Below are 57,671 nucleotides of genomic sequence, written 5' to 3' on the forward strand. Positions count from 1 at the left end.
GCCAGCTCTGTGACTGGCTCGACGCCCAGGACCCCAAGGTCCTCACCGACCTGCGCCGACTCGGCGTCGGGCAGCAGTTCACCGGACGCGGCTGACGGCCACGGCAGGAATGCGAGGGGCAGTCCCACCACCAGGTCGCATACCTGCCGGACCGGCGCGGTCGCGCTGCTGCTCGGGTGGGGAAGCGCGTACGGCGCCGTCCCCGTCGCGTCCCGGACCTGGTTCGCCCGCTCCGCCCCGCAGGCCCCGGAGGCCGCCTCGGTGCTGTTCACCGCGACCTTCCAGGCCACCCTTGCACTCGGCGCACTGCTCGGCGGTGTGGTGGTGGACCGTACGTCCGCCTCGACGGTCATGACGTGGGGCGGGGCGGTCGCCGTGCTCATGGCGCTGGTGGTGTGGGGGCACGGGGTCAGAGGGAGCGAGCGGACCTGAGCACCGCAGGCGGGGCGAGGGGAGCGCCTATGCCGCGGGGTGGTTGAGCAGGGTCAGATAGTGGCTGAGGTGGGTGGCCGCGGTGAGCATGGCGAGGCCCTGGGTGGTGAGCTTGTGCTGCCAGTCGTCCAGGGCGGTGGCCAGGGTGTCGGTGTCGCCGGCCGTCCGGATCTGCTGGACCACGGTGGAGATGTGGTCCAGCAGGTAGCCGCCGCGCCTGAGGAGGTGGGCGAACTCGGCGTCGCGGATGTCGCCCGGACCGTAGCTGCGGTGGCCGGTGAGCGGGTCGCGGGCGGGGGTGAGGATGCCGGCGTCCTCCCAGTTGCGCAAGGTGGCCGGGGTGACGCGGAGTTGGTGGGCGAGTTCGCCGATGGTGCGGGTGGCGGGGGCTGTCGAGGGGTCCGTGGTGGCGTCCCCCGCCGCCGTCAGGTGATCGACCGCTTTCCGCACCGCGTCGAGGGTCTCCCGGTCGCGGAGCAACTGGCTGTGGCCGCGGTCGATGAGCACCAGGGCGTCGTCGAGGGCGTCGCGGTGGAGTGCGTTCATGATCTGGCCGCCGGCCGCGTGCCCGTAGGCCGGGACGAGGGAGAGGAAGGCGCGGAGCGCTGCCGCATGCACCTCGGTGTAGATGCGGTAGCCGCTGGCCGTGCGCTCCGCGGGCGGGAGGAAACCGTCCCGTTCGTAATTGCGGACCGCCTGGGTCGAGAGGCCGTGCTCGCGCGCGAGGTCGGAGGGGCGCATGGTTATCACCTGTTGGAGACTTTGGGGGAAGCCGATCGTGCAGCGGAGCGGCACGCGCTTGAAAAGTATCAACCGTGCTTTCAAGGTTACGATTGAGGCTCATGAGTCAGGATCTTCGCGACTTCGTGAGTACGACATGTGAGCTGCTGGCGCTCGGTGAGCCGACGCATCTGGAGCCCGCCTTCGGGCGGATCCGCAACGAGCTGTTCGGTCAGCTGGCCGACCACGGGTTCCGGTCGATCGCCCTCGAAATCGATCGGGTGGCCGCCCTCACCGTGAACGACTTCGTCCAGGGCGGAGCCGGAACGCTCGACGCGGTGATGACGGAGGGCTTCTCCAGCGACTTCGGAGAGCTGCTCGCCAACCGGCAACTCATCGCCTGGATGCGCGAGTACAACGAGAACCGGCCGGAAGCGGAGCGCTTGGCCTTCCACGGCTTCGATGCCGAGATGGAGAACACCAGCGCACCCAGCCCGCGCGGCTATATCGAGTACGCCCGCGACTACCTGGGGCTCGACCCCGGCGATGACCTCGCGCGCCTCGCCGGGGAGGACGAACGGTGGAGCCGCGCGGAAGCGATCCTGGACCCGGCGATGTCGGTCGGTGACTCGGCCGGGGCGGAGCGGCTGCGGACGCTCGCGGACGACATGCTCACCTCGCTCCATGCGCGCGCCCCGGGGCTGATCGCGGCGACCTCACGTGCCGAGTGGTCGAGGGCCAGGACACACCTCACCGCCGGCCTCGGCCTGTTGCGCTACCACAAGCAGGCGGCGCAGCGCATCGACGAGAGCGCACGGATCTCCCGTCTGCTCGCCACCCGGGACGCGCTGATGGCGCAGAACCTCCTCGACATCCGGAGCATCGAGGCCCCACGGGGACCGACCCTGGTCTTCGCCCACAACCTCCACCTGCAGAGGAACCCGAGCAGCATGCGGATGGCGGACATGGACCTCGACTGGTTCTCCGCCGGCGCCATCGTGGGGTCCCTGCTGGACGAGCGGTACACCGTCGTCCTCAGCAGCCTGGGCAGGAGCGACACCCTCGGGCTCCGGGAGCCGGCGGCGGACACCTACGAGGCGATCCTGCAGGGCCGTATCACCGGCTGGGGGCTGACCGCGGCCGGTGCGGTCACCGCTGCCACCACGGCGACTCCGGTCCGTACGCGGACCGATACCACTCCCCAGCAGGGGTACTTCCCGCTCGATCAGGCGAGCCTCGACGCGGCTGACGCGATCCTGCACGTCAGCGACGGCCCGACCGCCGTGCGGCCGTTCCGCCCGTAGGGGCGTGGCGCCGGGTGTGACGAGGGGGATCCGGCGCCGCGCCCGTACGTCCTGCCGGTTGCCGGTGACCAGCTGCTGGTCACCGGCGGCCGCCTGGCTCCTGCACATCGCAAAATTGCGCGCTTGCGCATAAAACTCCCCGGAGTGTGCAAGATGCCTGCCGTATACGGGACACGGCAGGCCAATGAGCGGGCCCACGGTAAACAGTGAAATGGGCAGCGGAACAAGGCAGTTCGGCCCACGCTCAGAGAGATCTTGGAACCGATATGAAATCGCAGGTTCAACAGAGGTTTTGGGTACTCGGGCGAGGCAAGTAAGGGGGCATGAACAGCCCTCATGAACACATGCCGGTAAACGACAATTACGGCCCCTATAACGTTAATCCCGACATCCACCGGCGCAGCCGGGACGGCTCCGGGGCACACCGGACGGCCCTGGTCATCCACACGATCGCGGACATCGCCGCAGGCGTTCTGGGCCTGTGGATCCTGCTGTACCTGCTGGAGGCCAACCGGGGAAACGTCTTCGTCGGATTTGTGCACGGTTTGGCCGACTGGCTCGCCGGCTGGTCCCAGGACATCTTCACCATGGACACCGAAGGACTGCGGGTATTCCTCAATTTCGGTCTGCCCGCGGTGATTTACCTTCTGCTCGGCCACGGGATCGCCGCACGGATACGCCGCCTCTGACCCGAAAATTCCCGACGGCGGGCACCGATTACGCCCGGCATCTTGTCCCCCCGCGTTCGAGGTGGGCGATGACATCGGCATGGAATCGGTCCACGGCATTGTCGACGCTGCGGATGAAGCCCGACTCGGCATTGCCGCGGCCGCTGCCCATGCTCTTGAACAGCGACAGGCGGAAACCGGTGATCTGCGCACCGTCCTTCGGCAGGATGTCGGCGGGCTCGGGGCGCAGTCGCTCCAACGTCCCGCGCGGACCCGTACCGGGACCGTCGACGAGGGTTTCGATGTGCAGATCCGCCGGCGCCGCCGCGAGCCGGCGGATCAGCCGCTTGACCCCGGTGAGCGGATAGCCCTGCTCGGTCGCCGCCACCTCGATCGACGTGCGCAACTTGCCGGTCCGCAGATCCGCCGCGAGCGTGAGGGGGCCCGGCGTGTCCTCGATGCGCAGTTCGGCCTGCAGCCGCCCCTCGGAACACAACTGCTCGGCCAGAACGGCCCGCCGGGCTCGGGGATCGGTGCCGCGCCGGGCACGCTGAACGGGCAGGACCTTCCGACCGAGTTCTCCGCCCAGCCGCAGACAGACCTGCCGGACCAGCCGCTCCCAGCTCTCGACCACCTCGACGGCGTGCCGATCCCCCTGGCACAGCGTCTCGTCGTCGATGGCGTTGCGTACCGGCACCCATGCGGAGCCCATGTTCTGGAAGCCGTGGCAGCCCGAGTTCTCGTGCTGGAGGTAGTGCAGCAGTTCCTGGAGCAGCCAGGCATGGGCGGCATTGCCGACGCCCTCGTGGTGGATCAGCATCTGCGCCTGGTGCGCCACTTCCGCCCAGGACAGGTGCCACAGGGCGACCTTGTGTTTGCGCCGGCCGTCCGTCTTCACGTCGACCAGCGGGCTGCCTTCCAGCGCCACGTCGTTGGTCAGGGTGATCACCGCCTCGTAACCGCGCCGGGCGGCGATGTCCAGGTACGCCTGCACCTGCTCCGCCTTGAGCGGGTGGCCGTTCGTCTTCGTCTCGATCAGCGCGGTCCACAACTTGCCGGCGCGTTCCACCCGGACGACCCCGTCCGGGCGCTTGGGAGCGTCCCCGTGCGGCAGCGACACCTCGGTGAACGTCTCCATCCGGCCAGCGGGTGCGCCGAAGGCCGCCGTGAGGCGCCGGCCGAACTCCGGTACCTGGGCCATGACGGCCAACAGCACGGAAGTGGCCCGCACTTCGCGCTCGCGGTCGCTCCTGAGAGCCGATACGGGGAAGAGCCGGGCCGCCCGCCAGGCGTCGTTCTCGGCGAGCGGTTTCTTCGACTGCTGGGGAAGCGTGATCTTCTTGCGGGCCGTGCGGGGCCGGGTGGCCTTCTTCCGCTCGGCCGAGGTGGGGCTCCCGGCCGGGGTGAGTGTCTTGGCCGGCGCGGCTCCTGGTCCGCTCGCGGGCGCCCTGGGGGCCGGAACGGGAACGGCTTCCGCAACCACCTCGCCCTCGGCCGCCTCGCCCTCGGCCGCATCCGCCGCGTCGTCCTCGATGTTCACCCCGAAGTCCGTCGCGAGACCGGCGAGGCCGGAGGCGTAACCCTGGCCGATGGCCCGGAACTTCCATTCCCCGGCCCGCCGGTAGAGCTCGCCGAAGAGGAAGGCGCTCACGTCTCCGGCGTCTTCGGCGGTGAACTGGAGCACGTCCTCGCCCGCACCGTCGGCCAGCGTCAGATGCAGGTCATTGAGGTCCCCGAACCGGGCGCCGCCGTAGCGGCTCGCGGCCACGACCACCCGCTCGATCTCCGGCGGAATTGCCTCCAGGTCGAAGCTGATGCGGTCCTCGTTCCCGTCCCCGGCCGGCGTCTTGCCGAGGAGTTGGACGCTGCCGTCCGGAGCGACGGGGTGGTTGTAGAAGTAGAAGTCGACGTCGCTGCGCACCTTGCCGTGCTCGTTCAGAAGGAGCACGGAAACATCCGCATCACCTTCCCCGGAAGTGCTGCTCCACCCCAGGCGCATCAGCACGGAACCGACATTCTCGCTCAGCACCGACAAGCCGACATTCGCACCCTTGAGCATCTTGCGCATATGGCCCCCAGATTGCGTACCGCCGCGCCGGGACCGAATCCCGCCGGCCCCCTGTACGGCGTGTGCGCTACGTCACATACTCGCCATGTGCAGGGAACCCTAGCGGGGCGAGCGCGGACAGGGCGGTGAAGTGCGGAAACTCAGGGTTTTTGGATCTTGGAGGTGGTGGCGTGGAGGAAGGAGTGACTCCTCTTGTGCGGAATGGAATTACCGATCCGTTGGCGGAAACCCGAGTTTTGGCCAATTAGGACCGGCGGGGGCCGCTCGGGTGGGCGGGGGTCTGACCTCCGGGTCATTGGCTGAGGGGTGCGGGCCGGTGGCTGGATGGTGAGGGGTGTGGGCGCTGCGGGCGACTCGGGGTGGGGCGGTTCACCTGGGGGTTCGGGGAGTACTGCCGAGTATGCGGGGTGTGGCGTAATTCACTCGACCCAAAGCGTCACTCTGCGACCATCAACGCCTACGAAAAACCGGCCATACGGACTGCCGTGGGGGGAGTGGCCATGGGGCTGCTCGGCGACGAGCTGGCTTTTGCGCGGGCTCTGACAGCCCAGGAGAACGAGAGCGTGATGGCCTGCGGAAGCCGGAAGCGCTATGCGGCCGACGCCCATCTCCTGACGGAGGGCGACCGGTCCAGTCACGTAATGATCATTCTGCGTGGCTGGGTGACCGTTTCCGTGGCCACGGACCGCGGTGCCACCCGGCTGATACTCGGCCTGCGCGGCCCCGGTGAACTCCTCGGGGAGATGGCCGCGTTGGACAACCATCCCCGCAGCGCCACCGTGCGCGCCCTGGGGCCGATCGAGGCCCAGGTCATCTCCGGCGACGCGTTCCGTCGCTTCCTCGCCCTGCACCCGCGGGTCAGCGGACTGGTGATCCGCCAGCTCACCTTCCGGCTCCGCAGCGCCGACCAGGAGCGGTCCGCGCTCGCCTCGCTCACCGTGTTGCAGCGACTGGCCACCCGGCTCAGCGAGTTGTCCCGGGTCGAGCCCGCCGGCCCCTACGCCCCGCCCGTACCCGGCCGTTCCAGACCCGGGACCGTCGTCCACCTGGCCCAGGACGAGCTGGCGGCCACCGTGGGGGCCACCCGCGAAGCCGTCGCCAAGGCCCTGCGGCTGCTGCGTACGCAGAAGGTCGTGCGCACCGGCAACCGGATGGTGGAGATCCTCGACCCCGCGCTGCTCGCCCTCCTCGCCGAGGGCCACCAGGAGTGAACGCGGCGCACCGGAGCGCGGCGCGGACGGGCCTGGCAGGGGGGGCAGACATGACGAGCAGAGCGCACGCCCGGCGTGTGTAAACGGCTACAGACGGCCTCGGTCCCGGGCCGGAAGCTGATGGGGACGGCAATCGAACAGAACGGCAGGACAGGGGGCTCGGGGTGGACGACGACGCGAGGGATGTCGCGGAGGCGCACTACGAGTTGGTGATCAGCGTCGACGCCCGGCGTTCCGGGGAGTACGACGACGCGGAGAAGCCGCAGATGCGCGCCCGGATCTACCGGGTCCTGGAAACGGCGTTCAGCCACGCCAAGGTGGCGCGGGACGCGGTCCACATGGAGGACCGCGGCGACGGCGTACTGCTGTCGGTGGCCGGCCGGGTCTCGGTGACCCGGCTGCTCGGCCTGTGGATGGTCGAGGTGCGCGAGAACCTGCGGGAGGAGAACCGCGGCCTGCGGGTCCCCCTGGGGCTGCGGGTGGGCATGCACGTCGGCCCGGTGCGGCGCGACGACCGGGGGGTCAGCGGGCGCGCGGTCGACCTGGCGTGCCGGCTGGCCGACTCCCCCGTCGGGCGGCAGCTGCTGGACGCCGAGCGGGCGGACCTCGTGCTGGTGGTGTCCGAGTCGCTGTACGAGGACGTGGTCCGCAGCGGCGGCAAGTTCATCGAGCCGACGCGCTACTCCCGGGCCCGGCTGGCGCTCAAGGAAGGCGCGGTCAACGCCTGGTTCCACCTTCCCGGACGGGACGCACCGGCGATACCGGACGGCCTCGATCCGGGCGAGGGGCGGGCCCGCACGGTGGCGGACACATGGGGGGAGGGCGGCAAGGCGGCCGGCGTGGGCGGCCACGACGGATCGGACCACCACGACGACGGCCACCACGACGAGGACGACATCGAGGACCAGGACGTCGACCGCGGCGGGGACGCGCGGGGCGGCAGGTCCGGCGGTGACCGGTACGTCGTCCGGGGCGACATGTCCCGGAATCACGACAACGTCTACCAGCAGGGCGTGCACATCGGGCGGATCACCGGTGACGCCGAGCGGCGGAAGGGCTGAGGCACGTGGCCGAGGAGGAGCAGGCGGGGGGACCGGCCGAGCCCGAGGCCCCGAAGGCGGCCGGCGGGCCGTCCCCGGAGGGCGCGCACCAGGCCCGGGGCAAGGACGGTGACGACCGGGGGCGCGGGGCGGACGACAAGGGGGACGGGGACTCCGCCGACAGCGAGGCCGCGGAGCGGGAGCGCGAACGGGAGCGCGCCGCGGGGCGGTTCAAGGAGCACACCGCCAATCCGCTCGCCGGGGAGGAGAGCGAGGACGACCCGACCGACCTCGCCGCCGCGTCGCGGGCCCGCCGCGCCACCCGGATGCTGTTCGACACCGGGCGGGACCTGAACAGCTTCGACCGTTCGTACATCCGAAGCGCCCACATCGGGGACATCCACCTGCGGATGGACGCCCGGCAGGCCGCCGCGGGGGTGCGCAGCGGGCCGGTGCCGGACGACGAACTGCGCCGGCTCCGGCGGGTGCACGTCGAACCGGAGGGGTACTTACGGCTGCGCAACGCACTGCGGGCCCGCCGGCTGCTGGTGCTCGGCGCGGCACCCGGCACCGGGCGCACCAGCACCGCGCTGTCCCTCCTCGACGAGGTCACCGCCCTCACCGGGGACGGTCCGGGCGAGGAGTCCGGGTCCGGGCCGCGGGTGCTGCGGGTGGACGTCGAGACGGACGGCGGCGTGCCGAAGCTGGCCGGTTCGCTGGAGGAGCGGCACGGCACCGGCTATCTGCTGGAGCTGTCGCTCGGCAAGCCCGGTGCGCTGCCGCCGGACGCGATGGACCTGGACGGGCTGGCCGCGGCGCTGGACGAGCGGGAGTCGTTCGCGGTGATCGTCGTGACGGTCGGTTCGGCGGCGAACCCGCTGCTGGCCGGGCGGTACGGGATGCTCTGCCCGCCGGTGCCCACGCAGGAACTGCGCACCGCCCGGCTGCGGGAGCGGCTGGAGGAGCATGTCGCGGCGGCCGGGGACGACGGGCCGGACGGCGGGGCGCGGGTGGCCGAACTCCTCGCCCGTGCCGAGGAGTTGGCGGAGCAGACGGACATCAGGGACGCGGTCGGGCTGAACGACCTGCGCCCCGCCGAGGCCGAACTGCTCGCCTCGTTGCTGGCCGGGCACCTGCTGGACGGCGTCTCCTACGAGGAGTTGCTGGCCGGCTGCCGGAGTCTCGCGGCGGGCCAGGCCCACGAGTGGTTCGCCGGGGTGGACCGGGCGCTGGCCGCGCCGCCGCCGGCCGCGGACGGGAGCGCGGGGCGGCGGCCGGGGACGGCGGCGCTGTTCCACCCGGTGGCGTTCCGGATCGCGCTGGCCGTCCTGGGCGGCGCCTCACACAGCGCGGTGGCCTCCGCCGCACACCTGCTGACCTGGGAACTGTCCGTCCAGAGCGATCCGGACCACACCCCGGCCCGGCCGTTGTTCTGCGACGACCCGGAGTCCGACCTGGCGCTGTCGCGGGCCGAACTGACCGACGGCGAGGTCGAGGTGGCCGGCACCGAGGTGCCCGCCCAGCTGATCTGGTACCGGGGGGCGGCGCTGCCCGGCGCGGTGCTGAGCGAGGTCTGGGACCGGCACTTCCCGGTCCGCGGCCCGGTGGTGCGCTGGCTGCGGCTGCTGGCCGACGACCCCCGCCCCCAGGTGTGGATGCGGGCCGCGGTGGCCGCCGGGGAGCTGTGCGTACGGGACTTCGACCACGGTTACGCGGAGCTGATCCGGCCGCTCGCCGAGGCGGGCACGCCGCGCCGGCGGATCTTCGCGGCCACCACGATGGACCAGGCGGCCGGGCATGCCTCGCACCGCAAGGCGGTGCGGCGGCTGGTCGACGACTGGAGCCGGTACGGCACGAAGTCGCTGCGCTGGACCGCGGCGATGGCACTGGGCTACGGGAACGCCGCGGCCACCACGGACGACGCCCTCGACGCGCTGGCCCGGATCGGGGTCCGGGACGACGGGGAGCAGCTGGCGGTCGCCTCGTTCAACGTCGTGCGGCTGCTGGCGCTGCCGGACGGGGCGACGGTGCTGCGGCGGATGGCGGAGTGGACGCACCACAGGCGCGAGCCGTACCAGGACCTCGGTCTGGTGACCACCGTCCGGCTGGCGGTGACCAAGGTGGACGAGGTGCTGGACGCCGAGCCCGATTCCGGGCTCGGGGGCCGCGGGGACTGGCCGCTGCCGCTCGCCCTCGCCGTCGCGCACCCCGAACTCGTCGCCCCCATGGCCGACTTGATGTGGACCGCGCTGAACACCGCACGGTCGCAGGAGGTGGCGATGGACGCGCTGGAGGCCCTGCTGCGCACTGCCGTGCGCAAGGACGGCGGGGAGTGGACCCAGCCGGGGCTGGCGGCGCTGCTGCCCGCGCTGGCGACCGAGGAGCACGACCGGCGGCGGCTGGACTGGCTGCTGCGCCGAATGATGAAGGATCCGGACAATCCGCTCCCCGACGCGCAGGCGCGCTCCTTGTGGTGGCTCGCCGTCCCGCCGCGGGACCGGACGGGCGAGAGGTACCAGGAGGAAACGCATGGCTGACGACCAGGGCGTGGCGGGGGGCGGGGCGGCCGGCCCGGGGCCCGCGGGTCCGTTCCTGCGGGAGTACGCGCCGACGGGCCCGTTCCGGCACACGAGCGCGCGGACGGCGTCGGTGCTGTTCTACCGGAACGGCGGCTACAGCGTGGCCACCGTCCGCGGCATCGAGCACCACGACAAGCGGGCACTGGCCCGGCCGCACACCATCTGCGAGATCGCGCTCGGCACGTTCGTCACGACGCTGCAGCTGGAGCTGCCGGCCGCCGGGGGCACCACGTTCTTCAAGGCCGAGGTGGAGATCCACTGGACGGTGAGCGATCCCCATCTGGCCGCCACCGAGGTGGTGACCGATGTCGCCCAGCGGCTCACCGCGCCGACGCTGGAGCGGCTCCGGGACGTCTCCGCGGAGTTCCCGGTGAACCAGGCCGAGCAGGCCGACCGTGCCATCACCCGGCAGTGCGCCGGCGGGCGCTGGGACGACCTGGGCGCCGATCTCGGGCTGCGGGTGCGGCTGTACGTACGGCTGCGGGTGGACGACCGGACGATCCATCACATGGACGACATCCGGGACGCACACGCCTCGGCGGAGGTGACCCGGGTCCACCAAAGCAAGTTCCGGGACATGCTGCAGGGCGGCGAACTGGACCAGCTCAGCTACATGCTGGCGGCGGAGCCCGAGGCGGCCAAGGACTTCCTGGAGAAGATCCGCCAGGAGGGCCGGGCCGACGAGAAGGAGCGCATCGACCGGCTCTTCGCCATGGTCGACAGCGGCCAGATCCACTCCACCGACGTGGAGACCCAGGCGCTGGAGCTCCTCAACCGCGGCCGGCACCGCGTCCAGGGGCCCATCGGCTCGCTGCCCGCCCGCCGGGAGACGCCACAGCTGGGCCCGGGCACGTCCGAACCGTTCACCCCGGACTGGGTCTCGGACGACCCGCCGTCCCGGGCCGGGCGCCCGTCGTACCTGGACAAGGACGACCCGGCCGACGACGGCGCGACCACCGCCGAGCCGGAACCGCCGCGCCGCCGCCGGCGCAGCCGTGACGACGGATGGTCCTGGGCGGAGGAGGACTGATGACGGCCGACGGGGGGACGGCGGACCGGGGGACCACAGACTCCCCCGACCCGGTCGTGCCGGTGCCGGACGGGGGTCGGCACGGCCACGACCGGGCGGGGGAACGCATCGCCGAACGGCTGTTGAACACGGTCCGGGAGGACCTCGGACGGGCCGACTCCAAGGCGGCCGTGCTGCTCTCCGGGGCGCTGGCGCTGCCGGCGTTCCTGATCGGGTGGCACGGCGCGCCCGACTGGCGCGGTCCGGCCGACCTCACTCTGGTCGCCGCCGGGATGCTCTGGGCGGTCGCGGTGACCGCGCTGGTCCGGGCGCTGCTGCCGCGTACCGGCACGCTGCGCACGCAGGACGGGGTGACCTACTTCGGCGATCTGCTGGCCCCCCACGACCTGCCCCGGCTGGCCGCCGAGATCGCCGCGGCCGGCCGGGACCCGGCCGGGTGGCTGCTCATCCAGGCCGTGGACGTCAGCTCGATCCTGTCCGCCAAATACCGGGCCATCCGCTGGGCGGTGGGCGCGCTGGCCCCTTCGGCGGCGCTGGCCCTGGCCTGGAGCCTGACCGCGCGCTGACCGCGGCCGGCCCGGCGCCGCCGGCGGCGGCGCACCACCAAGCACACGACGCAGAAACGAAATAAGGGGACGGCCGTGGGAACAGTGAGGGGAAAACGGCGGAACGGAAGGGGCTGGGCGCGGCGCGGCGCGGTCCGTGTGCTGGGCGGCGCCGCGGTGCTCATATCCCTGCTGGCGCCCGCCGCCCATGATCCGGTGCCGGCGGCCGCGTCGAAACCGGCCTTCAAGTCCGTCAACTACGCGGTGGCGGTGGACGAGTCGGCCAGCCTGGCACCCGACGACATGAAGGCGGAGAAGGCCGCCGCCGCCCGGATCGCGCTGGGCGACGTCTCCTCGGCGTCCCACGTCACGGTCTTCGGTTTCGCCGCCGCCGAGTCCAACGACCAGCGTGCGGTGGACCCGGTGTGCCCGCGGACCACGCTGGACGCGGCCGGGCGGGACTCGATCGGCGGGTGCGTGGGCAAGCTGCGCAGCCGCAAGAAGAGCGAGGGCACCGGCACCGACTTCCCGAGTGCGATACGCCAGGGCGTGCACGAACTGAGCTCCGGCACCGACGCGTCCGTGCCGCGGGTGCTGTTCCTGCTCACCGACGGGCAGATGGACGTCACCGGCAGCCCGCAGTACGGCGACCCCGCGCACCGCAAGGACGAGGGCGAGCGGCAGCTGGACCGGGAGCTGAAGAACGCCCGGGCGCAGGGGGTGCAGATCTGGCCGCTGGGCTTCGGGCCCGACCCGGACAAGGAGCAGCTCGACCGGATGGCCGCCGGCGGCTACCAGAAGGGCTGTACGGAACTGCCCTCGGCGCTGCCGAAGGCCGAGAAGGTCTCCGGCGCCAAGGACCTCGGCCCGAAGCTGGAGAAGATCTTCGCCGCGGCGCACTGCCTGCGCTACCAGCCGGGCACCAGCCCCCAGCGGCCGCCGGCCACCCTGGAGGTCGGCATCTCGCCGCTGGCGACCGTGGGCAGCATCGTGGTCGACAAGAGCGACCCCGAGGTGACGATCACCTACATCGACCCGAACGGCCACCAGGTGCCCACCACGGGGTCGTACCGCAAGTCGCACTTCGAGCTGGCGGGCGCCGGGGACACCGTCGAGGCGCTGAAGATCGTCGACCCGGTGCCCGGCGTGTGGCAGGTGAAGGCCGAGGCCCCCGAGGGGCACCGCTCGCTGCCGGTCGGGGTCAGCGTGCTGTGGCAGGGCGAACTGCGCGGCGCGATCACCATGGACCCGCCGTCGCCGCAGGCCGGCCGGAAGGCCACGGTGACCATGCGGCTGCAGACCCGCGAGGGCTACCAGATCAAGGACCCCCGGGACTACGCCGGGCTGCGGGTCCGCAGCGAGCTGACCGGGGACGGCTTCGCCGCGGTGCCGGTGCAGCTCACCGACGACGGGAAGGGGAACGACCCCACCGCGAGCGACGGCTCGTTCACCGGTTCCGTGACGATCCCGCGCAGCGCCGACGGGGCGCTGAAGGTGAGCGGCACACTGACCGCCTCCGGGCTGAGCGCGGACACCCGCAGCGAGAGCGGCCTGGTCGCGCCGGACGTGCTGCCGGTGTCCGGCACGCTGCGGCTGCCGGCCGCGGACGCCCACCCCGGGGACGAGGTCACCGGCACCCTGGCGGTCCACAACACCGGCAAGACCCCGCACACCCTGCGGCTGTCGGTCGCCGACCTCCAGCCGGGGCTGGTGTCGGTCAGCCCGGCCGAGATCGAGCTGAAGCCCGAGGACTCCGGCACCAGGACGGTGACGGTCCGCCTCGGCCCGGCCGATGCCTTCGGCGACCGCCTCGACGACGACGGACTGCGGCTCGGCGGCACCGTCACCGCCGTCGACACCACCGACCACGACCGGACGGTGGTGCGGTCCCCGCTGTCGGTGACGGTGACGCCGGAGCCCGGCATCTGGGACGCGTACTGGTGGGCGTTCCTCATCGCGGCCGCGGTGCTCGCCGCGGTCGTCGCCGCGGTCCTCGCCTGGCTGCGGCAGTGGCGCGGCCGCCGGAACCCGTACGGCCTGATGCTGCAACTGGTCTCCGAGGACGGCGACGTGCTCGCCACGCACCCGGCCGGGCACGGCCACAAGCAGTGGTACGAGTTCGCGGTGGTCGAACCGCACCGCAGCCCGCGCATCGAGCGGCGCAACCACGGCCGGTACGCGATCCAGCGCAGCCCCGAGGGCGGCGCGTGGCTGCGCGAGCGGGGCGCCGGGCGGACCCGGCTGCCGGCGAACGGCACCGTCCCGCTGAGCGACGGGCTGAGCCTCTCCCTCGGCGAGGAGACCCGGTCCGCCAAGTCCCGCCGCAACCGGCCCACTTGGGGCTCGCGGCAGCGGACCGGCACGACCCCCACCACCCCCACGGTCACCACCGAGGACGACGGCACCAGCACCTACGAGTCGTACCGGTGACGCGCGGGGCGGGCCGGTGCACCACCGGCCCGCCCCGGCACACCGCCCCGCGGCCGCCGGGCCGCGCGCACCGCACAGATCGAACGATCGGCCGCCGGTACGGCCGCAACGGGAGGAACCCATGAAAATCTTCCAGCCGATGCTCTTCGTCGGCCTGGGCGGCACCGGTGGCCTGGTCGGCGCCGAACTGGAGCGCCGGCTGCGGGCCGAGCTGTGCGGTCCGGACGGCGTCGCGCTCAGCCATCTGAGCGGCCACGCCCCCTACCAGCTCCCCGACTGCCTGCAGTTCGTCTACGCCGACTACAGCGAGACCGACCTCCAGCGCCTGCCGCAGTTCAACGTGGACCCGTCGCTGCGGGCCGCGTACGCCCGTACCTCGCGGGCCACCCACAACCTGCTGCCGAACTTCGACAGTTCACCGGAAGTGACCAAGATGCTCCGGGCGAGCCTGCGCGACGAGGTCGCCGACTGGCTGCCGCCGCGCATCGACGAGCCGAAGGTCACCCCGCTCCACAACGGCGCCGGCCAGCTGCCCACCGTCGGCCGCGCCGCCCTGTTCGCCACCCTGCGGCACAGCCTGGCCCCGGTACTGGAGCCGCTGCTCCAGGCGATCGACGCGATCGCCAAGTCGGCCGGTGAGCTGAGCGAACTGGGCGGCGGCAAGGTCAACGGCTGCGACGTGTTCGTCGCCTTCTCGGTGGCCGGCGGCACCGGGGCCGGGATCTTCCTGGACTACCTGCACCTGATCAACCAGGCGTTCAAGATGCGCCGGTTCGACGGCGTGAAGATCTACCCGCTGGTCGTGATGCCGTCCTCGTTCTCCTCGGCCTCCGGCGGCGGGCGGGAGGCCGAGCTCAACGCGGCCCGCGCGCTGGTCGACCTGTTCCGGCTGGTGGACGGGCAGAACGCGCCGACCGAGGGCGCGGAGATCGGCGACCTGGACCACGACTCCTCCGGGCTCGGCATCCGCTACCCCGGCACCACCCCGATCCGGCTGCGGACCGGCATCCTGCCCACCGCCTTCCTGTTCAGCCCGACCGCCGGCATCCGCCAGGACGACCTGCGGCGCTCCATCGTCTCCCTGGTGATGTCGCTGATCGGCACCGAACTGGGCGACGGCCGGTCCCGGGGCCGGACGACCGCGGCCGACGACGACTACCAGACCTTCGCCGCGAGCTTCATCAACCGGGGCGTGCACCGCAGCGCGATGTCCCCCACCGGCATCGGCCGGCAGGGCGTCTCCACCAGCCTGGTGGCCTCCATGACCGCGCCGATGGACCAGCTGGCCGACCTGGTGGCCGGCCGGCTGCTGCGCGAGGCGGTCACCGACCTCGTCGAGCGGCCGCGCGCCACGCTGCGGGACGGCGCGGTGCCGATGATCCGGCAGCTGTTCGCCGACTCCGGACTCGAAGAGCTGTGGGAGCGGCGGCAGTTGCCGGTACCGGAGCCCGAGCCGCTGCCGCGCGGCAGCCGGGCCATCGAGACCGCGCTGGGCGAGCGGATCGCGGACATGCAGCGGCTGCTGTCCGACCTGCGGTCCGTCGCCGACCGCCAGGCCGCCTCGATGGCCGACCGGTTCGTGCCGCGCCCCGCCATCGACAAACTCCTGCAGAGCGTCGACCCGTTCCTCGCCGAACGCGTCGTGCGCGGGGTCCCGGACAGTGACGAACCGATCGCCCGGGTCGGGTTCCTGGGCATGCTCAACAGCCGCGCGGTCGCTCCCCCACGCCCGGCGGGGGTCACCGACCAGCCGCCCAAGACGCCGCGGATCAAGGGCCGGCTGGCCGGTATGTCACCGGCCCGCTGGGGCGACGACGACGTGCAGGCGGCCCTCCAGGCCCAGGACGCCTGGTACCAGTGGCGCAGCCGGATCGTCTGGCACGAGGCGTGGCGGGAGCAGCAGCAGCGCTGGCAGCCGCAGGCGGACGCCGCCGGCACCGACCTCGGGCGGCTGGTGAACGCCTTCCGCAAGCACTCCGAGCAGGAGCGGAAGCTCTCCGCGCAGAAGGGCCTCGAACTGTACGAGGACCGCACCGGCATCTCGTACCTGCTGCCGCCGCAGCGCACCCTCAACCACTTCTACGAGGACCTGGTCACCCGGCTGGTCCGCCGCGAGGGCCTGCGCGAGCACGACGACGAGGCCGCGCTGCTGCTCAAGATGATCGACGGGGACACCTGGCGCTCGGTGCACGCGCAGAGCCGCCGCAACCCGGACGGTGCGGTGGCGGCCGTCAAGGCCCAGCTGGAGGGCCGGATCACCCGGCTGTTCGCGGAGAGCGGCGAGCATCTGGAGGAGCGGCCGCTGCTGCCGCCGATGAGCACCCTGCTGGCCGCCGCGGCGGGCGACGCGGACGCCACCGACCAGGTCAGCAAGGAGGCGCTGGAGCTGTTCGGTCGGAAGCTGACCGGGCTGCTGCCGGTGGGCTTCACCCCGGAGGGCACCGGCCCGCTGCGGGTGCTGGTCACCTACCCGCGCGTCCAGGCCGTGGAGGAGGTGCAGGAGTTCCTCGGCAAGGCGCTGCGGCTGCCCTCCGACGCCAAGAACTCGGTGGAGTACCGGGGCGTGGAGAGCGACTCGATCACGGTGGTGCTGTTCCGCAGCGAGATGAGCCTCACCCAGGTGCCGGAGGCCCGCAAGGTGCTGCGCCAGTGGGCCCGGGCCAAGGACAGCGAGCAGGCGCACGACGTTTTGCGGTGGCGGCAGCGGCTCGGCTACCGGGACAGCTGGATGGTGAGCTGCGAGGACGACCGCCGCGCCATCCTGCACCGGCTGCTGTGCTGCATGTGGAACGGCCAGGTGGACGTGGTGGACGGCGACACGTCCTCGCCGGAGCGGGTGCGGCTGCGGCTGTTCCCCGAGAAGGGCGAGAACGTGCCCGGGGTCCGGCTGCGGCTGGGCGACTTCCCCGGCGGGGTGTCGAGCTGGGCGGAGCTGCTCCGCTCGTACGAGCGCTGGACCGTCCTCGACGACGAGCGGATCGTCGAGGACTACTGCCGCGAGTTGATGGGGGCCCAGCCGCACGGCCTGGCCCGCAGCGGCAGCGATCCCCATCCGCTCTTCGTCGAACTGGTCGAGAAGATCGCGCCGGCGCAGCTGAGGCTGCTGGAGGAACGCCGGGAGCGCGGCGGGGAGCGGGTCGAGGGCTGGGTCCGGCCGCTGTGGGAATTCTGGGCGGAGACCCTGCCGGCCGCGCTGGACACCGAGTTCGGCGACCAGCGCGCCATCCAGCCGACCCTGCGCACCCTGCTGGAGCACGTCCGCGGCGGCACGCCGGAGCCACGGGCCCGCAAGGAGTTCCCCGAGCCCCGGCGCCGGTCGACCGAGGAGGACGACTGGGGCACCGCGCCGCGGTCCTCGGGCGGGGCGTACCGGGACGACGACGCGGACGGCGCGGACTCGTACGGGCGCGACGGGGACTCCTACGGGCGCGGCGAGGACTCCTACGGGCGTGACGGGTACGGCAACGACGCGTCCGGCGACGGCTCGTACGGCACCGGCGACCGGCGCCCGTCCGCGGACCGCGACCGGGACCGGGACCGGGGCCGGGAGCCGGAGCGGGGCCGGGAGCCGGAGCGGGGCCGGGATGAAGGCCGCGAGCGCGACCGGCTCAACGGGCACTCCGCCGGCGACGGCCGGCCGTGGGCGCCCTGGGACGACGACGCCCGGGAGGACCGCCCGTCCGGCGGCGCCGACGACGGCGGCGGCCGGGACCGTGCGCGCCGCAACCCCTGGGACGGTGATGCGGAGTGACCGCCACGGAGGAGGCCACCGCCGTCGTCCACCTGGACCTGCGGACGCAGGCGGCGCAGCTCGACACGGCCGCGGCCGTGCGGTCCGCGGTCGCCCGGCAGCTCGGCCGGGCCGGGCTGCCCGAGCCCGACCACCCGCTGTTCCTGGTGGTGGACACCCCGGCGGGACTGACCGAGCACCAGCGGCAGTACGAACTCCTCGCCGCCTACCGGGCGTTGGGCGAGGTCCGGATGCTGGTGCTGCTGGTGGGCAGCGCGCCCGGGGCGTACGCCGGCGACGAGGAAGTGCTGCCGCCCGACCGGCGGCTGGTGCGGCCCGCGGTGCTGCGCGGTTCCGGCACCGCGCTGCTGTGGGCGGGCGATCTGCGCTCCGCCCGGACCGCGCTGGAGCAGCCGGCGCCCGACGACCCGGCGGCGCTGGCGGTCCTGGTGGACCTGCTGTCGGTGCCGGACGTCTTCCAGCGGGTGCTCGACGACCTCGGGTCGCTGCCCGACACGGTCGCCGCGCCCGGCGTACGGCTGCTGGAGCAGGACCTGCCGCCCGAGGTACGGGACCGGGCCTGGCGCGATGCGCTCAGCCGGTTCGCCGGCGAGGACCTGGACCACGCACCGGAGTTGCCGGCCACCCGGTCCGGCGTCGACCTGCCGGAGCCGCTGCGCGGCCTGGTGGCCGGCCGCGGCGGGCGTGAGCTGCGGCACCGCGAGACCGGCGGGGTGGCGGACGACGCCTACCGCGCCTGTGCCGAAGCACTGGACGACGCGGAGGAGGAACTGGCGGGCCTGCGGACCGTCCTCGGCCTGCTGCGGCCCGTTCACCGGGGGACGTTCGAGGCCGAGCTCGACCGGGCGCACCAGGCGCTCGTCGACTACCGGGAGCTGGTCGCGGGCGCCCTGCACAGCGGCGGCAGTTCGGGTGCCTCGCCGTCCGCCGCCGAGGCCACCGCCCGGCTCGCGGCCCTCGGTCTGCGGGTGCCCTCGGCCGAGGGCGTGGGCGAGCGGATCGGTGAGGGGCTGCGGGAGTTCGCCGGGAAGCTCCTGGGACAGGGGCTGGCGCTGCGCGCGGTGGCCCGGCGGTTCACCGCGCTGGCCGGGCGGGTGGAACCGGTGCCGGGTTCGGCACTGCTGCCGCGGCTGGCCGAGCTGCCGATCGCCGACGCGGCGGCCCGGGCCGGAGCGGCGGCGGACCCGCTGCCGGTTGCCCCGGCCGCGGTGGTGGCGGCGGGCGCGGCGGGGCTGCTCGGCGCGCTGTGGCAGTGGCCGTTCATGGCCCTGGCGCTGCTCGTCCCGCTGGTCTTCCAGGGCCTGGCGATGCTCGGCGCGGCCCGGCTGCGGGGCGCGGGGCGGCCGGGCCGGTGGGCAGTGGGCCCCCGGATCGCGGCGGTCGTGGGCGCGGTGGCCGGTGTGACCGTGGCGTACGCGACCGACCCGCCGCCGTGGCTGAGCACCGCCGCGGCGCTGGTGGGCATCGGCGCCGCGGTGGAGACCGCGCGCCGAGTGTGGCGCACCGCGGCCGACACCTGGGGCGCGGACCAGGGCACCCTCGCGCTGCGCCGGGCCCTGGCCGGGCTGGACGCGCTGCTGGCCGAGGCGGTCCGGGAGCACTGGGCCGCCGACGAGCGGCTGTACTGCGCCGACGCGGCCCGGTCCGTGGCCGGCATGCTGCGGGCGACCGCGGCCGCCGCGGACGCCGAGGCGGCCCCCGAGCCCGAACGGCCGGCCGGCACCGGCACGTCCGGCACCGAGCCGCCGGCCGCGGACGACTGGCTGTCCAGCGCCTCGGCCCTGGAGACGGGCACCTTCGCGGTGGCCGACGACGCGGACAGCGACTGGGCCAGCGCCTACGCGTGGGACGACGAGCCCTCCTGGGACGAACCCGCCGCACCGGCCGGGGAACAGCGGCCCGCCGGGCCCGCCGACCCCTGGGAGGACCGCACCGCCGGTGCTCCGCGCTGGCTGGACCGGGAGAGCGGTGAGGGCGGGCCGGAGCTGGTCGCCACCCTGGCCGGGGACCTGACGGACGCCGCCCTGGTCGCGATGGCGCCGTACTGGGGCGCCGTCGAACGTGGCCAGGCCGGGGCGCTCGCCGTCCGGCGCACCGAGGAACGCGTCCGCGAGCTGCTCTCCGCGGCCCGCCGGCACCTCCGGACCAACGGGGTGCTGGCCGCACCGCCGTTCGCCGCCGGCCACCGCGTCCGCGCCACCTCGGCGAACCTGCTGGGGACGGACCCGCAGCGGGTGGCCGAACTGGTGGGCACAGAGGCCGACCGGCGGGCCGTGGTGCAGCTGTCCTCGCCCGAGCAGGGCACGCTGCTCAACCGCGACCCGGCGGCCGCGGTGTGGATCAGATTCGCGCCGGAGGCGGTGCGCGGCGAGGTCGAGAAGGCCTGGCGGGCCGGCGGCACGGGCCACCCGGCCGACGCGCTGTGGACGTCGTCGGGGCGGTACGCCGGGCTGATCCGGCTCACCCCGCTGCGGATGGGCGTGGTCGACACCGTCCGGCCCCGCGAGAGCCCCGGGCCCGACGGGACCGACGGCCGCCATGACTTCGACGGGCCCGGCGGGTACGGCGGCTCCGACGGGTCCCCCCAGGTCGACGCGTACGAAGGAAGGGACGGCGACCTCTGGTGACCAGCACCTCGCACCCCCACGTGGTGCAGCCGGACGGTACCCGGCGGGCCACGCTCGCCTTCACCGTCCCCTCGGGGCGGCGCCGGGTCGCCCCGGTCCGCTTCGGCCGCGAGTCCCGCCGCGATCCGCAGTTGCCGCAGCGCATCCGCAACGGCCTGCTCGACGACGAGGGCCAGCAGTGCGTCCAGGTACGGCTGACCGCGGCCGACGCGGCGAACCCGGCGGCCCGGGCCCTGCTGGACGCCGAGGCGGGCACCGCGCTGCGGCTGCACCGGGTGCTCGACGACCCGGAGCACGCGGCGCTCTTCCCGCAGATCATCGGCTATGAACTCGACACCACCGAGCCGTTCCTGCTGTATGCCGCGCCGCGCGGCACCGCCGCCGCCCGCACCCATGTGATGTCCGCCAGCGATCAGCGGGTCTTCGCGCGGGACCTGCTGCGGGCGCTGTGCCTGCTGGACGGCCAGGGCCTGGTGCTGCGCGGCATCTCACCGGCCACCGTGCTCTGGGACGGCACCTCGGTGCAGCTCTGGGGGCTGGAGGGGGTGGCCCACATCGGGCGGCCGCGGACCCGGTGGGGCCGGGCCCCCTACTGCCCGCCCGAACAGCGCCGGGGAGAGGGGTTCGTGGACTCCCGGGACGCGGTGTGGAGCGCCGCCCAGGTGCTCTACCAGCTGGTGACCGGCCGGCCCGGCCCGGCGGACCGGGCACCGGACGACCTCGCCGCGCACCGGGTGCTCGCCGAGACGCTGCGCGGTGCCTTCGCGCCGCGGGCCGCCGACCGGCCCACGCCGGCCGGGCTCCTCGACCTCCTGGCCCCGGGGGCCGCCCGGCAGCTCACGCTCACCGGGCCCGCCGACGACGAGTACCGCCCGGACCGGGAGGCGTTCGACCAGGCCCTGCGCCTCAAACGGCAGGCCCCCGCCGCCGAGGCCCGGGACGGGAACAGCGCCGGGCGAGGCACCGGCAGCGTCCTCTGCCCGTACTGCCTGGAGCCCATCCAGCTCGACCTCACCGCGCTGTACGTCACCGACAGCCGGATGCAGTACCAGCAGCTGGACGTCAAGGGGATCACCAACGCCCTGCGGCGGCAGGACGTGATGCGGTCCGCCGTCCAGAAGTGCACGGCGGACCCGGACTTCCCCGAGCACTTCATCCCGGTGCCCTACCTCACCTACGGCCGCCCGCTGACCGTCGCGATGGTCGGCCAGTCCTCCACCGGCAAGAGCCATCTGCTGACCCAGATGATCGCCGAGATCACCGACGGCGGCCTGGAGCCGTTCGGTCTGAAGTGGCAGTCCGTCAACCCCGAGCAGCACGCCCGGTTCGTACGGGAACGGGTGCAGCCGCTGCGCAACGGCAAGGTCCTCGACCACACCGGCGGCATCGGGCTGGACGGCTTCGCCCGCTTCGTGGAGTCGCTGCTGATCACCGACGCCCGCGGGCAGGTGCGGCCGGTCGCCTTCTTCGACCTCGGCGGCGAGGACCTGGTGCGGACCGACGCCGCGCTCCGCTTCCTGCTCGGGGTCGACGCCCTGGTCTTCGTCGTCGACCCGGCGCTGGCGCTCCCCCTGCCGCATCTGGACCACGCCAGGGAACGCTGGGGCCTGGAGGTGAACCGGGACGGCGATCTCGCCTTCGGCACGGTCCTGGACCGGCTGCCGAAGAACGGCCCGTATCTGGACGTGGCGGCCGCGATGGTGCTGGGCAAGGCCGACCTGCTGCGGTTCCAGCCGCCCGTCGACCGGTGGCTGGGCGAGGCACCGCCCACCACCCTCGACCCCGCGCGGGTGCGCGAGGAGAGCCGGGACGTCCACGGCCTGCTGCGCCGGCACGCCGGCCAGGCGTGGCTGCGCCCGTTCGACGCGATCCGCCGGTGCACCCTGCACGTCGCGTCGGCCACCGGCGGCCAGGAGGACCACGGCCGCTATCCGACCGGGGTGGGCCCCCGGCGGGTGCTGGCGCCGTTGGTGTCGCTGCTGGCGATGCACGGGGTGATCGAAGTGCCGGGCGGCGCCGAGGCGTTCGCCGTCGGAGGGGCGGCCGCGCGGCCATCGGCGCCGCCGCCGGAAGCCAGCGGATCAGGGGGAGAGGAAGCGGAGTGAACGACTTCACGGAGCGGAGACCACCGCACCGGCCTACGGCCGCCGGCACCGGTACCGGCGGACCGGACTTCACGGGCGGACCGGGCTTCACGGGCGGGCCGGGATTCACGGGTGGGCCCGTCACCGGCGGACCGGCGTACGCGGGCGGACCGGGCTACACGGGGGGACCGGGCTTCACGGGCGGGCCGGGCTTCACGGGCGGGCCGGGCGGCGGCGGAGCCGTGGACACGGTGGACCAGGTGGTCTTCCGGTGGGACGGCAACCAGGGGCGCCAGGGCACGGGCATGAAGGCCGTCGCCCACTCCTGCACGGTCGAGCGCGCCGAGGAACTGGGCCGGGAACTCGGCCCGTTGCTGTGGGTCTCCGGTGCGGCCGCGCCCCGGCCGAGCGTCGTCCGCACGGTCTCCCGCGACGGCGACGTGATGCTCGTCCAGCGCTGGCCCACCACCGACCGGGGCGGCCGCCCCAGCACGGTCAGCCATGTCCTGATCGGCGCGCCGGGCACGTTGAAGACCCGTCAGAGCCTCGGCCTCGCGTACGGCGGCTGGAGCCCCCGCGAGTCCGCCGAACAGGCCACCGGGCAGCTGCGCCCGGTGGAGTGCGAGGAACTCGACGCGCTGGCCCGCCGGTGGCTGCCCGAGATGGAAGGTCGGCTGCCGACGGTCCAGCGCCCGCTGATCCTGATCGCCGCGGAGTGGCTGCGCGACCCGGCCCAGCGGATCTCGCTCCTCATGGAAGAGGAGGAACCACCCGGCCAGCCGGGCCCGGGCGCCGCGCCACTGGTCTACCTGGGGCTGTTCCTGCTCTTCGGCTCCTGGCTGGGGCGCGAGTGGACGTTCGCCACGTACGACACGGTCGACAGCCATCCGCTGCGGCTGATGTGCGTACCGCGCTGGGAACCGGACGCGGGCGGGCCGGGCCCGCTGGCCCGGGTCGAGGTCCGCACGCCGGCCCAGCCGCAGATCGAGCACAAGGCCGCGAACCGGCTGGTCAAGCACCTTCTGGCGCACCCGCCGGGAAGCCCCGGCCTGCCGCAGCTGATCGACGGGCTGAGGAACGGCGCGACGCTGGACTGGCCGCGACGCCAGGCCCTGCTCAAGGACCTCCTCGCCGCCGACCGGCCGCCGGGTCCCCAGCCGGCACCCGGACCGTCGACGGGACCCGCACCCGCACCCGCACCGACGAAGAGCCCCGCACCGACGCACCTGCCTGCGCCCACGCACCTGCCTCCACCGACACACCTGCCGCCGCCCGTACCGGAGACGGCGCCGGTACGGGATTCGGCACCGGTACGGGAGACGCCACCGGTGCGGGAAGAACCGCCGGTCCGGGAGCGGGACACCCCGCTGCCGGCCCGGGACCGGGAAGCCGCGCTGCCGTTCCGGGAAACGTCACCCCCGGCTCGGGAAACACCCCCGGCCCGGCAGGCACCCCCGACCCGCGAGGTACCCCCGGTCCGGGAGGTACCCCCGCTCCGGGAGACGCCACCCCCGGCCGCGGCCCAACCCGCCGCGCCCCACGCACCTCCCACCCTCCACAAGCCGCCCATCTCCCACCAGCCACCCACGTCCCACGAGCCGCCGCCCCCGGCCCCCCGAGAGTCCACCAGTCCCCAGACACCCAGCACCCTCGAAGTGGCGTCGGTACGCGAGGAGTTGCGCAATCCGCTGCCCAGGAACGCCCTCCAGCGCGACCTGCTGAAGGCGCGGCTGCGCGCCCTGCCCGACGAGGCGCTCCTGGACGTGCTGCGTTCCGGTGGGCTGCCGCCGGAGCCCCTGGGGATGCTGCTGGACGAACTGGGGGACGCCCGGCGGGTGCGGGAGCGCCGGCCGCAGACGCGGGACGACCTGTGCCGGGAAGTGCTCGACAACGGGCTGTACTTCGAGCCCAACGGGCTGGACCCGGAGTCGGCGTCCCGGGTGGCCATGGCGCGCCGGGCGGCCGATCTCTACCTCTGGGCCGTCGCCCCGCTGACCAGGGACGCACGCTTCCTGCCCGATCTGCGGGAGCTGCTGCACCGCATGTGCCGGGACCGTCATCCCGCGGCGGGCAACTGGCTCTGGGACAGCATCATCGCCCCGGCCAACGGCGTCGCCCCCGACCTGCCGGCCGACCTCTGGCAGCAGATCGTCCGGGACGTGCACCAGAAGAGCCTGGCCCCCGCCACCGCCACACCGGCGGCCACCACCCAGCCACCCACCCCGGCTCCCGCCACGGCCGCACCGGACCCACCCGCCTTCGGGAGCCGGTTCCCCGACCTGACGAGCAGTCCGGGCTGCGTGGTGGGCACCGGCGTCGGCGTGATCGTCGTCCTCCTGGCCCTCGTGCTGATCTTCGCCTGACCGACAACGGCAGGGCCCCGGCCGGTTCTCCGGCCGGGGCCCTGCCGTGTCCGGTCAGTCGCTCAACAGGTGTTGCCGAAGGCCGGGTTGATCAGCCCGATGATGTCGATGCTGTTGCCGCACAGGTTGATCGGCAGATGGATCGGGATCTGGATGGTGTTGCCGGAGATGACACCTGGTGAATTCAGGGCAGTGCCCCCTGCTCCGGAGTCGGCGGCGGCGACACCGGCACCTCCCAGGACAGCGGCGGCGGTCAGGGCGGTGGTGGCAACTGCGGTACGGAAGCGCATGGTTCCTCCTGAAGGTGAGGGCACACTCGCCCGGTAACGTCTCCGCGCCCCGGTCCGGAAAACACCCATAGCGCAAGGCGGGGAACGAAACCCCTCATACGGGTGGGAGCGTTGCGTATCGCTTTCCGCCGTACACGCCGGCGCGCCACCGTAGCGATACGGCCCTTCGTTTCACTGATTGCGCAACTCAGGAACCCCCGGGACGCGCGCCGCGTTGAAGCCGACGGATGCTGCACGCCCGACAGTTGTGGAGGAGCAGATGAGTGTGGCCCTGACCAAGGGCGGCAATGTGTCGCTCAGCAAACAGGCGCCCGGCCTGACCGCCGTGAGCGTCGGGCTGGGCTGGCAGGTGGGCGCCGGTGGCGGAGCCGGCTTCGACCTGGACGCCAGTGCCCTGCTGTGCGACCGGTCCGGCACGGTCCTCTCCGACGACCACTTCGTCTTCTTCAACAACCTCCGCAGCCCGGACGGATCGGTCCGCCACTCCGGCAGTGAACCGGTCGGCGGCAGCGGCGGCGACGACGAACGGATCCACATCGACCTGACCACGGTCCCGCCCGAGGTCGAGAAGATCGTCTTCCCGGTCTCGCTCTACGAGGCCGAGCAGCGCGGGCAGAGCTTCGGTCAGGTCCAGCGCGCCCACATCCGGGTGGTCGACGAGACCACCGGTACCGAGCTGGCCCGCTACGACCTGCGCGGTGACGCGGCCAGCGAGACCGCCATGGTCTTCGGCGAGCTGTACCGGCACGGCGCGGAGTGGAAGTTCCGGGCCGTCGGCCAGGGCTATGCCTCCGGGCTGGCCGGGATCGCACAGGACTTCGGCGTCGACGTCCTCCGGCCCCAGCCACCGGCCGCCACACCAGGCACACCGACCGCACCCGCCGCGCCGTTCCCGCCGGCCCCGCAGACCCCGCCGGCCGTCGCCCCCTCTGCACCACACGCCTCCACCGCCCCCTCATCCACCGGGAGTTCCCCCATGACCTGCTTCTTCGACCCCGGCCACGGCCCCGGCAGCACGCCCGTCACCTGGTCCCCGCAGTGGGGCGTGCCGCGCCAGATCCAGGCGTGCCCCGGCTGCGCCCAGCGCGTCCGGACCACGCCGCCGCCGTACTACACCGCGCCCCAGGCCGGATACCCGGATCCGTACGCGCAAGGGGCCCCGCAGGGCTACCCGCAGCCGGTGCAGCAGGGCTATCCGCAGCAGCCGGACCACCACCAGCAGGGCGGCGGCCGGAGGTTCGGCACCGGTGCGCTGATCGGCGCCGGCGCGGCCGGGCTGGTCGGCGGCGCCCTCCTCAACGAAGCCTTCGACGACGACGAACCGGACGTCGTGGTGAACAACTTCTACGAGGAATAAGCACAGAGGCACCAGCACAGAGGCACCAGCGCAGAGGCATGAGCGAACGGGGCGGGCACCTGGGTGCCCTGCCCGCCCCGTTCTGTGGCTGCCGTGGAGACCGGGCGTCAGCCGAGCAGCTTCCGCATCCGGGCGATCTCCGCGTTCTGGGCGGTGATGATGTCACCGGCGAGCTTCTTGGCCGGGCCGTACGCGCCCTGCTTCCGCTCGGTCCCGGCCATCGCGACCGCGCCCTGGTGGTGCTTGACCATCAGCTTCAGGAACTGGGTGTCGAACGCCTTCCCGGTGGCGTTCTTCATCGTCGCCATCTCCTGGGCACTCATCATGCCGGGCATGGTCTTGCCCTCCCCGTGGTCCGTGCCCGCCATGCCTTCCATGCCCTCCATGCCGTGCGTCCCGCCGTGCATCCCGGCCATGTCGTCGTCCTGGGGGACCTTCTCGCCCCAGGACTTCAGCCAGCCGGACATGGTCGTGATCTCCGGGTCCTGGGCCTTCTTGATCGTGGCGGCGAGCGCCTTGACGTCCGCCGAACCGGCCCGGGTGGCGGCCAGGTCGGCCATGGCCACGGCCTGGCGGTGGTGCGGGATCATCTCCTGCGCGAAGGTGACGTCGGCGGCGTTGTGCTTGCCCGCGGACGCGCCCGCCGTCGCGGACGGCTTGCCGCTCGGGGACGCGTCGTCGGTCTTGCCGCCGTCGCTGCCGCAGGCGGACAGGGTGAGGGCCGCCGCGGTCACGGCGGCCGCCGCCAGCGCGGCGCGACGGGTCAGTACGGTTCGGGCATTACGGGTCGCGTGCATGACGCAAAGCTCCTGTGATCAGTGGATGGAAGGCGTGCTCGTCCGCGGCGCAGACCGGCCATGAGGGCGTACGGCGCTGCGCCGGGCGGGCGCGTCCTATATCCGCAGGACCTGGAGCTGGGCGAGGGAGGGCGGGGCGCGGGCCCCGGTGGTGCCGTCCGCCAACCGATCCGCGAGCAGCACCGTGCGATCGGAGGTGCCGGCCAGGGAGGCGGGCAGCGCGGGAAGGGCGGGAGCGGCGGGAAGCGCGCCCGAGGCGCACGTCGGGTCGGCGTGGTGGGCGTGCCCCTTGCCTCCGCCGGTGCGGTCAGCGCCGTCGTCGTGGCCCGGGCAGCAGCCGTGCTGTCCGTGGTCGCAGGAAGCGGAGACGGAGGCGGGCGCCGGGGCCGGTGCCGGGGCGGCCATCGCCGTCGTCGGCCGCATCTGGTGGGCGGCGTGCGCGGGGGACGGGGAGGTCGGCAGCGCACCGGTGTTCGCCAGTCCGTGCATGCCCAGCAGGCCCGCCAGCACGGTGAGCACGAGCAGCGTCGTCAGCCGCAGCCTCGGCTGCGGGGCGGACGCGTGCTCGCGGATGCTCACGGACCCCATCGTAGGGAAGGCCGGACGGGGAGCCCGCGCCGGTACCGCGCGGGCCGACTGTGAGCCGCGTCGCACAGCGGCGCCGTGAAGTCCAGCCTGCCCGTACCGGATTCATCAGGGCTTGTCGGTCATGCGGGGGCCGCCGCCCGGGGATCTGCACGGAAGCATCACAACCTCTTCGTATCGCGTCCGGGGGGTGCCGTTAGCGTTGCTGATCGCTCGATCCCGAGTGCGATTGTGATCCGGTCTCCGGCGTCCCTGACGGCGCGACAGCACAGAAAGCTCGCAGATGGACTACTGCTCCTCGTGCCGCCGGAACCTCAACGGGGCACTCGTGTGCCCGGGTTGTGGTGATTACGCCCCGGACATAGCCCCGCCCACCCACCGCCAGGCCCCTACGGGTGCCGAGGCGGCCGCACTGTGGGAGTCCTGGCAGGCGCCGGAAGCCACACCCGCCCTCTACGAGGAGGCCATGACGCCGGCGCGGGCCGAGACGGCTGCCGCGACCGCCCCCGAGGCGGGCCTCGTGGCCTCCGAGGGCACGGACGTCCCGGCCGCCACCGGCACTGGACAGGGCCGCGCCGCGCGGCGCCGGCAGCTGGCACGGTGGAAGAAGTACCGCCGCCGGGCGGTGGCCGCGACCGCGTTCGCGCTGGTCGGCGGCACGGTGACCGCGACGCTGCTGCAGAACAACCGGCCCGCCACCGCCCACGCCCAGGCGTCCGCGGCACCGGACCCGGAGACCGTCTCCGCGCCCGGGACCCCGACCGCCTCGGAGGAGCCGGACGGCCGGGCCTCCCGGCACCCCGGTGACCGTGCGCCCCTGGGCCGCCACCGCAAGCCCGACGCCGCCGGCCACTCCTCCGCCCCGGCGGCCGCGCAGCAGCCCTCCGCCGCCCCGACGCACTCCGCCCCGTCCCCCGGCACCGCACCGCACACCGCGGCCGCACCGGCCCCGGGCAGGCACGCCGCCCACACCGACACGGCACCCGCGGCCGCCGCACCGGCCTCCTCCGGGCAGTCCGCCCCGGACTCGGGCGGCTCCTCGGCGCAGCAGCCCGCGAGCTCCGGCGCCGACTCGGGCTCGTCCTCGACAACCCCGACGCAAACGCAGCCGTCGACGACGCCGAGCTCGCCGTCCACCGAGCCGACCTCGCCGGCCCACCTCTGCGTGCTCGGCGTCGTCTGCCTCTGACCTGCGGAGCCGTCGTTCAGCAGGCCCCGAGGTCCTGCCACACGCCCCACTCACCGGTGGTGCCGGGCTCCTCGCCGGTGGTCCACCACTTGGCCTTCCAGGTGTGGCCCTGGTGGGAGACCTGCTGGCCACCGGTGTACACCGCGCCGGCGGACCAGGCCGCGGCGGTGCACTGATGGCCGCTGCCGCCGGTGACGGTCAGCACGTACGTCGTGGTGTGGCTGCCGGTGGTGCCCGTGCCGGTGAGGGTGAGGGTGTACGTGCCCGAGGCCGTCGCCGGTGTCGTGGCGAGGGTGAGCGTCGAGGAGCCGCCGGCGGTCACCGAGGTGGGGCTGAGTGAGGCGGTGACGCCCGCGGGGGCGCCGCCGACCGTGAGCCTGACCGGCTGCGCGGCGCCCGCGGTCACCGCGGTCCGCACGGTGGTGGTGGCCGTCTTCCCCGCGGCGACCGAACCGGCAGCGGGCGCGGCGGTCACCGAGAAGTCGTCGGCCGGGGTGCCCGTACTGCCCGTGAAGGGCGCGAAGACGTGGGTGAAGTCCCAGGTGTTCTGCTGGATTCCGGAGCAGTTGTCCGCGGCCTTGCCGCCGGGGCAACCGCCGTTGTCCCGCTGGAGCGCCCAGAACGACAGGGTGTTGAGGCCCTTGGCGACCGCCCAGTCGTAGACCTGGGTGGCGTGGGCCAGGGTGAAGGTCTCGGCCGGGCCGAAGTCGTCGACGCCGGGCATCTCGGTGACGCCGATCATCCCCCACAGCCGGGCGTCCGGCGTGCCCGGGTAGAGCCGGGCCAGCTGGTCATGCAGGCTCTGGGCGGCGGTCTTCGTGTCCGCCGCCATGTCGTGGGCGGCGTTGTCGTAGTAGTCGAATGTCATGAGGTTGGCGACGTCCACCCGCGTGCCGTTGCTCACTGCGTTCCGCAGCACCGCGAGACCGCTGTCGGCGAGGCCGTGGGTGGTGGTCGGCAGGGTGTAGGAGATCTCCAGGGTGCGCCCGTTCGCCGCCGCCCAGTCCTGGACCAGCTTGAGGGCCTTGTTCCGGCGGTCGATGCCGGCGGCGTTGTCCAGCGAGTCGACCTCGACGTCCATGTCGAGCCGGGCCACGTCGTAGGTGGTGACGACCTTCTCGTAGGCGGCGGCGATCCTGCTCACGTCCGTACAGCTGTCGGCGATCTCGGTGCCGGTGGTGTCCGCGGCGTAGCCGCCGAACGAGGGGATGGCGTCCCCGCCGCGGGCCTGGAGGGTCTTGATGTCGTCGCCGAACACGGCCGCGGAGACCGGCTTCCCGGTGTCGCCGTTCCAGTAGGGCGTGCACGAGCCCTTGGCCTCCGTCTGGAGGAAGGCCATGGTCAGGTGCTTCGCGCCCGACGCGGCGGCCAGCGCGGCGGGGCTCTCGCCGGTCCACGCCTCGAAGTAGGGGGCGAAGACCCGGTCCGGAAGGGGGGTCGCCGCGTGGGCGGTGCCGCCGCCCAGCGCGGTCAGGCCGGCCGCGGCCACCGCGGTGACGGCGGCGGCGAGAGCCGCCCGGAAGGAGCGCATACGTCTCATGTCCGTCCAAGGGGTGAGGAGGGGGACGCGCCGCCAATTCCCGTTCATGTCACGGTGGTTGGCATGAGATAGGGGATAGCCCCGTGGGCGACGGCCCGTCAATGGACTGGACCAAGACAGGAATAGACCAATTCACGGGCGGCGGCACTGCGCTCCTGCCCAGCTTTCAGGCGGCGCCCTGGACCACTCGCCCACCCGGGACGAGGAGGACGACGGCGAGCGGCCCGACGGCGAGGCCCGCCGGCCGGCCGCGGGGCGTCACGCGGCGCCGCGTCCGGCCGGGGTCAGGTGGCCGACCGCGTCCGGGACTTGAGGACCTGGGTGCCGATGGCGAGCGTGACGGCGAGGAGCAGGACGTAGAAGACGCCTATCTTGCGCAGGTCGTCGAGGAAGAACCAGATGGCGGTCAGGGCGGTGAACCAGAAGGCCACCAGCGCGAACCCGCCGGAGCGTTCGTCCCGGTACCCGGCGGCCAGGCACAGCGCGGCGACGACCGCGAGGAGCAGGGCGATGACGACGTAGTGGGTGTCCCAGTCCAGGTATCCGCGGGCCATTTCGGACCACACGGCCACGGCCTCGGCGACCGGGCCCCACACCACCGCGCAGGCGAGCCGCGCCGACCAGAGCAGCAGCACCGCACCGGCGACCGCGGCGAGCAGCGCGACCCGGGAGAACTGGCCGACCTCGATCACCTGCGAACGGGAGATGACCAGCGACAGCACACAGCCGAGCAGCGCCACCGCGCCCTCGGCGGTGGGCCGGAAGACCACCCGGCCGGGCAGCCGCCGGCGCTGCGGCCGCGCCGCGGGCTCCGGGACGGGCTCCCCGGGAGGCTCCGGTGCGGCGGCCGGACCCGAGGCGGCCGGGCCCTTCGCCGGGGCCGGCCCGGCCGGGGCCGCCGCCCGCGGGTCGAGCGCGGTGGGGGTCGGGACGGCGGCGGGTGCGGCCGCGGGGACGACCGCGGGTCTGCGTGCGGCAGCCGGTACCGGCTCGGGCGCCGGGGCGGCGGCCGCGGTGAGGGCGGCGCGCATCGCGGCGGCGCTGGGGTACCGGCCGTCGCGGTCCTTGTGCAGCGCCCGGACGATCACCGCGTCGAGGGCGGCCGGCAGTTCCGGCCGGAGCCGGGACGGCGGGACCGGGTCGGCCGCCAGGTGCTGGTGCATGACGGAGAACGGCGAGTCCCCGGTGTACGGCGGGCGGCCGGTCAGCAGTTCGTGGAGCAGACAGGCCACCGCGTAGAGGTCGGTGCGGTGATCGGTCTCGGCACCGTTGATCTGTTCCGGCGCGAGGTAGGCGGGCGTGCCGACCGCCACCCCCGTCCCGGTCAGCCGGGTGGCCACCTCGCTGAGCGCCTTGGCGATGCCGAAGTCGACGACCTTCGCGGTGCCGGCGCCGGTGAGCATCACGTTCGCGGGCTTGATGTCGCGGTGGACGATGGCGTGCCGGTGGCTGTGGTCGAGCGCGTCCAGCACCTGGCAGGTGAGGTCGACGGCCTGCGCCAGGGGCAGCGGGCCCGCGTCGAGGACCCGGCTCAGGGTGCGGCCCTCGACGTACTCCATCACCAGGTAGGGCTCGGTGGCCCCGTCGGCGGTGTCCTCGCCGACGTCGTGCACGGTGGCCACGCCGGGGTGGTTGAGCGCGGCCGCGGCCCGCGCCTCGCGCTGGAACCGGCTGAGGAACTCGGGCTGCCGGGCCAGCTCGGCGGAGAGCGTCTTGACCGCGACGGTGCGGCGCAACCGGTGGTCGACGGCCCGGTGGACGGTCCCCATCCCGCCCTGCCCGAGCTGTTCCACCAGCTCGTAACGCTGCCCCAACATCCTGCGCTCCACCGGGTTCCTCCACGGACCGTCACCGTTTGCACCACGGCCGAAGACGCCACCGGGCGGGGGCGGGTTCCGTACGGGGTGGGCGTGTGGGATCCCCCACTGCGGGCCCCACTGCGGGCCCCACTGCGGCTCTTCCGGCGGCCCCGGAGGCGGTTCCGCGGGCGGCCCGGGAGGCGGTCCGGGCGGTCGCCGGGGCCGTCAGTCACCGATGCCGATCAGCGCCAGCGTGATGTTGTCCGGCCCGCCGGCCTCGATGGCGGTCTTCCACAGTTCGAAGGCGGCCCGGCCGGTGTCGTGGGCGCGCAGGAGGTCGCCGAGGGTGGGTTCGGGGACCGGGTCGGTCAGGCCGTCGGTGCACACGAGGTAGCGGTTGCGGGGGGTGAGCGGGGCGGTGGTGACGTGCGGGGTGATCTCGTTGTACGTCCGGGTGCCGCCGAGCGCCTGGGTGACCAGGGAGGTGGTGCGGTGGCCCGGGGCGAGCGGCGGGCTGTCGTCCACGCTCATCCGGTGCAGGCCCTCCTCGGTCACGGACAGCACCCGGCTGTCACCGACGTTGAAGACCACCAGGGACTCGCGCAGTACCACCGCGCCGGCCACCGTCGTGCCCATGGTGTCGAGCTCCGGGTCCCGGCCGGCGGCCGCGTAGACCGCCCGGTTGCAGACGTCCAGGGCCTCCCGGACCGCCTGTTCGCTGCCGAGGCCGGGGCCGACCGCGGCCAGTTGCCGGACGGTCAGCGCACTGGCCACCTCGCCGGCCGGCTGGCCGCCGATGCCGTCGGCGACCGCGACCACGAGCGGGGTGCCCAGCGGGAACACCAGCGTCTGCGGATTCTCGGTCACCGTGCCGCACAGCGTCCACGGCCCGGCCACCAGGCTGTCCTCGTTGTGGTCGCGCAGCAGCCCGGGATGGCTGAGGGCGGTGACGGTGATGTAGGGCATGGCGGGTCCCGTCTGTCGGAGGCCGGCGCGGGCCGGCCGTGGTCAGCCCTGGCCGACGGTGCCGCCCAGCGTGCGGCGCCGCAGGAGCCGGGTGATGTCCTTGGCGGTGACGATCCCGACGAGGTGGCCGCCGTCGACGACCAGGATGCGCGGGCCGGTGCGCAGACCGATCCGGTCGACCGCCTCGCCCAGCTCCTCGTCGGGGGCGGCGACCGCGCACTGCGACAGCGGCACCGCCACCTCGCGCACCCGCAGGGTCTCCCGTTCGGCCACCGGTACGGCCGCCAGCCGGCGCAGCTGCACGAGCCCGCTGGGGCGGCCCTCGAAGTCCAGCAGCGGCAGGGCGGAGTGGTGTGCGGGCACGGCCACCTCGTCGATGAACCGCTGGACGCTCAGCCAGTCGGCGCCGCTGGTCACCGGGGCCGTCATGGCGTCGGCGACCCGCAGGCCCCGCAGCTCGGTGTGGAGCGCGGCGCGGCGGTGTTCCGCACCGGCCACGACCATCACGAAGAGCCCGACGAAGACGATCCACAGTCCGCCCGGCGCCCCGCGCAGCACGGAGATCCAGCCGCCGGCCACCAGCAGGACGGCGAGCACCTGGCCGCTCCGGGAGGCCGCCAGGTCGGCCCGCTCGCGGTCCCCGGTCCGCCACCACAGGACGGCCTGGACGACCCGACCGCCGTCGAGCGGTACGGCCGGCAGCAGGTTGAAGACGCCGAGGAAGAGGTTGGCCCAGCCGAGCCACATCAGCACCACCGCGGGCACCTCCGCCCAGCCGGTGAGCTGGTACAGCCCGATGCCCGCGCCGAGCGCGGCACCGCCGATGAGCAGGCTGGTGAGCGGGCCGCTGACGGCGACCGCGAAGGCCGCCGCGGCGGTCTTCGGCCGGCCCATCCGGGTCATCCCGCCCAGCGCCCACAGCGTCACGTCCTCGACGGAGATCTGCTTCCGGCGGGCGGTCGCGGCATGGGCCGTCTCGTGCAGCAGCAGGCTTCCGGTGAGCAGCGCGGCACCGACGACCCCGGCGAGCGCGTAGACCGCGTCCGGACGGCCCGGGGTCCAGGCGGGCAGGGCCTGCCGGCCGAGCCCGTAGGCGAACATCACCACCAGCAGGGGCACGCTCCAGTGCATCCGCAGCGGTACCCCGGCTACCTGTCCGACCCGCACCGAACCGTTCATCGCCGTCTCCCACGCCCATTGTCGCTCGCGGGCCGCGTTCCACGCCGGACAGACGTCGCCGGACGGACGTCCTACCCTGGTCGTACGGCCGCGAGCGCGGTCGCGCAGTCCGTACCGGGCTCTGCCGGAGGTGCGCCATGGGGCACAGCCATCACTTCCACCTTGATCAGGGGGGCCACTCGATCACCGTGAACGTCGGCCCGGGCCGGGACGGGGAGCTGGAGCTCCTCGTCGACGGCAAGGTGGTCGCGTACCGGAAGCACCACGCGCCGGGGATGAACGTGCTGACCGGCGAGCTGCCCGACGAGCCCGTCCACCCCTTCCGGGTCCTGCTGCGGCAACCGCACCTGGTTCCGTCCGTGCCGCGCTGCACGCTGGAGCTGGACGGGGTCAAGCAGCCGATGCCGGAGCGGCTGGTGCTCTGAGCCGGGACGCGGGCGGCGGGCCGTCCCCGGGGCCGGGCCGGCCCGATCCCGGGGGCGGGCCGCGGGGCGTTCGCGGGCGAGGCCCGGGGAAGGCCCGTCCTCAACGGCGGCACACCGGCCCGAGTTGTTGGGCCACCCGGCTGATTCTGGCCGACGAGCGTTTTACCTCCTGCGGGTTGAAGGGGGATGCGGACCGGCGGGCGCAGCACGATACGTCTGGCATCGGAACGATGAACAGGCGAGGGAGCATCGTGAGAAGACTTGCGCAGGCGGGCACCGTCATCGGGGCGTGCGGACTGGTGCTGCTCAGCACCAATGCCGCCCAGGCCGTGACCATTCCGGGTGAATCACTGCTGTCGGCGGTGGCCGGGGCCGACGTCGGCACCATCACCGGCATGATTTCGGGCGTGGTGTGCAACAACCGCCTTGCCGATTTCCACTACAAGTCCCCCAGAGTCAACTCGCCGTCGCCGCAGCCCTGCATCAACGGGCCCGTCCACAGCGGCAACAGCCTGCACAGCGGCAACTTCATCAACCACGGCAACCCGAACAACAGCGGCAACTTCGCGAACACCAACGGCTCGACCAACAGCGCCGACTCGGTGTCGGGCGCCTCGCAGGGCAGCGGCAACACCATCCAGAAGATCCTCAAGCTGCATCCCTGATCCGTCCGCACCTCACACAGCGGCCCCGCTTCCCGGTACGTACCGGGAAGCGGGGCCGCCGCAGTTGGCCGTCAGATCTTGGTCGATCCGGGGCCGTTGTGCTGGATGTCGTTACCGGTGTGGTTCTCGGCACCCGTCGTGCCGCCGCTGTCGACGTTGGTGTTGCCGTTGCTGTTGGTCGGGCTGCCGCTGTCGCTGTTGTTGCCGGACATGTGGACGTTCTGCGAGTTCTTCGTATTACCGGAGTTGACCGGTCCGTTGACGCAGACCCTGGCCCGCGGCGAGCAGCGGATGATGGAGTGGAAGGAGGCCCAGACGTCGCTGTCGATCACGTTGCCGCCCGTTCCGAACCCCCCGTACCCGCCGTCCCAGGCCATGGCGGGGCTGACCCCGCCGGCGGCCAGGAGCATGCCGCACGCTCCTGCGATCACGATGCTGACGCGTGTTCTCTTCTTCACTGTGCGCTCCTGCACTTCGCGGTGGATGAACCCGCGGTCTTGCTACCGGGCGGGCCCGCCTGCACCAAGCCTGAGCAACGGCCCGTCCCCCGCATTCACCCTCTCCGACCACTGGATTCACCGTGACGGCCCTCGTCTCCCCGGCAATCCGCGGCGGTCCGCGACGCCCCGCGGCACCCCGCCGCAACCCGCTCGCGGTGCCCGCGCGACGACCTGAGGGACCCGGTCGTCGTCCCGGGCCGCTACGCCCGAAGGCGCAGCCGCTGGCCCGGGTGGATGTGGTCCGGACCGTGCGGGAGCTTGTGCCTGTTGAGCTCGTAGAGGGCCTGGGTGCCGCCGGGGACGTGGTTCCGCTCGGCGATGACGGAGAGGCAGTCGCCGGTGCGGACGACGTAGGTCGCGCGGTTGGGGTGGTGGTACGCCGCGGCACGGACGGACGCGTGGGGCCGGGTCGGCGGGGTCTGCTGCACCTCCTGCCCGGTGTCGTCAGGCACCTGCTGGTCCGGGGCCGTCGTCCGCGGGGTCTGCTGCGGCGGGGTGGAGGCCTGCGGGGCCTCCTGGTCCGTCGCGGAGGTCCCCGGGGTCTCCCGGTCCGGGGCGGAGGCCGGCGGGGCCTGCTGGCCCGAGGAGGTGGCCCTGGGGGACTGCTGGGTGTAGGCGCAGCGCGGCCAGGCGGAGAGGCCGCGGTCGCGGACGATGCGCCGGCCGACGGCGATCTGCTCGGAGCGGGTGGCCAGGTCGGCCCGCGGGGCGTAGCGCTTGCCGCCGTAGGCGCGCCAGGTGGCGGGGTCGATCTGCAGGCCGCCGTGGTAGCCGTTGCCGGTGTTGACGTGCCAGCGGCCGTTGCTCTCGCACTCGGCGATCCGCTCCCAGTCGGGCACCGGCGACCCGGACGGCGCCGCCGCGGCGGCCCGGTGGACGGCGAGGCCGACGACGGCCAGCACGGCGAGCAGCACGGACAGGAACGTGTGGGCGGACCGCTTGGCGAGGGGCGACGGCATCACGGGATTCCTCCGCTGTGCTCCGGCTGCGCCGTGACGCGGTACTCGCCACGACCGGTGGGCACGCACCAAGTAACCCGGCAATATGCTTTTCGGCATGTCCGGCGGGTGCGACATGCGCGAGTTTCACCCGGGTGGTCCATTGCCCGTCCGGTACCGGTGCCGTAGTGGTCCCTTACCGGTGCCGTCGCCCGTGCCCGCCCGCGTTATGGCCCGAATTCCGGCCAGTGGCGGAATTCCACACCGGCCGGATTCGGCCCGGATGTGGGAACGGGCATTCAGCTGACCGAATAGGCGAAGGAAGGGGCGAGCGGTAGCGGTTCCGGGGTGGCCACCGCGAACTCGTACGAGGGGGAGAAGGTGAAGTTCCGTACCGAAACCGGAACGTCACCGCCATAGGGGCCGGGCACGGTGACCGTGCCGTGATCTGCCGGGAAGCCCGCCTCGATGCGTTCCGGAGCGACGGACAGCCCCCCGCCGGCGGCCTGCATGGCGGCGTCCTTGCGGACCCAGAAGCGGGTGATCATCCGCTCCCGCTCGGCCTCCGGGAAACGGTCCGCGGCGCGCAGCTCCCGGGCGGTCAGCACCTCGTACGGGGTGTGCGGCGGCGGACTCCCGCGCCGCACCGACTCCACCGAGAAGCCCATCTGCCGGGCGTCCGCCCCGCAGGCCACGACCAGCAGGCCGCGGGTTCCGTACAGCTCCCAGTAGGTGGCCTCGGCCATCGCCGTGCTCACCCGGGCGGGCAGACCGGCCAGCAGCCAGCGGCGGGAGGCGTCGTCGAGGGTGGCCGCGGAATGGCCGTTGAGCCCCAGGCAGCTGTCCGGGGACAGCGCGCTGCCCGAGCCGCGGAGGGCGGCGGGCGAACCGGCGGAGGAGGGGGAGGAAGGCAGGTACGACAGGGAGGGAGAGGGGTGCGAGGAGGACGGGGACGACGGGGAGGGGCCGTCCTCGCCGATCGGGACGATGAATATGGGGACGGGGGCGAGGGGCGCCAGGCGGGGCCGGGCGGGGTGGTGCGGGCGGCCCGGGGCATCCTGGTCAAGGTGTCCCGGACAGAGTTCGAGAAGAGCGGCGTTCGTTTCCACGTACTTTCCGTCCTCCACTGGTGAGCGGTGCCAAGACTGCCCTGGGTGAGTGGCAGCCGGTCAAACAGCTGGAGTCTCCCCCTATTCCACCTACATCGATCGATACAGACAGCCCAAGGTTTGCAGATCCTCCGGATCCTTCGAGTCATCCCTCCTGCTGATGTCCGGCTACATACTTCGATGTACGGGAGACCGACCCAAATTCGGGCGCCAGGGCCAAGAGAACGGGCAACGCCCGGAAGTACTGTCCTCGTGTGTGGTTACGTCTTTTCAGAGGTACGAACGCGCGCCGCCCTCCCCTGCCGCTCCGTGACCTCAGGCTGGCCGTGGGCTTCTTCGCCGCCTGTCTGATTCTCTACGTCCTGGGCGGGTCCCGGGTCATGGGCGACATCCCCGTCTGGCAGGCCGTCCTGCCGGTGGTGGTGCTGTGCACCGCGAGCGCCTTCCGCAGCACCCTGCCGACGGCCGCGGTCTCGGTCGGCACCGTCACCGTCCTCGTGGAAATGACGTCGAGCGGCGGTCTCGGCCCGGTCCTGGTCTACACCGACCTGCTCTACGCGGCGGCGCTGTACGGCGCGCCCTGGCTGTGCCGGGTGCTGCAGTTCGGGACGGTCGCGGTCACCGTCGCCACCACCATCACCCTGATCGCGCTCAGCGACCGTTCGGAGGGCGTGACCACCGGCGTCATCGTCGCGATGCTGCTCATCTCTCCCGTATGGACCGGCATCCTGATACGCAACCACAAGGAGCGCGCCGACGCCGAGCGGGAGCGCGCCGCGCAGATCAACCGGCTCGCGGAACTGGACCGCAAGACCGTCCTGCAGACCGAACGCACCCGGATGGCCCGCGAGCTGCACGACCTGGTGGCCAACCACCTCAGCGCGATCGCCATCCACTCCAGCGCGGTGCTCTCCCTGACCGAGGCCCGACGGGCGGAGAACGGCGAAGCCGGGACCGCCGGGGCGGCCGCGGCGGCTGCGGCGGCCGGGTCCGCAGGGGCGGCCGGGTCCGCAGCGGCGGCCGGGGCTGCCGGACCCACCGCCACCGCCGGTCCCACCGCCACCACCACCGCCAGGCCCGCCGACACCGCTGAGGACGACCCGGTCCTCCGCGCCCTCGCCGTCATCCGTGAGAACAGCGTGCAGGGGCTGGCCGAAATGCGCCGGATGGTGGTGCTGCTCCGCTCCGACCGGGGCGTCGACGACGACTGGGACCGGCCGCAGCTCAACGCGCTGGGCGCACTGGTCGAACAGGCCCGCCCCGCCGCCGACGCCGCCGCGCTGACCCTCCACACCGAATTCCCCGAGACCTTCCCCGAGGTCTCGTCGGTGATCGAGGTGACCGCGTACCGCATCGTGCAGGAGGCGCTGACCAACGTCCTCAAGCACGCCTCGTCGGGCCGGGTGCGGATCCGCTGCGAGGCCGGCGCCGAGCAGCTCACCATCTCCGTCGACAGCCCGCTGGCCCAACCCGGCGCCCAGCCCGACGGACGCACCCGGCAGCGCCCGGTGGCCCAGCTGACCAACGGCGCGGGCGCCGGGCTCACCGGCATGTCCGAGCGGGCCGCCCTGGTCGGCGGCATCTTCGACGCGGGCCCCGACCGGACCGCCCCGGGACGCTGGCGGGTCCGCGCGGTGCTCCCGCTGACCCAGAACACGTAACGAACCGCAACGGGGGCGATCACGCGAGATCCGGAGGACGAGAGGTGGACCGACAGTGGAGGATCTAGTGGAGCATTCGGTGGCAGCGGAGGAACTGCGGGGAGCGCCCGAGCGGCCGTCGCACATCCGGGTCCTGGTGGCCGACGACCAGGCCGCCGTCCGGTCCGGCCTGGTCCTCGTCCTGCAGACCGACCCCGGCATCACCGTCGTCGGCGAGGCCGGGGACGGCGAGGCGGCGGTCCGCATGGCCGCCGAGCTGCGCCCCGACGTGGTGCTCATGGACATCCAGATGCCCCTGCTCAACGGCGTCGCCGCCACCCGCCGGATCGTCGAACGGCAACTCGCCGAGGTCCTCGTCCTGACCACCTTCGACATCGACGAGTACATCTTCGGCGCCCTGCGCGCCGGCGCCGGCGGCTTCATCCTCAAGAACGCCGAGCCGACCGTGCTGGTCGGCGCCGTACGCGAGGTCGCCCACGGCGAGGGCTTCCTCACTCCGGCCATCGCCCGCCGCCTGATCACCGAATTCGCCCACCGCCCCCCGTCGGCCCGCCCCTCCCTGCCGCACGGCACCACCCAGGCCCTCGACACCCTCACCAAACGCGAACGCGAGGTCCTCGCCTGCATCGCCCGCGGCCTCCCCAACAGCGCCATCGCCGAATCCCTCAACCTCGCCGAGGGCACGGTGAAGACCCACACCAGCCGCATCCTGTCGAAACTGAACCTCCGCAGCAGGGTGCAGGCGGCAATCCTGGCGCAACAACAGGGCATCTAGCCCCCGGCCCCCGGCCTCCGGCCCACGTACCTGGCTCTCCCGCCGCGGGGCTCGCTCGCCGTTGCGCTTTGCGGCGCCGCGTGCGTTGTCGGCTTTCCCGCCGCGGGGCTCGCTCGCCGTGGCGCCTGCGGCGGGCGGGTGGTTGTCGGGTGCGGTGACAGCCCTCCAGACTTCGTCCTCCGGTCTGTCCCCTCCCGTTGGTGGGTGGGAGGGGGCCGGTGGGGGCTGGGGGCCTGCCCTATCCGGCCCCCGCCCCGTGGTCGGCCGGGTTCACTTCCTTGGTTCGCGCCCTTACCCAGACCCGTTCGCCGGTGCTGCTGACCGTCAGCCCCATCTCGGCGTCAGCGGGACGATCCAGCTGGTCCCACTCCCGCCAGGCCGACTCCACACCACTCCACAGACTGCGGCTCCCGAACTCGGTGACGGTGCCGTCCGCGTCCGCGATGGCTCCTGATCCCCGGCCGTCCTGCACCCACACCCTCAGCCGGCCGCCCGCCCGCCCTTCGACGAGAGTGACGCCCGGCAGGCGGGCGCCCGCGTACAGCGTCTCCGTCCCGAGTGAGGCGCACCAGAGCCCCGCACCAGAAGTCCCCCACTCGGGGCGCCACCAGCACCCCACCCCGCCGCAGCTGCGTCACCAGCTCGTACGGAACCTGGCGCACGGCACAGGTCACGATGATCCGGTCGTACGGTGCTCCCTCCCGCCAGCCGTATGCGCCATCGGTGACGACCAGACGCGGCCGGTGCCCGGCGGCCGACAGAAACCGCTTGGCCTGCGCCGCCAGGGACGCGTCGATCTCCACGCTCGTGACGTACCGATCGCCCAGCCGGGCCGACAGCAGGGCGGCGACGTACCCGGTGGCGGTGCCGATCTCCAGCACGTTCTGACCGTCGTGCACATCGAGCAGGTGCAACATCCGCGCGACCATGGACGGCATGCTGTTGGACGAGGTGGCAACGCCGGGGCCGTCCTCCGCCCCGTCGTCGACCTGTGTGATCACGGGTTCATCGGACGCCACCAGGGCGGCCCGCTCTTCGGCGGTCGTGACCGGGCGGCACCGGTCGGGGTCCTGCCGCCAGAGCCGCTCGGGCAGATAGGCCGCACGCGGGGTCCGCTCCCACACGTCACGCCACTTCGGGCTCAACAGACCGCGCTCGTCCAGAAACCGAACGAGCGCGGCGTGCCCCCGTTGGGGGTCGGTCATCGGCTCACGCCACCTTGGGACGGTCGCCGTCGGGGGAGGGCGGGGTCGGCGGAGGGGTCCATGGCTTGTCCGAGGGCGCGCCTCCGTGCTTACCGTCGTCGTCCGTCATGTGCGATACGAGCACGGTCTCCTCCTACGGGTCGGGTTCTCGTTCTCCGTCTGCCCCTCGATGGGGGTGGCTGTCAGCCCTCGTCGGACGCCGGCTCCCCGACGATGAAGCCCCGCAACGGCGGCCGATCCTCGCCCTCAACCACAGCTTCCGCGGCCCTCATTGCGGCCACGAGGTCGGCGTACTCGGGACGGGTCCACTCCATGGCGTTCCTTTCGTCGGGGAGCCTGCGGCTCAGCTGTTGAGCCTCGGGCTCTGTGGGTGTCTACCCTTCCGGGCGGAGCAGCGGTGTCTCCGCAGTGAGGTGGATGGCCGCGCCTGGCGAGGATGCGAGCGACGCCCTCGGGGAGGGGGAGCGCGGCTGCGGGAGCGCATCGGCCGCAACACGTCACCGTTCTCAGCGGCCCCGACGCCGAGTCGAGGAGCACATCCCGCAGCCCGAGCGTGCTGCCGCAGCCGCAGCGCGTGCCAGCGGTCACCGGCCACCTCCTGCACAGTCGACCGTCAGGGCGGCGCGGGACCGGCGATCCGTCTCGCCGAACGTGGTGACCGTCCAGCCGCCGGCCTCGACGATGCGCCGCTGGAACACCAGGCGGTGCGTGGTGTCCGTGGCAAGCCGACCCCAGTTGTGGACCAGACACAGCACCTCGCGCCGGCCCGCCTCCGCCCGCATGGCGTCCACCAGCGCGGACAGGCACGGCCGGTACGAACTCAGAGCGTCGGCACCACGATCGATCCACGTGCCGCCCGCCAGCGCCCAGCCCATTCCGTCCACGTAGGCGTGACACCCCGTGATCCGCATCTCCAACTGACTGCGGGCCCGCATCCCACGACTCGCGCACCGGTCGTAGACGAACGCCAGCGGGGCCACCGCGCTCATCGGCCGACCTCCGCCGAACACTGGTCGAGCAGCCACTGACACTCGCGAGCGAGAGCACGCACCTGCATCTGTGCGGACATCAGCCCGTCGCCGAGACCGACAGCGGTCTGGTAGCGGATCGCCTCCAGCCGGGCTCGCCGCGGCTCCCGGCCCGGGGTGCCACGGCCCCGCCGCTCGGTCTCGTGCGCAGCCGCCCAGAGGCCGGTGATGAGGTGGAGCAGCGTCTGCTCCAGCACCACCAACTCGTCGTACGGCGGGGGCGGACCGGGGCACAAGGCGCGCCCGATCATCGCGCTGATCGTCTCCGGGCCGATCGGTCTCCCATGCGGGAACGCATTGACATCGTCAGAGCCCCGTTTCTCAGTTCGCACAGCCGCTGCCCCTCACGCCGTCCTCTCAGTTACAGGACAACGGTGCCGCGCGCGGAAATCCCCAACGCTCACAGTCGTGTGAGCGTCAACAGCGGTCCGTGAGCGGCTACATGCCGATCCAGGCGGCTATGTGGCCCAACGTGTCCGGAGTGCGGCGGGCCTGATGCACCAGGCCACTGATGGTCTCCCGCGCACCAGGGTGGTACCTGGTCTGCTCCGGGGCGGTCTTCCGTGCCGCAACGAGACTGGACAGCGCGGCGGCTGGACGCCCCGTCTCCATCTCCGAGCGGGCCCGGTCGATCAGGTAGTGCGCACGCCGGGACGTGGCAAGACCGGCCGGCAGCCTGATCTCTCGGGCTTGGCTCAGGGAGACGTCGTACAGGCGCATCTCGACCGACGCGGACATCGAGTGCAGTTCCACGTTGGTCGGGCCGAAGGACAGCCAGTGCACGGCGCTGGCGTCGCCGGTCCGTTCAGCGCAGACAGATGCCTGCCCCAGGTGCCCTTCCACGACGGCGCGATTACGGGCTCCGGCGCGGGCGGCAATGACGGCGGCCCCCAAGTGCAGTTGCCCCTCGACGGCGATCGACTCGCGGGTTCCCAGGTCGTCGATCAGCCGGTGGCCGGCACGGATGAGGCGTTGGCCGATCGTGTACTCGCCCTCGCGGAAGTACACCAGGGCCCTCATGTACTGGCGGACCGCGGACAGACAGGGGTCAGAGGCCCGCTCGGACGCCCAGGCCATGCGGTCCAGGGCCACGCTGGACAGGTCGTAGTAGCCCAGCTTGACGGAGATGTCGTGCGCGGTTCGATAGGTCGACGCCAGCGCCTGCCACAGCTCGGTGGCGGGAGCAGTCCACGCTGCCGTGGTCATCTCGGTGATCAGCGACGGCAGTTCGGTGGCTGCCTTCCGAAGACGTGCCGCGCGCACAGCCTGGCACAGCAGGTCGGCCGCTTCCACGAGTTGTGCCGTCGGCCGAGGGCGCACGGCAGGATCGGCGCCGAGATCGTAGGTGTCCAATGCCTCACGGATGGGCCGTACGAGGGCGGCCAGGCGGTCCTTCTGGAGTTCGGTCACGTACGGCTGTCCGGTCAGTACGGTGACGTCGATCCGGAGCACCCTCGCCACCGCAGCCACGAAATCCGGCGTGGCTGCCCGCGCCCCGCACTCGACCTGATTCAAGAGGCTGTACGAGTACGGGAGGAGCGCGGCGAGTTGCTTCTGCGTGAGGTGGGCCAACCTGCGCTGCTCTTTGATGCGTGCGCCGGTGTGGTCATCGTCGTATGAAGACATGCTGGTCTCCAGTCCCTCGCAGCCCCTTGGAACATACCCGCCACACGCGGGGCGGGTGCGTCCTCTGCCCCGAACAGCGAGGTATCGAGGGTGGTTAGGTGGTGGGATGGCCAGCATGACGCGCCCGGTCCTGTACCTGTTCGGCTCCGCAGCACCACCCGTCCACGAGTTCCCCGCAGTGGTGCGTCGCGCACTCGCCGAGGGATACGACGTGTGCGTGGGACTGACGCCGACTGCGGCTCGCTGGCTCGCCGACGACCGTGCCACGCTGGAGGGGCTGACGGGTCGGCCCGTACGGTCCACGTACAAGAACCCCGGTGAGCCTGACGTATGGCCGCCGGCCGACGTCATCCTCTTCGCCCCGGCCACGTTCAACTCGGTGAATCAGTGGGCGCTAGGGCTCACCGGCCACTTCGTCGTGGGGGTGGTGGCCGAGGGCATCGGCAAACGGATTCCGACGGTGGCCATGCCCTGTGTGAACGCGGCGTACGTTCAGCACCCGCAGTTCGAGCGGTCCGTGGTCACACTGCGGGGAGCCGGGGTGACGGTGCTGTACGGGCCCGGCGGGTTCGAACCGAATCAGCCGGGTCAGCGACGCCCCTATCCGTGGGACGCGGCGTTCAGCGAGATCGCGGGGATCGTCAGCGGTCAGGCGTAATTCTGGTGATTCTGGCGGCGGTTACCCGTTCCGCCCCCCGCCGTGGTCTCCCCCGCCGGCCAGAGGGGTCGTGGCCCAGCCCTGTTCCAGTAGGGCGAAGAGGTCGCGGACGGCCTGGGCCGGGTCGGCGCTGGTGCTGGCGAGGCTGGGGATTTCGAGGGCGAAGCGGGCCAGGCCGGTGATGGCGAGGTCGTCCGGCGGGAGTCCGGTGGCGTCGGCGAGGGTGGCGGCCAGTGCCTTCTCGTGGCGCGACCACATGCGCCGGGCGGCATCCCGCAAGGCGGGGGTGGATTCGACGAGGACGAACATGGGTTCGTCGGTCCGCAGCGCCGTACGGGTCTGCACCAGGTGGTCGCGCAGGGCGTGCAGGACCGGCTGACCGGGGGCCCGGTCGCGGACGGCGGCGACCAGGGCGCTCTCGATGTCCGCGTCCAGGTCGAAGACGAGGGCTTCCTTGCTGGGGAAGTGCTTGAAGAGCGTGCTCAGCGAGACGTCGGCCGCCTCGGCCACCTCGCGGACGCCGACGTTGTCGAAGCCGCGTTCCGTGAACAGCCGCAGTGCGGCATCCGCCAGGGCCTGCCTGGTCCGGGCCTTCTTGCGCTCACGGCGCCCTGTCGTCGTCTCGGCCATGCGCCCACCCTACCCCAGACGAGGTGATTCGATCACAAAGGCGATCGAGTAGAAAGTCGAATCAGTTGTACTTTTGGAGCTGCCGTGCTTTTGTGGTTGAGGGAGTCCCGCCGGGGCTGCCGCGCCGACCCGCGCTCTCTCGACCCTTGAAGCGGAGCCTGATCCTCATGTCCACCACCCCTCGCATCGCGATCATCGGCGCCGGTCCCGGTGGCCTCGTCTGCGCACGTGTCCTGCAGCGACATGGCGTGCCGGTCACGGTCTTCGAGCGCGAGAACGACCCCCACTCCCGCTCACAGGGCGGCACCCTCGACATCCACGAAGAGACCGGCCAGGTCGCCCTGCGCGCAGCCGGACTGTTCGACCGGTTCCTCGCGCTGTCCCGGCCCGAAGGCCAGCAATGGCGCCTGTACGACCGTCACGCGGCCCTGATACGTCACGACCGGGCCGGCGAGGGCGATCTGAGCAGGCCCGAGATCGACCGCGGCCGGCTGCGCACCCTCCTGCTGGACTCCCTCGCCCCCGGCACGGTCCGCTGGGGGCACTGCGTCAGCGCCGTCACCCCGTTGCCCGACGGCACCGCTCGCCTGCACCACCACGACCACACCACCGAGGACTTCGACCTGGTCATAGGCGCCGACGGCGCCTGGTCCCGGGTACGCCCCGCGCTCTCCGACGCCCAGCCCTCCTACGCCGGGATCACGATGGTGGAGATCCGCTTCGACGACGTCGACCACCGGCATCCCGGCATCGCCCGCCTGGTCGGTGCCGGCACCATGTCGGCCAAGGCGGGCCGCCGCAGTCTGGTACTCCAGCGCAACAGCAACGGGCACGTCCGCGGCTACGTCATCTTCCGCGGGCCCCAGGACTGGCACGCCGGCCTCGACCTCGCCGACGCCGACGCCGTACGCGCCCGCCTGCTTGCCCAGTACCAGGGCTGGGACGAGAGCCTGCTGGACATCCTGCGCGACAACGAGGGCGCTTTCGTCAACCGCCCGATGTTCGTCCTTCCCGTCCCCCACACCTGGCAGCGCGTCCCCGGCGTCACCCTGCTCGGCGACGCCGCCCACCTGATGCCGCCCGTCGGCGTCGGCGCCAACCTCGCCCTGCTCGACGGCGCCGAACTCGCCCGGGCCGTCATCGGCCACCCCACCCTCGACCAGGCCCTGGACGCCTACGAGGGCGTCATGCTGCCCCGCGCCGCCGAGAACGCGGAGACCGCCCAGCAGATGCTCACCCGCCTCATGCCCGACACCGACTCCGACGTCGCCGCCTTCCCCGACACCCAATGGCCGTCAGACGCCCACCCCGTACACGCGCAGTAGACGGATCACCTGCACCCCCACCGGCCCCTCCCATCCCCCAAGCCGGCTACGTGGGCCCTCAGGCTCAGACATCCGCCAGCAAGCGCCGCGCCACCGCATCGTTCTGGCGGAAGAAGATCGCGTCGGTGCCCGGCCGGGGGAACTGGGCCGGGCCGACGATGACGCGGTCGTGGTGGGTGGTGCCGTGGGCGTCGACCGGGTGCAGGTCGGGGCCGGACAGGCGCAGTTCGCCGGTCGGGGTGCCGTCCTCGGTGCGGGCCTCGGTGAGTTCGCCGCGGGAGAGGAGGGCGCGGAGCAGGGGGTCGGCGATGCGGTCCGGGGCGGGGGCCGCCAACCGGGCGTCGAGGAGGACGGCGGCCTCGTGGGCGGCGCCGGGCACGGCGGGGCTGGTGGCACGGAAGACCGGGACGGTGTCGTCCGTGGCCGACGTCGTGGTCTCCACCCGCATCTGGGGACCCACGAACACCACCACCCCCGCCTCGGCCAGGGCGAGCAGTTGCTCGGCGCGCAGGGGCGGGGGGCCGGAGCTGAGGTACGTGCCGAGGGTGAAACGGCTGAGCGCGTCCGTCAGTTGATCACCGGCCAGGTCGCCGGAACGCCACAGGTCCTCGATGACCGCGCCGGTGCGCTGGAGGCCGTCCACCAGGGCGGTGGTGACGGCCCGGGCCGGGCCGGTGCGGTGGTGGTGGGTCTCGGCGAGGTGCGCCCGCAGCCAGCGCTGGAGGCCGTCGGTGTCGGGGAAGCGGCGGCCGGCGAGCGGGGCGGACAGGCGGTCGAGGTCGAGGCGGTCGGCGGGGTCCGGAACGGCCTCGCGGGCGAGCTTGGCGAGGCGGTCGGCGTCGGTGAGCAGGAGCGCGTACTGGGCGTCGAAGTCGTCCCACGTCATCCGGGTGCGGGCGGGCTGTTCGGCGAAGAGGGCCCGGTAGTGGCACCAGCCCAGCTCGGCCAGGACCAGCGGCCAGACGTCGCGGCCGAAGGTGGCGCCGGGCCGGGACAGCCGGGCGCGGCAGGCGTCGGCGGTGGCGAAGCGTGGCGCGGCGGGACGGGAGGGTGCGGCGGCGCGGGCCGGCTTCGGCGGGAGGGGGACACCGCAGCGGGAGCCCGCGTACAGGCGGGGCTCGCGGCCGGAGGCCAGGTAGCGGAGCCGGCCGTCCGGCGTGCGCTCGAAGCGGCCGCCGCGGCCCTCCGTCAGCAGGGCCAGGCAGTCGATGAAGACCAGGCCGAGGCCGCGGACGACGACCGGCGCGCCGGGCGGTATCGCGTCCAGGGCGGCGGGGTCGGCGGGGCCCGGCCCGATGCGGGTCAGGCCGGGCGGTGCGGGCTCGGTACGCACGTCCGGGTGCCCTTGCGCGAGGACCACCCGGTCGGCGAGGAAGGGGGGGTCGGCGGAGTCGAGGACCACGTGCTGGCGGGTGCCCGGTGCCGCACCGCCCACGGGCGTCCGGCGCAGGTCGATCGCGCGCGCCCGGTGGACGTACAGGCGGACCGAGGACGGTCGCCCGGCCGTCACCGTCTCGAAGAAGTGGCGCAGGTAGCGGCCCTGGTCGCGGCGGGCGGCGTAACCGCCGTCGTGCAGCGGGCCGGTCAGCCAGTCGGCGGTGGTGGGGCCGGGGCGCGGCGGGCCGGCGCAGGAGACGCTCGTGTCGGGGTAGAGGGTGACGTGCTCGGCGGCGGAGTTCATCCACAGCAGGCCGGGCTGGTCGGTGCGCCAGGTGCGGCCGGCGCCCGGCGGGTACGGGTCGACGAGGTGCAGGTCCAGGGGCCGGTCGCCGTACAGGGCAGGGACGTTGGCGAGGATCCGCTCGACGAGTGAGGTGCCGCGGGGGCCGCAGCCGATGATGCAGAGGGAGCGGGGCGCCGGGCCCGTACGGTCGTTCAACTCGGCTCTCCCCCCGAGGAGTTGGGCTTCGCGGAAAAGGGACACCCGGTGGCCCCGTGCCGGGAGCACGGGACCACCGGGCATCGGGTCAGCAGCCGGTGCTGACGGTGGAGCCGAGCGCCTGGGCGTCACGCTCGCCCGGCACCTCCAGACCCTGAAGATCCATGACAGTCATCTCGAACCCCTCCCTTCCGTTGTCCGTTCCGAATGCGTACAGTGCGTAGGACGACACCGAACTCGGTGTCAGCAGCCGCCGCTGACGGTGGAGCCGAGCGCCTGGGCGTCACGCTCGCCCGGCACCTCCAGACCCTGAAGATCCATGACCGACATGTGAACCTCCCTCCGGGGGGTGAGCAGGAGTGGTGGACAGCGCTACTGACGTGTCAGGTGCCGTTGCGGGACACCTGGACCCGACGGGCCGTGCAATGACGGTGCACGGCCCGTCGGCGTCATTCAGCAGCCGGTGCTGACGGTGGAGCCGAGCGCCTGGGCCTCACGCTCGCCCGGCACCTCCAGGCCCTGAAGGTCCATGATGGTCATTTACGACACCTCCCTTCCGTGGTCCGCAGTGCCCTCCGGCCCGGTCGGGACGGTGGGGGTCGTGGCACCGTGGGCACCACGGGCGCGCTCCGGGACGGCCGGTGAACCGGCCGCGGCGGACCGCGGGTCAGGGAGGAACGGGAGCAGTGGTGTGTCCCGTTCGGCGGCGGAGAGCGCCAGCAGTACGCCGGCTCCGCCGGTGGCCACGTCCATGGAGATCCGGGCCCGGCCGTCACAGGGGAAGACCGTTGCGCCGTTCAGCGTCATGGCGTGCTGGTGGAGATTGATCAGATGGCGGCCCAGGTACCGCTCGGCGGTCTCCGGTGGCCAGGGGGCCCGCGCGCGGAGGGTGGCGAGGGTGCCGATGAGACCGGCGCGGCCGCCCCACAGACCCGACTCGATGACGAAGTCGGAGGAGCAGGCCCGGAGCAGACCCGGTAGTGCCTCGCGGAGTCGGGCGTCGTCGCGGTGGCGGAGGAGTTCGGCCGCCACCAGGGCGATGCCCGCGCTGCCGTTGTCGAGGTAGGGCAGCAGCCGGAATCCCTCGTCGACCTGGAGGGTGTCCTGCGGGCCGGGGCCACAGCGGTCGAGGTCGCGGTGGACCGCGCGGACCGCCTCGTCGAGCAGGGCGGCATCGCCGGTCGCCCGGTGGGCGCGGAGCAGGAAGAGCGCGGGGCCCGACCAGCCGTACATCAGGCCGGCGGCGTGGGTGGAACCGCGCCGGCGCTTGCGTTCGACGGGTTCGGTACGGGCCGTGGCGAGCCGCGCCGTGACGCGGTCGGCGAGGCCGAGGGCCTGCTGCCGCAGGGCGTCGTCGTCCAGCGCGTCGGCGAAGTGCAGGAGGTTCAGGCCGACGCCGGACAGGCCGCGGTAGAGGCTGGGGCAGTGGCGTACGGAGAGCCGGCCGGCGGCCCGGTCGAGGGCCTTGAGGGCTCCTTCGTGGTCGCCCAACTCCCGTAGCACGTAGGCGATTCCGTGCAGGCCGTCGTAGAAGCCGGTGCGTTCGGCGGGGACCCGGTCGACGGCGGCGCGCAGCCAGGCCGCGCCCTCCTCGTCGCGTTCCCCGAGGGCGGTGTGGCGGGCCCAGAGGACGCCGGCGGCGCCGTGTGCGAAGCCCGCGCCGCCCTCGGCGAACTGCGCGAAGTCGCCGGGGTGGAGCCGGTCGGTGCGGTGCGGGGTGGCGCTGTCGCGCAGGCCCCGGCCGATCGAGGTCAGCATGTCGGAGGGTGGGAAGGTCTCCGGCAGGCTGCGCAGCGGCGACGTGGTGTTGTCGTTCGGGGCGAGCTGGGGGGCGAGCCGGGACACCAGGTGGCCGGGGAGGCCGAACCGGCGGGCCGCGGTGTCGAGCAGTGCCGACGCCTTGTCGGGGGCCAGTCCGCCGAGCGCGGCGAGCGGCAGGAAGAGCCACAGGGCGATCGCGGCCAGTGCGTAGTGGTCGCCGTCCGCGCCGGTGGCGTCGGCCCGGTGGAAGCCGGGGGCGCCGAGGCTGCTGGGGGTGGCCAGGTCGATCCCGTCGGCCACCTCGAAGTCCAGGAGGACGGGGACGTCGCCGGGCTGGATGATGAAGTTGCCCGGGTGCAGGTCGCCGATGCGTACCCCGCGGTCGTGCACCGAGGCGATCAGCTGCTCGATCCGGCCGAAGAGGGCCAGGGCGCGGTCCCGGTGTGCGGCCACCGCCGCCTCGTCGGGTTCGGGGACGGTCAGCGGGTAGATCCCGGCGAGCCAGGACTGGAAGTCCTGCCCCTCGATGTCCTCCAGGACCAGGAAGAGGTGCTCGCCGGCCTGGAAGGTGCCGAAGGTGCGGGGGATGCCGGGCAGTCCGGCCAGTCGGGTCAGGATCCGGTGCTCGTGGGCGAGCCGGGCGATCGCGTCCCGGCCGACGCCGTCGGTGCCCGAGTACGGCCGGCCCTCCTTGAGGACGACGCTGCGCTGTCCGGCGCCGAGGGCCTGTTCGCCGACCGGTTCGGCGCGGTAGACGCCGCCGCCGTGCGAGAAGTGCAGCGCGCCGGTGATCCGGTACGGGAAGTCGTCCACGGCCTGCCGGGCGGCCAGCGAGTCCTTGAGGACGTCGGGGACGGTGACCCAGTCGGGGGTGTGGAAGACCGGGGTGCGGCGGTCCGGTTCCAGCGTCCCGTCGGGGCGCCGGAAGGCCGTGACCAGCTCGCCGTCGGCGTCCTCCACGTAGCGGGTGCGGAAGCCGCCGTAGCGGACGTACAGCGGGCCCTGGCGGAAGCGCAGGTCGGTCAGGACGTACGGGCCGGGGCGGCCGCCGATGAGCGCGTCCAGTCCTTCGAGGGTGCGGGCCAGTTCGGCGTCGTCCGCGGGGTAGACGGTCAGCAGTTTGCCGGCGGAGGAGCGCTGGGCGTACTTGCGGCTCAGGGCGCGCAGGACGTTGGCGCTCTTGAGGTACTTGAAGGCGATGTCGTGCCGGGCGCAGTAGCCGGCGACGTCGGCGATGGTGCGGGGCGCGTCGTCGGGGGACGCGCTGACGTGGATCTTCCAGCCCTGGTCGGGGAGCCGGTCCTGGGGCGGACGGCAGAAGGTCCAGGCCTCGTTGTCGTCGCGGGTCCAGCCGTCGGGCAGCGGCGGGGCGGGGAAGCGGGTGGCCTCCAGGTCCCAGTTGCCGGGCCAGTCGAAGAAGGTGCGGTCGGCCAGGGCGAAGCTCTCGGCGCCGTCTCTCATGCGACACCCCGCTCGGCCGGCACGACCGTGCCGAGGGTGTCGGCGTCCGGTTCCAGGTAGGGCGTGAGCGCGGTCCGGCCGGCCGTGGCGAGGTGCGCGGCGAGCACCGCCCGGGCCTGCACCTTGTCGTCCTCGGACACGAAGTCCTCCAGCCCGACGGCCAGTACGCGGTTGTCCTCGCTGGGCTTGAGCGAGGCGTAGTGCTCCTCGCGCAGCAGGCCCCACACGATCGCGTCGTGGTACTCGCCGTCGAGGTAGCAGTGGTCCCGCAGGATGCCCTCGACCACGAACGGGGTCTTGGTCATCAGCCGGATGATGCCCTTGTTGTAGCCGGCCGTGGTGACCTGCACGCGGTGGGCGTCGAGCTGGTGGAAGAGGTAGTCGACGAGCAGGACGACGGCCTCCGCGCCGTAGCCGCGGCGCCACAGTTCGGGCGAGCCGATCGCGCCGCCGACGGTCCAGCCGCCGATCCGGCCCGAGCGCTGGTAGCTGACGGTGCCGATGCGGGTGCCGTCCTTGGTGCGGATCACCAGGTGGTGGACCCGGCCGGAGCGGTTGGCCTGCTCGACCTCGGTGGCGCCCAGCAGCTCCCAGTCACCGCTGAGCACGGCCGCCGGCGAGCCGGGGCGCAGCCAGGAGGCGATCGCGGCCCAGTCGTCGTCGCCGGGCCATTCCAAGGTCACCAGTCGTCCCTGCATGGTGCGTCTCCTCCTTCAGTGGTCTCGTGGGTCAGCGGGTGCGGCCGTCACGGGTGCGGCGCCGGGGGGCGCGTACGGGGTCATGTGCGGTAGCGCTTCAGGACGAGGACGGCGTTGTGGCCGCCGAAGCCGAACGAATTGCTCAGCACCACGTCGCCGTCCCACTCCCGGGGGCCCTTGACGACCAGGTCGAGGTCGTCCTCCTCGGGGTGGTCGCAGTTGCGGATCGGCGGGATCGTGCGGTCCCGCAGCGAAAGCACCGCGGCGGCGGCCTCGGCGGCCCCGGAGGCGCCGAGCATGTGCCCGGTCATGCTCTTGACCGCGGTGACCGGCGTACGGCGCAGCTGGTCGGGGCCGAGCACTTCGCGCAGCGCGGCCGCTTCGATGCGGTCGTTGAGGACGGTGCCGGTGCCGTGGGCGCTGACCTGCCCGACGTCGCCGGGGGTCAGGCCCGCGTCGGTGAGCGCCCCGCGCATCGCGCGGACCGCGCCGGCGCCGGTCGGGTCGGGGGCGGTGGCGTGGTGGGCGTCGGTGGTGGCGGCGTAACCGGCGACCTCGGCGAGGATCGTCGCCCCGCGACGTTCCGCGTGGCCGGCCTCCTCCAGGGTCAGGACGGTGGCGCCGACGGCCATCACGAAGCCGTCGCGGTCCCGGTCGAAGGGCCGGCTGGCGCCTTCGGGGTCGTCGTTGCGGCGGGACAGCGCCCGGGCGTTGGCGGTACCGGCCAGGTCGGCGGCGGTCAGGGAGTCGTCCGTGCCGCCGGCCAGGACCACGTCGGCCCGGCCGTGGCGGATCAGTTCGGCCGCCTCGCCGAGGGCCACCGCGCCGGTCGCGCAGGCCGCGGAGATCGCGCAACTGGGGCCGCTGATGCCGTACTTGATGGACAGCAGACCGGCCGGGTGGTCGATGGCGGTGAGGACCGAGTGGTACGGGGAGACCCGCCGCGCGCCCTGGTTCTTGAGCACGTCGTACTGCTGCTGGATGGCGTGGGCGGCACCGTAGCCGGAGCCGATCACCGCGGCGAAGCGGTACGGGTCGACGTCGGCCCTGGGTTCGAGGCCGGCGGCCCGCATCGCCTGGCCGGCGGCGACCACCGCGTACTGCGTGAAGAGGTCGGTGCGCCGGACCTCCTGCGGGGTGAGGAAGCCGGAGCCGGCCGGGTCGAAACCGGTGAGGTCGCCGCCGATCCGGACCGGAAGTCCGGAGGTGTCGAAGCGGGTGAGCGTGGTGACACCGCTGCTGCCGGCGAGGAGGGCGGTCCAGAAGTCTTCGGTGGTGTTTCCCACGGGGGACACCACGCCGCAGCCGGTGACGACGACGCGCCGCCGATCCGTGCGTAACTCCATGAAACGCCTCCTGTTTTTCTGCCCCGTTGTCACGCTCGGGGCGTCCTCATGACCAGAAACATGACAGCTGAGTCATTGGCTTGTCAACAGGTTGCGCGGAGGGCGGTCAGTCAAGGCTCTCCGTCGAGAGGCGCCATCAGGCCCCGCACCAGCGGAAACGCTCTCAGAGCGATGACAGAGGGAGTCAGGAAAATTGACTATGGGGGCGGTGCGAGGGGGTGGGAAGGGGGGCGGGGTCGCTAGCCCGCGGGATCCGGGGGCGCGCGCCCCACGGCCCCCGGGCAGGACCCGGCGTACATAGAAAGTGACAGACCGCGGGCGGGAAAGTGCCTACCTGCGGACGATCCGGAGGCTGCGCCGTAACGGGACGCTGGTGACTGCACCGCCCCGCGCCGACCGGCCGGGGCGCCATGACCGGGACCATCACCGGGCGAGGAGACGAGGGAACCGATGAAGGGTTTTGCGGTAGGCATTGTTCTGGCGGTCGTCGGGCTGGTCCTGTGGCTGACCACAAAGGAAGTCGAGACGCCGATCTTCTCCCTGTCCAAGGCGGGACTCATCCTGGCGATCGTGGGTGGCGCGGAGGCACTGTTCGCGCTGCTCGGATTGGGAAAGAAAGCTAATAAATGAATGCGTCAATTACCCGCAATAACGACATAAGGGCATAGCGTCCCAAGGGCCCATAGCGCCGCCGCGGCGTCTTTCCGTCCGGCGGCCGCCGGGCCACTTTTGCGACCGGTCGCACCGCACATTCCGTTCACCAGCCATGTATATGCGGACCGCGGCCTTGCTTTTGTGCTCAACCACTACGGTGCCGATGCGGCCGTCCGCCGGGCTTTTCCGGCCGCCGGCCGCGCATCTGCGATTGCCGGGTTTGCTTTCGCATTCGCCGGGTGCCCGCGAGGGGCCCGCTTTCGCGCTCGCCGGACGTCTTCGACCGGCCGCTCACGCGCTCCTCGGAGCGATGTCGGAGCTGCTTCGGAGCGACGTCACAGCTGCCGCAGAGCCACTTCAGGGCACTGCGGAGAGGGCTACCGAGAGAGCCACGCGAGGGCTGCGTGGGAGCTACGTGGGAGCTACGTGCGGGCTGGTGCAGAGCCGCTTCAGCGCTGCTCTTGCGGCTGCCGGTCCCGGCTTTCGGCGAGCTGGACGAGCCGTTCTTGGGCCCGCTCGGCGTGCCGGTACGCCTGGGCCCGGCGGAACAGGTCGGCGGACTGCCGGTAGTGCCCGGCCGCCCGCTCGCGGTCCCCCACCCGCTCGCACGCCGCCGCGATCTCCCAGAGCGCGGCGGCCTTCTCGTGGCTGCGGCCGGTCTCGGGCAGCGCGGCCAGCTCCGCGCCCAGGGCGATCAGCCGGCCCCGGTCGCCGGACGCCTCCGCGCAGACCGCGTCCGCGGTGGTGAGCCAGAGCGGGAATTCCGGCTCCTGCGCCACCGAGGCGACCACCAGCCCGCGTTCGACGATGCTGCGCGCCGCCGCCGGATCACCGCGGTGCAGCAACAGCAGGGCGTACTGGCCGTTGACCTTCTCCCACAGCGGAAACCCGGCCGCCGGGGTGACCCGGCGCGCGCAGGCGCCCAGCAGCTCGGTGGCGCGCTCCCACTCACCGCGGTCGCGCAGCGCGAGGGCCCGGTGCAGGTCGATGGTGGCGCGCGGCCCGGGGAGGACGCCGTCGGCCGGCGGGCGGGGGTGCTCGGGCTCGGGGGCCCAGTCCGGGCAGCCGCTCCAGTAGGCGCAGCGGGTGAGCACGTCGAGGACGAGCAGCAGGTGGAAACCGGTGCCGGGGCCGGTGGCCGGGCCGGTGCCGGGGCCCTGGGCGGTCCGGCGGTCGGTGCATTCGAGGTAGCCGGTGAGGGCGTAGCGCAGCCCGTCCTGCACCCGGCCGGCCGATTCCAGCAGGTCGGCGAGGGCGATCAGGGCGCGCAGCCGGGCCTCGGCGTACGGCGCGGGGGCGAGGGTGTCCAGCATCCGCAGCAGGACGTCGGCGCCCTCGTCGGCGCGGCCGAGCGAGCCCAGTATTTCGGCAATGGCGAGCTGCGCCTCGGTAAATACGTCGTCCTGCCGGCCGGCGGGCTCCATCGAGGCCAGTGCACGGAATTCTGAGAGCGCTCCCTCGGCGTCGCCGCCCTCCCATTGCCGGCGGGCCGCGACCAATCGTCCGACCAGGTCCAGCCGGCGGGCCAGGCCCGGGCTTTCGGCCGGCTGGGGGCTGCTGGAGATTTCGTCCACGCCGACGCCGAGGCGGGCCGCGAGGATCTTGAGCGCCCGGCCACTGGGAATGCGCTTCCCGCGCTCGACCAGCGAGATGTAGCTGGACGACATTTCGGACCCGGCAAGGTCGTGCTGTGTCATTCCCGCGCTGACCCGAAGCTCTTTGATTCGCCGCCCGGTGTCCGCCAGCTCAGGCATTCGACAAACCCTCCGGATTTCGAACAGTGGATGACTCCGGCCGGTCGGATCAAATCGCCGAGTCACAATGAGTGCTGGGTACTTTACCAAGCAGTCAAGAAGAAGTCGACCGATATTCGGATTCCTTCACCGTTCTTCACCGGGGGTCACCGAGATCATTTCCCGCGTGACTACGGGAGCAGAAAACCGGCCGCCGAGTACAGGAAAGCCGGGGAAGTCCGCGTCCACCGGTCCGCCCATCTCCCGGAACCGTCGCGCGCGGCCGGCCCTCCCCCCGGCGGACCCCGCCGACCCCCGGACGCGGCGTACGGCGCGTACGCCGCGGGTACGCCGCGTACGCCGAACTGTGTGGCCGGGGCCCCGGGTCAACCTTTCGATGTAGTACCCCGCGGCGATGCCCGCGCCCCGCGCGACGTGGTGCGATGACCACGCACACGCCCCACCACCGCCGGACCCCGCGGAGGCACCATCCATGACCCAGCCCCATCGTCCCGACCTGACCAAGGATGTGGCCTCCGCAGCCGCCTCCCCCGCCGCGTCCGCGCGCTCGGTGCTGGCGTCGGACGCCGAGCGGGAGGCCATGGTCGAGCGGCTCAGAGAAGCCACCGCGGAAGGGCGGTTAACCCTTGAGGAGCTCGCCGAGCGCTCCGAGGCGGCGTATCTCGCCCGGACGCGCGAGGAGTTGGCGTCCGTGGGCGAGGACCTGCCCCATGTCACGGCCCCGCCGACCACCGGCTCCGGACAGCGCTCCTTCCGTGCCCTCTTCGGTGACCTCGTCCACCACAGCCCCGCACTGGAACACGGCATCGAGGCCACCGCGGTCCTCGGCGACATCACCCTCGACCTGTGCGCCTCCCCCGCACCGCCGACCGGTGAGCTCACCATCGAGGCCAAGGCGATCGTCGGCGATGTGCATCTGCTGCTCCCCGAGGGCGTCCGGGTGGAGATGAACTGCAGCTCGGTCTTCGGCGACCTCCGCGATCTGACCCGGGCGCACTCCGGTCCGGAATCCGTCACCC

The 57,671-nt window shown here is 73.0% G+C and carries 48 protein-coding genes and 1 pseudogene (1 of these 49 running past the window's edge); 23 read left to right on the forward strand and 26 right to left on the reverse strand.

Annotated elements, in window-relative coordinates; translation table 11 throughout:
- Positions 1-153: 153 nt before the first annotated feature.
- Positions 154-432, forward strand: a pseudogene (locus tag IG62_RS45480) (MFS transporter); the annotation flags it as partial.
- Between the two features lie 27 nt (positions 433-459).
- Here IG62_RS45480 and IG62_RS0131040 read toward each other — a convergent pair.
- Positions 460-1,173 carry a TioE family transcriptional regulator gene (locus IG62_RS0131040; RefSeq protein ID WP_199812549.1) on the reverse strand — a complete coding sequence of 238 codons (714 nt, stop codon included), beginning with the start codon at positions 1,171-1,173 and terminating at the stop codon, positions 460-462.
- A gap of 101 nt (positions 1,174-1,274) precedes the next feature.
- On the opposite strand from IG62_RS0131040, the gene IG62_RS0131045 reads away from it, so the two are divergent.
- A complete protein-coding gene (locus tag IG62_RS0131045) occupies positions 1,275-2,456 on the forward strand; it encodes an erythromycin esterase family protein (protein WP_030810822.1) in 1,182 nt (393 codons plus the stop codon).
- Between the two features lie 344 nt (positions 2,457-2,800).
- On the forward strand, positions 2,801-3,145 hold the full coding sequence (locus IG62_RS0131050) for a hypothetical protein (protein ID WP_030810825.1): 345 nt from the start codon (positions 2,801-2,803) through the stop codon (positions 3,143-3,145).
- 28 nt (positions 3,146-3,173) lie between these two features.
- Here the strand turns inward: IG62_RS0131050 and IG62_RS0131055 are convergent, their stop codons facing one another.
- The gene (locus IG62_RS0131055; RefSeq protein WP_030810828.1) at positions 3,174-5,192 is read right to left on the reverse strand and encodes a TerD family protein; all 2,019 of its coding nucleotides are present in this window, start codon (positions 5,190-5,192) and stop codon (positions 3,174-3,176) included.
- Positions 5,193-5,692: 500 nt separating this feature from the next.
- On the opposite strand from IG62_RS0131055, the gene IG62_RS0131060 reads away from it, so the two are divergent.
- The 10 genes from IG62_RS0131060 (at position 5,693) to IG62_RS42505 (ending at position 24,852) form a co-directional block, all read left to right on the forward strand.
- A complete protein-coding gene (locus IG62_RS0131060; RefSeq protein ID WP_030810831.1) occupies positions 5,693-6,403 on the forward strand; it encodes a Crp/Fnr family transcriptional regulator in 711 nt (236 codons plus the stop codon).
- Between the two features lie 164 nt (positions 6,404-6,567).
- Positions 6,568-7,464, forward strand: a complete 897-nt coding sequence (locus IG62_RS0131065; protein ID WP_030810834.1) for a hypothetical protein — start codon at positions 6,568-6,570, stop codon at positions 7,462-7,464.
- 5 nt (positions 7,465-7,469) lie between these two features.
- Positions 7,470-9,980: a hypothetical protein gene (locus IG62_RS0131070; RefSeq protein ID WP_030810837.1), complete on the forward strand. Its 2,511-nt coding sequence runs from the start codon at positions 7,470-7,472 to the stop codon at positions 9,978-9,980.
- Positions 9,973-11,052, forward strand: a complete 1,080-nt coding sequence (locus tag IG62_RS0131075) for a hypothetical protein (RefSeq protein WP_030810840.1) — start codon at positions 9,973-9,975, stop codon at positions 11,050-11,052. Before IG62_RS0131070 ends, IG62_RS0131075 begins: the two co-directional genes overlap by 8 nt.
- On the forward strand, positions 11,052-11,618 hold the full coding sequence (locus IG62_RS0131080) for a Pycsar system effector family protein (RefSeq protein ID WP_030810843.1): 567 nt from the start codon (positions 11,052-11,054) through the stop codon (positions 11,616-11,618). The genes IG62_RS0131075 and IG62_RS0131080 overlap by 1 nt, the downstream gene beginning before the upstream one ends.
- Before the next feature lie 75 nt (positions 11,619-11,693).
- On the forward strand, positions 11,694-14,027 hold the full coding sequence (locus tag IG62_RS0131085; RefSeq protein WP_107053084.1) for a VWA domain-containing protein: 2,334 nt from the start codon (positions 11,694-11,696) through the stop codon (positions 14,025-14,027).
- Between the two features lie 121 nt (positions 14,028-14,148).
- A complete protein-coding gene (locus IG62_RS0131090) occupies positions 14,149-17,778 on the forward strand; it encodes a tubulin-like doman-containing protein (protein WP_030810849.1) in 3,630 nt (1,209 codons plus the stop codon).
- Positions 17,775-20,405 carry a hypothetical protein gene (locus IG62_RS0131095; protein WP_037839730.1) on the forward strand — a complete coding sequence of 877 codons (2,631 nt, stop codon included), beginning with the start codon at positions 17,775-17,777 and terminating at the stop codon, positions 20,403-20,405. Before IG62_RS0131090 ends, IG62_RS0131095 begins: the two co-directional genes overlap by 4 nt.
- Positions 20,402-22,510 (forward strand): hypothetical protein, encoded by a 2,109-nt coding sequence (locus tag IG62_RS0131100; RefSeq protein ID WP_107053085.1) that lies wholly within the window; start codon positions 20,402-20,404, stop codon positions 22,508-22,510. The genes IG62_RS0131095 and IG62_RS0131100 overlap by 4 nt, the downstream gene beginning before the upstream one ends.
- Positions 22,507-24,852, forward strand: a complete 2,346-nt coding sequence (locus tag IG62_RS42505; protein WP_037839731.1) for a hypothetical protein — start codon at positions 22,507-22,509, stop codon at positions 24,850-24,852. Before IG62_RS0131100 ends, IG62_RS42505 begins: the two co-directional genes overlap by 4 nt.
- A 62-nt stretch (positions 24,853-24,914) precedes the next feature.
- Here IG62_RS42505 and IG62_RS0131110 read toward each other — a convergent pair whose 3' ends face one another.
- The gene (locus IG62_RS0131110; RefSeq protein ID WP_030810862.1) at positions 24,915-25,142 is read right to left on the reverse strand and encodes a chaplin; all 228 of its coding nucleotides are present in this window, start codon (positions 25,140-25,142) and stop codon (positions 24,915-24,917) included.
- A 259-nt stretch (positions 25,143-25,401) separates the two neighbouring features.
- Between IG62_RS0131110 and IG62_RS49960 the strand changes: the two genes are divergently transcribed.
- Positions 25,402-26,499: a TerD family protein gene (locus IG62_RS49960; RefSeq protein WP_030810865.1), complete on the forward strand. Its 1,098-nt coding sequence runs from the start codon at positions 25,402-25,404 to the stop codon at positions 26,497-26,499.
- 107 nt (positions 26,500-26,606) lie between these two features.
- Here IG62_RS49960 and IG62_RS0131120 read toward each other — a convergent pair whose 3' ends face one another.
- Entirely contained in the window at positions 26,607-27,296 is a 690-nt protein-coding gene (locus IG62_RS0131120; RefSeq protein ID WP_030810868.1) for a DUF305 domain-containing protein, read from the reverse strand.
- Positions 27,297-27,392: 96 nt separating this feature from the next.
- Positions 27,393-27,875, reverse strand: a complete 483-nt coding sequence (locus IG62_RS0131125; protein ID WP_234326816.1) for a DUF6153 family protein — start codon at positions 27,873-27,875, stop codon at positions 27,393-27,395.
- A 289-nt stretch (positions 27,876-28,164) separates the two neighbouring features.
- Here IG62_RS0131125 and IG62_RS43475 point away from each other — a divergent pair, with 289 nt between their 5' ends.
- The gene (locus tag IG62_RS43475; RefSeq protein WP_158795148.1) at positions 28,165-29,070 is read left to right on the forward strand and encodes an SCO2400 family protein; all 906 of its coding nucleotides are present in this window, start codon (positions 28,165-28,167) and stop codon (positions 29,068-29,070) included.
- Between the two features lie 16 nt (positions 29,071-29,086).
- Here the strand turns inward: IG62_RS43475 and IG62_RS0131135 are convergent, their stop codons facing one another.
- From IG62_RS0131135 to IG62_RS0131150, 4 genes are all read right to left on the reverse strand, one after another.
- Positions 29,087-30,610, reverse strand: a complete 1,524-nt coding sequence (locus IG62_RS0131135) for a chitinase (RefSeq protein ID WP_030810878.1) — start codon at positions 30,608-30,610, stop codon at positions 29,087-29,089.
- Between the two features lie 284 nt (positions 30,611-30,894).
- The gene (locus IG62_RS43480) at positions 30,895-32,427 is read right to left on the reverse strand and encodes a protein kinase domain-containing protein (protein ID WP_051798829.1); all 1,533 of its coding nucleotides are present in this window, start codon (positions 32,425-32,427) and stop codon (positions 30,895-30,897) included.
- A gap of 207 nt (positions 32,428-32,634) precedes the next feature.
- Complete coding sequence (locus IG62_RS0131145; protein ID WP_030810885.1) at positions 32,635-33,375, reverse strand: PP2C family protein-serine/threonine phosphatase; 741 nt, start codon at positions 33,373-33,375, stop codon at positions 32,635-32,637.
- Positions 33,376-33,417: 42 nt separating this feature from the next.
- Positions 33,418-34,554 (reverse strand): site-2 protease family protein, encoded by a 1,137-nt coding sequence (locus IG62_RS0131150; protein ID WP_030810888.1) that lies wholly within the window; start codon positions 34,552-34,554, stop codon positions 33,418-33,420.
- A gap of 137 nt (positions 34,555-34,691) precedes the next feature.
- Here IG62_RS0131150 and IG62_RS0131155 point away from each other — a divergent pair, with 137 nt between their 5' ends.
- Entirely contained in the window at positions 34,692-34,979 is a 288-nt protein-coding gene (locus IG62_RS0131155; protein WP_030411441.1) for a hypothetical protein, read from the forward strand.
- A 251-nt stretch (positions 34,980-35,230) separates the two neighbouring features.
- Positions 35,231-35,644 (forward strand): hypothetical protein, encoded by a 414-nt coding sequence (locus IG62_RS0131160; RefSeq protein ID WP_030810891.1) that lies wholly within the window; start codon positions 35,231-35,233, stop codon positions 35,642-35,644.
- A 71-nt stretch (positions 35,645-35,715) separates the two neighbouring features.
- On the opposite strand, the gene IG62_RS0131165 is transcribed toward IG62_RS0131160, so the two are convergent.
- From IG62_RS0131165 to IG62_RS0131175, 3 genes are all read right to left on the reverse strand, one after another.
- On the reverse strand, positions 35,716-36,102 hold the full coding sequence (locus IG62_RS0131165; protein WP_030810894.1) for a hypothetical protein: 387 nt from the start codon (positions 36,100-36,102) through the stop codon (positions 35,716-35,718).
- 242 nt (positions 36,103-36,344) lie between these two features.
- Entirely contained in the window at positions 36,345-37,103 is a 759-nt protein-coding gene (locus IG62_RS0131170) for a transglycosylase family protein (RefSeq protein WP_030810903.1), read from the reverse strand.
- Between the two features lie 278 nt (positions 37,104-37,381).
- Positions 37,382-38,191: a 4-phosphopantetheinyl transferase family protein gene (locus IG62_RS0131175; protein WP_030810906.1), complete on the reverse strand. Its 810-nt coding sequence runs from the start codon at positions 38,189-38,191 to the stop codon at positions 37,382-37,384.
- 326 nt (positions 38,192-38,517) lie between these two features.
- Between IG62_RS0131175 and IG62_RS43485 the strand changes: the two genes are divergently transcribed.
- A complete protein-coding gene (locus tag IG62_RS43485; protein ID WP_051798833.1) occupies positions 38,518-39,852 on the forward strand; it encodes a sensor histidine kinase in 1,335 nt (444 codons plus the stop codon).
- A 79-nt stretch (positions 39,853-39,931) separates the two neighbouring features.
- The gene (locus tag IG62_RS0131190) at positions 39,932-40,627 is read left to right on the forward strand and encodes a response regulator (protein ID WP_234326817.1); all 696 of its coding nucleotides are present in this window, start codon (positions 39,932-39,934) and stop codon (positions 40,625-40,627) included.
- Positions 40,628-40,968: 341 nt separating this feature from the next.
- On the opposite strand, the gene IG62_RS42515 is transcribed toward IG62_RS0131190, so the two are convergent.
- The 5 genes from IG62_RS42515 to IG62_RS0131215 all read right to left on the reverse strand — a co-directional run bounded on the left by IG62_RS42515 (position 40,969) and on the right by IG62_RS0131215 (position 44,486).
- Positions 40,969-41,832, reverse strand: a complete 864-nt coding sequence (locus IG62_RS42515; protein WP_051798838.1) for a methyltransferase domain-containing protein — start codon at positions 41,830-41,832, stop codon at positions 40,969-40,971.
- 182 nt (positions 41,833-42,014) lie between these two features.
- Entirely contained in the window at positions 42,015-42,146 is a 132-nt protein-coding gene (locus IG62_RS49685; RefSeq protein WP_267887927.1) for a hypothetical protein, read from the reverse strand.
- A gap of 270 nt (positions 42,147-42,416) precedes the next feature.
- Complete coding sequence (locus IG62_RS0131205; protein WP_030810912.1) at positions 42,417-42,821, reverse strand: hypothetical protein; 405 nt, start codon at positions 42,819-42,821, stop codon at positions 42,417-42,419.
- Entirely contained in the window at positions 42,818-43,111 is a 294-nt protein-coding gene (locus IG62_RS0131210) for a DUF6415 family natural product biosynthesis protein (protein ID WP_030810915.1), read from the reverse strand. Before IG62_RS0131210 ends, IG62_RS0131205 begins: the two co-directional genes overlap by 4 nt.
- Positions 43,112-43,298: 187 nt before the next feature.
- The gene (locus tag IG62_RS0131215) at positions 43,299-44,486 is read right to left on the reverse strand and encodes a helix-turn-helix domain-containing protein (RefSeq protein ID WP_030810918.1); all 1,188 of its coding nucleotides are present in this window, start codon (positions 44,484-44,486) and stop codon (positions 43,299-43,301) included.
- Positions 44,487-44,601: 115 nt separating this feature from the next.
- Between IG62_RS0131215 and IG62_RS0131220 the strand changes: the two genes are divergently transcribed.
- Positions 44,602-45,144, forward strand: coding sequence for a flavoprotein (locus IG62_RS0131220; protein ID WP_030810921.1), 543 nt, complete (start codon positions 44,602-44,604; stop codon positions 45,142-45,144).
- 21 nt (positions 45,145-45,165) lie between these two features.
- On the opposite strand, the gene IG62_RS0131225 is transcribed toward IG62_RS0131220, so the two are convergent.
- Complete coding sequence (locus IG62_RS0131225; protein WP_030810924.1) at positions 45,166-45,774, reverse strand: TetR/AcrR family transcriptional regulator; 609 nt, start codon at positions 45,772-45,774, stop codon at positions 45,166-45,168.
- 167 nt (positions 45,775-45,941) lie between these two features.
- Between IG62_RS0131225 and IG62_RS0131230 the strand changes: the two genes are divergently transcribed.
- A complete protein-coding gene (locus IG62_RS0131230; protein ID WP_037839740.1) occupies positions 45,942-47,099 on the forward strand; it encodes an FAD-dependent oxidoreductase in 1,158 nt (385 codons plus the stop codon).
- A 64-nt stretch (positions 47,100-47,163) separates the two neighbouring features.
- On the opposite strand, the gene IG62_RS0131235 is transcribed toward IG62_RS0131230, so the two are convergent.
- The 7 genes from IG62_RS0131235 to IG62_RS0131265 form a co-directional block, all read right to left on the reverse strand.
- Positions 47,164-48,978 carry an FAD/NAD(P)-binding protein gene (locus IG62_RS0131235; RefSeq protein WP_030810930.1) on the reverse strand — a complete coding sequence of 605 codons (1,815 nt, stop codon included), beginning with the start codon at positions 48,976-48,978 and terminating at the stop codon, positions 47,164-47,166.
- Positions 48,979-49,066: 88 nt separating this feature from the next.
- Entirely contained in the window at positions 49,067-49,210 is a 144-nt protein-coding gene (locus IG62_RS47470; protein ID WP_158795149.1) for a class III lanthipeptide, read from the reverse strand.
- Between the two features lie 11 nt (positions 49,211-49,221).
- Positions 49,222-49,308, reverse strand: coding sequence for a class III lanthipeptide (locus tag IG62_RS50305; protein ID WP_199812550.1), 87 nt, complete (start codon positions 49,306-49,308; stop codon positions 49,222-49,224).
- 123 nt (positions 49,309-49,431) lie between these two features.
- A complete protein-coding gene (locus IG62_RS50310; protein WP_199812551.1) occupies positions 49,432-49,518 on the reverse strand; it encodes a class III lanthipeptide in 87 nt (28 codons plus the stop codon).
- Positions 49,519-52,200, reverse strand: a complete 2,682-nt coding sequence (gene lanKC, locus IG62_RS0131255) for a class III lanthionine synthetase LanKC (protein ID WP_051798841.1) — start codon at positions 52,198-52,200, stop codon at positions 49,519-49,521. It lies immediately after the preceding gene.
- Positions 52,197-52,898, reverse strand: coding sequence for a GNAT family N-acetyltransferase (locus IG62_RS42520; protein WP_051798843.1), 702 nt, complete (start codon positions 52,896-52,898; stop codon positions 52,197-52,199). The genes lanKC and IG62_RS42520 overlap by 4 nt, the downstream gene beginning before the upstream one ends.
- Positions 52,899-52,978: 80 nt before the next feature.
- Positions 52,979-54,244 (reverse strand): beta-ketoacyl-[acyl-carrier-protein] synthase family protein, encoded by a 1,266-nt coding sequence (locus IG62_RS0131265; RefSeq protein ID WP_030810936.1) that lies wholly within the window; start codon positions 54,242-54,244, stop codon positions 52,979-52,981.
- 450 nt (positions 54,245-54,694) lie between these two features.
- Here IG62_RS0131265 and IG62_RS0131270 point away from each other — a divergent pair, with 450 nt between their 5' ends.
- Entirely contained in the window at positions 54,695-54,874 is a 180-nt protein-coding gene (locus IG62_RS0131270) for a DUF5708 family protein (RefSeq protein ID WP_030810939.1), read from the forward strand.
- Between the two features lie 473 nt (positions 54,875-55,347).
- Here IG62_RS0131270 and IG62_RS0131275 read toward each other — a convergent pair whose 3' ends face one another.
- Positions 55,348-56,652, reverse strand: a complete 1,305-nt coding sequence (locus IG62_RS0131275) for a helix-turn-helix domain-containing protein (protein WP_078872352.1) — start codon at positions 56,650-56,652, stop codon at positions 55,348-55,350.
- A gap of 472 nt (positions 56,653-57,124) precedes the next feature.
- On the opposite strand from IG62_RS0131275, the gene IG62_RS0131280 reads away from it, so the two are divergent.
- Positions 57,125-57,671, forward strand: partial view of a DUF1707 SHOCT-like domain-containing protein gene (locus tag IG62_RS0131280; protein ID WP_051798845.1) — the 5' portion only. 116 nt of this gene lie beyond the right edge of the window; the window shows 547 of its 663 coding nt (coding positions 1-547); the start codon lies at positions 57,125-57,127; its stop codon lies off the right edge, out of view.

It is taken from the genome of Streptomyces sp. NRRL S-337 (genome assembly GCF_000720175.1).
GTDB classification, from domain to species: domain Bacteria; phylum Actinomycetota; class Actinomycetes; order Streptomycetales; family Streptomycetaceae; genus Streptomyces; species Streptomyces siderophoricus.

What these genes read in the sequence shown, in the direction of transcription:
- IG62_RS0131210 (WP_030810915.1), bottom strand. Translation starts at nt 43,111, where the DNA reads ATGATCGGGCGCGCCTTGTGCCCCGGTCCGCCCCCGCCGTACGACGAG.
- IG62_RS0131135 (WP_030810878.1), bottom strand. Translation starts at nt 30,610, where the DNA reads ATGAGACGTATGCGCTCCTTCCGGGCGGCTCTCGCCGCCGCCGTCACC.
- IG62_RS0131170 (WP_030810903.1), bottom strand. Translation starts at nt 37,103, where the DNA reads ATGCCGTCGCCCCTCGCCAAGCGGTCCGCCCACACGTTCCTGTCCGTG.
- IG62_RS50305 (WP_199812550.1), bottom strand. Translation starts at nt 49,308, where the DNA reads ATGTCGGTCATGGATCTTCAGGGTCTGGAGGTGCCGGGCGAGCGTGAC.
- IG62_RS0131275 (WP_078872352.1), bottom strand. Translation starts at nt 56,652, where the DNA reads ATGCCTGAGCTGGCGGACACCGGGCGGCGAATCAAAGAGCTTCGGGTC.
- IG62_RS0131230 (WP_037839740.1), top strand. Translation starts at nt 45,942, where the DNA reads ATGTCCACCACCCCTCGCATCGCGATCATCGGCGCCGGTCCCGGTGGC.
- IG62_RS49685 (WP_267887927.1), bottom strand. Translation starts at nt 42,146, where the DNA reads ATGGAGTGGACCCGTCCCGAGTACGCCGACCTCGTGGCCGCAATGAGG.
- IG62_RS0131060 (WP_030810831.1), top strand. Translation starts at nt 5,693, where the DNA reads ATGGGGCTGCTCGGCGACGAGCTGGCTTTTGCGCGGGCTCTGACAGCC.
- IG62_RS0131145 (WP_030810885.1), bottom strand. Translation starts at nt 33,375, where the DNA reads ATGCCCTACATCACCGTCACCGCCCTCAGCCATCCCGGGCTGCTGCGC.
- IG62_RS0131050 (WP_030810825.1), top strand. Translation starts at nt 2,801, where the DNA reads ATGCCGGTAAACGACAATTACGGCCCCTATAACGTTAATCCCGACATC.
- IG62_RS0131040 (WP_199812549.1), bottom strand. Translation starts at nt 1,173, where the DNA reads ATGCGCCCCTCCGACCTCGCGCGCGAGCACGGCCTCTCGACCCAGGCG.
- IG62_RS0131080 (WP_030810843.1), top strand. Translation starts at nt 11,052, where the DNA reads ATGACGGCCGACGGGGGGACGGCGGACCGGGGGACCACAGACTCCCCC.
- IG62_RS42515 (WP_051798838.1), bottom strand. Translation starts at nt 41,832, where the DNA reads ATGACCGACCCCCAACGGGGGCACGCCGCGCTCGTTCGGTTTCTGGAC.
- lanKC (WP_051798841.1), bottom strand. Translation starts at nt 52,200, where the DNA reads ATGAGAGACGGCGCCGAGAGCTTCGCCCTGGCCGACCGCACCTTCTTC.
- IG62_RS0131270 (WP_030810939.1), top strand. Translation starts at nt 54,695, where the DNA reads ATGAAGGGTTTTGCGGTAGGCATTGTTCTGGCGGTCGTCGGGCTGGTC.
- IG62_RS0131215 (WP_030810918.1), bottom strand. Translation starts at nt 44,486, where the DNA reads ATGTCTTCATACGACGATGACCACACCGGCGCACGCATCAAAGAGCAG.
- IG62_RS0131265 (WP_030810936.1), bottom strand. Translation starts at nt 54,244, where the DNA reads ATGGAGTTACGCACGGATCGGCGGCGCGTCGTCGTCACCGGCTGCGGC.
- IG62_RS0131220 (WP_030810921.1), top strand. Translation starts at nt 44,602, where the DNA reads ATGACGCGCCCGGTCCTGTACCTGTTCGGCTCCGCAGCACCACCCGTC.
- IG62_RS0131155 (WP_030411441.1), top strand. Translation starts at nt 34,692, where the DNA reads ATGGGGCACAGCCATCACTTCCACCTTGATCAGGGGGGCCACTCGATC.
- IG62_RS0131110 (WP_030810862.1), bottom strand. Translation starts at nt 25,142, where the DNA reads ATGCGCTTCCGTACCGCAGTTGCCACCACCGCCCTGACCGCCGCCGCT.
- IG62_RS0131045 (WP_030810822.1), top strand. Translation starts at nt 1,275, where the DNA reads ATGAGTCAGGATCTTCGCGACTTCGTGAGTACGACATGTGAGCTGCTG.
- IG62_RS43480 (WP_051798829.1), bottom strand. Translation starts at nt 32,427, where the DNA reads ATGTTGGGGCAGCGTTACGAGCTGGTGGAACAGCTCGGGCAGGGCGGG.
- IG62_RS0131205 (WP_030810912.1), bottom strand. Translation starts at nt 42,821, where the DNA reads ATGAGCGCGGTGGCCCCGCTGGCGTTCGTCTACGACCGGTGCGCGAGT.
- IG62_RS42520 (WP_051798843.1), bottom strand. Translation starts at nt 52,898, where the DNA reads ATGCAGGGACGACTGGTGACCTTGGAATGGCCCGGCGACGACGACTGG.
- IG62_RS0131075 (WP_030810840.1), top strand. Translation starts at nt 9,973, where the DNA reads ATGGCTGACGACCAGGGCGTGGCGGGGGGCGGGGCGGCCGGCCCGGGG.
- IG62_RS49960 (WP_030810865.1), top strand. Translation starts at nt 25,402, where the DNA reads ATGAGTGTGGCCCTGACCAAGGGCGGCAATGTGTCGCTCAGCAAACAG.
- IG62_RS0131120 (WP_030810868.1), bottom strand. Translation starts at nt 27,296, where the DNA reads ATGCACGCGACCCGTAATGCCCGAACCGTACTGACCCGTCGCGCCGCG.
- IG62_RS0131225 (WP_030810924.1), bottom strand. Translation starts at nt 45,774, where the DNA reads ATGGCCGAGACGACGACAGGGCGCCGTGAGCGCAAGAAGGCCCGGACC.
- IG62_RS0131055 (WP_030810828.1), bottom strand. Translation starts at nt 5,192, where the DNA reads ATGCGCAAGATGCTCAAGGGTGCGAATGTCGGCTTGTCGGTGCTGAGC.
- IG62_RS0131150 (WP_030810888.1), bottom strand. Translation starts at nt 34,554, where the DNA reads ATGAACGGTTCGGTGCGGGTCGGACAGGTAGCCGGGGTACCGCTGCGG.
- IG62_RS50310 (WP_199812551.1), bottom strand. Translation starts at nt 49,518, where the DNA reads ATGACCATCATGGACCTTCAGGGCCTGGAGGTGCCGGGCGAGCGTGAG.
- IG62_RS43475 (WP_158795148.1), top strand. Translation starts at nt 28,165, where the DNA reads ATGGACTACTGCTCCTCGTGCCGCCGGAACCTCAACGGGGCACTCGTG.
- IG62_RS0131090 (WP_030810849.1), top strand. Translation starts at nt 14,149, where the DNA reads ATGAAAATCTTCCAGCCGATGCTCTTCGTCGGCCTGGGCGGCACCGGT.